The organism is Methanobacterium sp., assembly GCA_016222945.1.
Lineage (GTDB): Archaea > Methanobacteriota > Methanobacteria > Methanobacteriales > Methanobacteriaceae > Methanobacterium_D.
This window is the reverse complement of sequence record JACRPY010000005.1, coordinates 1-57,671: the sequence shown is the minus strand read 5'-3', so window position 1 is coordinate 57,671 and position 57,671 is coordinate 1. Positions and strand designations below refer to the sequence as shown.

The window sequence follows — 57,671 nt, the reverse complement described above, 5'->3', positions numbered from 1 at the left end:
GCAAGTTGGTTTAATTGAAGAATCATTAGAAGAATATGAAAATGCTTATAATTTAGCAGTGAAAATTAATGATTTTGAAGGTAAGTGGCGTTCACTTGCTAAAAAAGTACAAATGTATGCTACTATGGGAGATTCACAAGTTATAGGCGCCATAAATGAACTGGAAAATTTAATTGAAGGTAATGATGAAGAAGAAGTACGTTCTGTCTATTTAATAAGTAGTGCAGATGGATATTTAATTTCCGGTGTAAAAGAGGATAATGAAGATTATCTTAGAGAATCAGGAAGTAGATACAAAGAAGGTATAGAAATTATGGAAAATCAGGAAAATCCTGATGCTTTAATGCTTGCTCAGGCTTATAATAGTTTTGGACAGGTAAATATGTATTTAAATGATAATAAAAATGCTTTTAAATATTTGAATAAGAGTTTAGAATTAAAGAAACATATAGGAGATCTTTATGGGGCTTCTGTAACTTTAAGTATTTTAAGTGATCTTAATGAAAAATTAGGTAAATTACAAGAAGCAAGAGATTGTTTAAATGAAATTATATTAATAAGTGAGAAAATTTGTTTTTCTAATGCACTTGAATATGATTTTTTAAAATTAGGAAAATTTAACATAATTTTAGAAGAATATGAAAAAGTTCCGGAATTATTTGCTCATGCAATTGTAAAATCATTAGATTCTAAAGATGATTCTATTGAAACAATTATGGAAGAAATAGAAAATGAATTAATTGCTCTATCCGAAAAAAGCGGAGTAATACCTCCAGCTTTTATCATTGGACTTTTAACATCGATTTTAACAGATAATGAATTTATTAAAACATTACCTGCATATATTTCTAAGGAATTACCAAGAATAGTAGAACAATTATGTGAAATTCCTCATAAAATTGATTCTAAAACTTGTTAATTTCCTCATTTTTCATTTAAATGCTTTCGAGTTTTTATTTTAATTCTTTTTATTCTACAATATTTTTAAGAATTCCAATACCTTCAACTTCAGCAGCGACAGCATCACCTATACTCATGGGCCCCACACCAGGAGGAGTTCCTGTTGCAATTATATCTCCGGATTTTAATGTCATTACATCTGAAATAAATTCTACAAGTTCATAAACATTAAATATCATGTTTTTTGTGTTTGATTTTTGTTTAACTTCACCATTAAGTGTAAGAGATATTTCTTGATTCATGGGATTTAAATCAGTTTCAATACATGGTCCTATGGGACAGAAAGTATCAAAACTCTTTGCACGTGTCCATTGAACATCTTTTTGCTGTAAATCTCTTGCAGTTACATCATTTAAAACTGTATAACCTCCTATGAAATTTTCAGCTTCATCAACTTTCACATTTTTAGCTTCTTTAGATATTACTATTCCAAGTTCTACTTCATAATCCACTTGACTTGATGAATCTGGATAAATAATAGAATCTAAATGTCCAATTAAGGATGTAACTGGTTTAATAAAAATTATGGGTTCATCTGGAATCTCCATTTTGAGTTCTGCTGCATGATCTGTGTAATTTAAACCTACGCACACTATTTTAGATGGAGAAATAGGAGCTTTAATTTTAACATCTTCAACCTTGTAAATAACATCATTTTTAAATTTATCAATCTCTGGAGAATTAATGGCCCTTGTTACTGAGCATAAAAGCGTTGTTATGTAATCATCTTCTAATAATCCTGTTTTTATTTTCCCATCATCTCTAAATTGTATAATTTTCATGAGATTCACCTAATAATATTTAGGAATATAATGCAATTATACTATATTAAAAATAGAACTAATAAATTAGCATCATTTAATTTTCCACTAAAAAAGAAATAAGCAATGCCCAATACCTTAAATATTTATTTTAATTATCTGCAAAAAAAATAGTGTAATATATTGAGATTAGGGATTTAGTAGTCCCAAGTTATTTTTAAAAGCCGTCGAAAATCGGAGATTTTCGGGCAGTTAAGTATTGGAAATTTTTAACAGTATGGTAAGGGCTATAACTTCGATAATACCTCCAATATATATAGGTTTACCTATTAATGCGTCATTGTCTATGATTAAAAAGGCAATGGTGGCAATACTTCTAATTAGTAAAGTTAAAGCAAATAGCATAAGTCCTATGGTAAAACCTATCTTTATTTGTCTGTAACTTTTAGTATAAAGATAAAGTAACCCTGATAAAAGACCAATGTTTGCAATTTCTATGATAATGGCCGTAGTTTTAATTCCAATGCATCCCAATAGTTCTAATGTCATTTTAACCCTTCATGATCTATAATTCACTTAAAAAAAATGAAAGAAAACATTTTAATTTTTTTTAAAGCACATAATTTGAAGATTTCCCGCCTAAAAAAAGATAAATGGAGGTTGAGAAAAATCCCTCAAAAATCCTCAAAAATCCATGATTTTTGGGATATAGAAAAATGCACGGCATTTTTCTCAATCTTTGATTTTGGGGCATGCAAAAATTTTCAATTTTTGCGGTTGCAAAACTTTGTTTTGCAAACATCAAAAACCTATGGGTTTTTGAAAGCTCCGATTTTTCGAACCCCAAAAATCCGTAGGATTTTTGGAGGGTTCCCGCCCTATCTTCAAATTATCAATTCACTTGTTTGTTATTCATGGTTTCTTCTCTGATTTTTCCATCAAGCACGGTTATAATTCTATCTGCCATATTAGCTACATATGGTTCGTGCGTTACCATGACCAGAGTTACATTCTCTTTTTTGTGGAGGTCTTTAAGAAGATTTAATATTAAATCACCTGTTTTTGAATCCAGGGCGCCTGTTGGTTCATCAGCTAAAATGATGGATGGATGATTCACTAAAGCCCGGGCTATAGCTACTCTTTGTCTTTCACCACCTGAAAGCTTGGTGGGCCTCTGATTAATTTTATCTTCAAGTTCCACTGACTTTAAAAGTTCTAAGGCTCGTTCTTCCATCTTTTTACCTGAAATTGGAGTTTCAAGCATAGGGATTTGAACATTTTCCACAACGCTCAGATTAGGAATGAGGTTATGCAGCTGGAAAACGAACCCAATTTCTCCTGATCTAAACTCGCTTAAATCCTTTTTATGCATTAAATCAATGCCTGCAACGTTTATGGAACCTTCATCTCCTTTATCCAGTGCTCCAATCATGTTAAGAAGGGTTGATTTTCCAGAACCGGACGGCCCGATGATGGAAACAAACTCTCCCTTTTTAATTTCAAGATTTATGCCGTTTAATGCCTTTATTTTTCCCTTATCATAACTTTTTTTTAGATCTTTTATTTCGATGATGTTTGATTGGTTATTCATAGCGTAAAGCCTCCGTTGGTGCTAATCTGCTTGCTCTATAGGCTGGATAAATTCCGCCAATTATTCCAACAAGGAAAGCTATTCCCAAAGCCCTGACGAACAATTCAAGCGAGTATGCTGGTTCAATTATGCCTTGAGTTGATGGTGTAATGGATAAAAGAACTTCAACACCAACAATACCTAGTATGATACCTACTAATGCGGCGATAAGTGTAAGCACGATGGATTCACCTAATATCATTCCCAGTATTCTTCTACTTCTCCATCCTACTGCTTTTAAAACCCCTATCTCACGGGTTCTTTCATAAACTGACATTATCATGGTATTTATAACTCCAACTCCTCCAATAACTATGGCCAGGAGAGATATTGCCCATGTTGCGGTATCTATGAAGCTTAATCCTTGATTTATTCTACCAGCTTGATCTGCAGCGGTTGTTGTGGATAATTCATCAGGATATGTATTTTGAATTGTTTGACTTACTTGGGTAACATTGGCGTTTTCTTTCACCTTTACTGCTATATAACTAATTTTTTGGTTATCAGTTAGGTTTTGAAGTCTACCTAATGGCATGAAAGCTCCTCCGTCCTGCATGAAATTTCCAGTTTCAAATATTCCTGTAATCTTGAAATCTTTACCAAAGAGGGTGATGGTATCGCCAACAGTTTTATTAATGTCTTGAGCCGCATTTTTACCCAATATTATTTCATTTGCGCTGCTGTTTGAGTAAATCGTTCCATTTACACTATCTATGCCCATAAGATTTAGCTTGCTACTGTCAACTCCATTAATTTGAAAGCCGCCAAATCCTGAACTTGTACTACCTTCTACTTTTGCACTGGTCCTTAAAACTCCTGTAGCGTCTTTAACTCCACTTATGTTCTTAATATCTGTAACACGCGTTGCATTAATGCTTCCTGACTGAAAACCAGAGGTACCTGCCTGAATTACGGTTATTTCAGCACCACCTGATTTTAAAGTGTTTTCTGTGGAGGCTTTAAGACCGCCAGTTACAAGACCTAAGGCCACAATGGTGGCGATTCCAATTGCAATTCCAATAATTGCAAGGGAACTTCTTGTTTTATTCCTAAATGGATTTTTTAAAATTAATCCGATGTATTTCATAATTCAATACTCCTTAAATTTTAATGAATTTTTTTTACAATTACTCTAATTCCTGGCCTATTGTTTAAAAAAGAGTATTTAAGTAATTATTTCAAAATTCGTTACAATTTTGTTGTAAATTATATACAAATCATTCCCCAATTATATGGGAAATAAAATTAAAAATAAGGAGAGGGTGAATTAATAGTCCCATGTTATTTTTAAAAGGATAGCAAGAGCTATAAATTCGATAATACCCCCCATATAAATGGGCCGGCCTATAATTGCATCGCTTTCTACGATTAAGATGCCTACGGTGAAAATACTTTTAAGTAAAAGAAATGAAGCAAATAATATAAGTCCTACTGTAAATCCAATCTTTATTTGCCTGTAACTTTTGATATATAGATAAAGTAGCCCTAATAGAAGACCAATATTTGCAGTTTCTATAATTATTGCTATAATCTTAATCTCTGCATATCCAAATAGTCCTAATGCCATTTTAACCCCAAAACTGTTATTTTTTTACATATTGTATTTGTTTCCAGATAGTTTCAAAATCATCATAGCTTTGCTCCATGCTATCTGAAAGAAAATACATTTTACCATACCTTTCTCCAGCAGATTTAACTACTTCACTGTCTTCTAAGATTTTAATATGATGTCTAATAGTCCTGTAATTCACATTTAACTCTTCAGAAAGCTGATGTGCATTGTAAGGCCGTTCATTTAATTTTCTAATGATTTTAGCACGATTAATTCCTCCTCTCGTACCAAGGATTAACCACCAAAGCACCTTTTTCATGATTTGTCCCTATTTAATTATAAAAATTCAAACTTTCAATATATTCTTTTTGGTGTCTTAGTTCTTAAAATAATGGGACTTCTTGTTCATAGATATGGTGTAAATTAAAAAAATAGAAAAATAAGATATTGAACATAAATTAACTTTTTATGGCTTCTGATTTTATTATAGAGCCAATAACTCCCCCAATAACTCCTAAAACTATTTCAATACCAATATAGAGGAGTATTGTACCAATCATGGCTCCTAACATTTGTGCATATCCCTGGCTGTAAAGTAGGATTAGTAATATTACAGTAACTAAAGTCCCTGCGATTAAACCCATTAAGGCTCCATTAATCGCTCCTTTTTTAATGTCTTCGCCAATTATGAATCCTACTGTAATTCCGCCCAGTAAAAATTCTGAAAGTAGCATATTTTGGCCGGAGGCAATGTCAGAAATTATATATAGTATTGTTACAATGATAATTCCTATTAGCAATGGTTTCCATTTAATCATGTCATTAATCATATCTTATTTTCACTCCTTTAGTTATCATGCATTTTTTTATAGGTCTCTTAAAAATAGAGATGTTATGAGATACCTTTAAAAAACTATAAACTCATTTTTAAGGTTGATTTGTTCATTAATCTTTTCAGTGGATAATATGAATTCCCGCCCTATCTAAAGAGGTCTCCTGTGAATATAAAAGGGGATCAAAAGAGGTTTTTAAACTCATCACAGGAGAAAAATTAAGCGACTCCTTAATGGATACTTGCAAAATGTTAATTTTGCAGCACTTAAACACGAAGTGTTTGATGCATCGAAAATTAAAATTTTCGAATGCCCGAAAAATCAGAGATTTTTCAACGGCTTGCAGGGTTCCCGCCTTCCCCACAATAGATTAAAATGTAATATTTAGATTTTCACCTCCAGAAAACTTCGAGCTTTATTCCAGTATATGTTTTTTATAATCAAATTTCTTAATTTCATAGCTCCTTTTATCTAAAGGATGTATATTAGTACTTTTTCCAGAGTTTCACCCCAAAAAATACCAATTACACCCAAATCTTTTCCAAGTCTTTTGCAGTACTTTAAAAATAAGAATCTGAATTATGAAAATAATTTTAGAACAATTATAATATTTTAAAATCTATTTAATAGTTTAATAAATGTTAAATATGCATTTAGGTCTTTTAATATATTTTTCATCTAAAAATAACTGAATTTAGGCATCTTTTGGGTTAAATTTGGGAAAAGCTTTATATCTCGTCTTGCTTTTAATTTAGTCAAAAGAAAACTTTCAAAAAAAACTCTGGATGAAAATTATGTTTAAAATTAGTAAAACTATAAAAGAAAAAACATGGATTATAATCCTATTTGCAATATTTTTATTCTCATTTATATTAGATATGTACGTATTAACTCGTTATAATATTTCTTATGGGCGAGATGGGCCTTTTTATGACCTTCAGGTATTAAGTATAATTCAAACAGGTTTCCCAGTAAGTAACGACCCTCCACTCGCTTATTACGTACTTACTCCTCTTGTAATATTAACTGGAAATTCATTTTTAGGAATAAAAATAGGAATGGCATTAATCGGGTCTCTTATGGCGGTTCCTGCATTTTTCCTTACAGAAACATTTAGCGAAAAAATAAATATGGAATCTAAGGTTCCAGCACTCCTAAGCGCATTTTTGATAACAGTAAATGCATTTTACTTTCAAATGATTGGAGATTTCATGCAAAATTTAGTGGGGGTCTTCTTTTTATTACTCCTAATATATTTTGCAGTTAAATGGTTTGAAAATACAAAAGAATGGAAAAAATATGGAGTTTTAACCATTATATTACTAGTATGCAGTATGTTTACTCATATTTATACGGGAATAATGGCAGTTGTGTTATTTTTATCTATTCTGGTGATTAGTTTAGTTTTAAAAACTTATAAAACCCGAAAAATGCAATTTTTTGATATTAAAATATTGGCAGCATTGGGATTTTTAATTATAACCGGATTGGCAGTTTTGTTTGCAATATATCCATTGATGTTTTCTAAATTCACAACAGTGCTGTCGTTTATGAATAATTCATCAACAAACAGTTCAAATATGGCCATGGGAGGTTCAATTAGCCCACTAATATTTTTAACCTTACCATTTCTTTTAGGAGTTTTTGCTACAATATCTGTACTTTACAATAGACTAAAAAAGAAGACTGACATTAAAAACAGTCTATCAAACAAAACGCTTTTAGCAGGTGTTTATTTAGTGATGGCTGCGGTTATAATCATGTTATCAACATTACCTTCAATAGATTCACAGTACCAGAGCAGATTCATGGGGCTGGCATTTGTTCCCATAGCCTTAATTGTGCCATTGGGCCTAAAATATATTGAAAACTGGCTATCAAATAGATATCCTTCTAAAAAAGGATTTAAAATAGCTTTAATTAGTATTATAGCAGTCGTATTTGCAATGTCCAGTTTTTATACTGCCGCTGGAACATTTTCAAATTTGGGGCCAAGCATATCAACTGATCAATACAACAGTCTGGTGCAAATCAAAGCAAACTCAATACATGATAAAATAGATCCAAATGGCATTATACTGGTGAATGAGTATCATACTGGCTACTGGGTGCAATGTGTTTTGGGAATGCAAGTAGAAACGGGAAATATCACTGAATTGCAGAAAAAATATCCAAATAGAACTATATATGCCATTACATTAACTGAAAATGGACAATCTCAGCCAAAAGGAGATTTTAATTATTCATGGAATCCTTTGCTCCCCTACTCATTTCCATTTGGAGGAATAACCTTAAATTCGCAGGATAAACAGAATAGCGGATTACCTGATCATCAGGACTTAAACATGAAAAATAATATGACTGGCCCTCCATCTATGAGTTTAGGAAATAAAAATGGTTTTAATAGATCTAGCTCCTCTCCTCCTGGAAATTTTACAGGGCAAAATGCAGGATCTATGAATAAGCCTGGTAATAATTTAAATCAGGATTATTCAAAGTATGGGACTTTGATTTCTAGTGAAAACAATATAAAAGTTTATAAAATATCCTGAAACCCATTAATAATCTATTTTTAAACTTATCTTTCTTTTTAAACTGAAAAGGAATTGAGGGGCTTAAAAAGAGAAGGGAATAGATTATTCCCAGGTAATCTTCAGGAGAATTGAAAGTGCAATTAACTGGATTATGTTAATGGATGACAGGGGAAATTCTTGCCGTCCTATTTCAAAACTGTGAGAACCCGGACCAACGAACATGTTTAAAACTAAAAATAGAGTTGAAACAACATTTTGAAGCAGTAAAAGTGAAGCAAAGACTAAAAGGCCCATTGTAAATTTAGATTTTAATTGTTTATAACTTTTTAGGTAAACGTAAAGCAGCGCGATTAATAAGCATATATTTGCAATTCCGATTATAATTGCTAAGATTGTCCCTATGCCTATGATATCCAACCCATGTGGGTCAGGAGTCATGTTTTGCGGCGGAATATTGCTACTATTATGGCTTTCTATGCCTCCTGGCACTCCATCTACATTCTTTGCTTCTATATTCAAAAAATTTTCCATCGTTTTTTCCTCTTATTATATTTCTAGTAATGGTTTAAAGGGTATTTACTTTTTCCCAATTTGTTCCCAAATCTCGGTGAATATATCATAATTTTCTTCTATGGCTGGCGATAGGAAATACATTTTACCATATTTCTCGTCACCGGATTTAACTATGTTATTTTCTTCTAAAACTTTAATATGGTGTCTTATGGTTTTATAATCTAAATTTAGCTCATCTGAAAGTTGATGTGCATTATATGGCCTTTCATTTAACATTTTGATTATTTTGGCGCGGTTTAATCCACCTTTCATACCGGCAATTAACCACCACAACAGCTTTTTCATTTAATCACTTTACATACTTTCTAAACAAGCTATAATTAATTTTTTATATTTTAAAAACATTTTTATGGTTAATCAATGAGTTTTTTTAAATATATTTTATATTATTCTTTCAATGGGCACAACCAGTATATCGCGTGCACCTATCTTTTTAAGCTGATTTACCACATTAAAAACATCATTTTCATCAACAACTGCATGAACAGCTACAACATCATCATTAGACATAACTTGTGATACTGTAGGACCTGTAAGTCCCGGCATGGCCATTTTAACCTGGTCAAGGACTTCTTTATCCACATTCATCATTACCAGTTTTTTACCTTCAGCATCAAGAACTCCTTTAATACCAGTTCTTACAGCTTCAATTTTCTCATTCTTTTCTTTAAAGCTTTTTTTATTTGCAATTAGCTTAATAGAGCTTTCAAGGACAGTATCTATTATTTTAAGATGATTCATTTTTAATGTCGTGCCTGTGCTTGTAAGGTCAACTACGATGTCTGCAACCCCTATAAATGGTGCAATCTCTGTTGAACCGCTTAATTCCACTATTTTTGTATTTATTCCTTTATTTTTAAGATATTTCTCCGTTAAATGTGGAAATTCAGTTGCAACAATATGATCATCAGTTATATCAGAAATATCATTGATGTGGGAATCTTCAGGAACGGCTAAAACAAGTTTGGCCCTTCCAAAGTTTAAATCTTCAAGAATTTCAACGTCACCATCCTTTTCTTCAATTAAGTCAAGACCAGTCATCCCCATGTCTGCAGCACCATCGGCTACAAATTCAGGGATATCTGCAGCCCTTGTAAACATTACACTTATTTCTTCATCATATGTCTTTGAAAAGAGCTTCCTATTGGCCGTATCTCTAATGCCAATCCCTGCCTTTCCTAAAAGTTTAACTGCAGGGTCACTTATCCTTCCTTTTGATGGAATGGCAATTTTAAGGTGCATTTAACTCCTCCTATGGATTGTAATCGTTATTTAGAATATTTATAATTCTATAAAAATATAATTTGTTTGGATTTATATTGTTCTTTGTATTATTAATGTATATTTCAAAAAAAGGCATAAAAAATGGAATGATAAATGATTTGTCTGAAAATAATAAATACTTCTACATATAAAATAATAACGAGTGAATATTTGAGGCATTAAATGTCTAAAACTAAAATCATTCTTGTAGAAGACGATGCCATTGAAGCAATGGATATTAAACATACATTGGAATCATTTGGTTTTGAAGTTCCATTCGTTGCTTCCCGTGGAGAGGAAGCTGTTGAGAAATCGTTAGACATCATGCCCGATCTTGTTATAATGGATATTGTTTTAAAAGGTGAAATGAACGGGATAGAAGCCGCTGAAGAAATAGTAAAATTACACATTCCCATAATATATTTATCAGCCCATTCAGATGAACCTACAGTTGAGAAAGCCAAACTTACAGGACCTTATGGATATATTATTAAGCCATATGGTCCTAATGAGCTTAGATATGCAATAGAACTTGCTCTTTATAAAAATAAGATGGAAAGGGACCTTAGAAATAGCCAAAGGCAATTAAGTGCTATAATAGATGGTTCTCCAGTTCTGCAGTTTGTAATTGATAAAAATCACTATGTTATTCACTGGAACCAGGCAATGGCAGAGTACAGCGGGATATCATCTGAAGAAATCATAGGCACTGATGAACACTGGCGGGCATTTTACAGCGAAAAAAGGCCGTGTTTGGCGGATTTAATAGTTGATGAGGATATAAAAGTATTAGATAAATGGTATTCTGGAAAATATAAGGAATCTGAACATTTAAAAGGAGCATATGTAGCTGAAGATTTCTTCCCATCAATTGGAGAAACTGGTAAATGGCTTCATTTTACAGCAGCCTCAATAAAAGACGCTGAAGGAAATATTATAGGTGCTTTAGAAACACTGGAAGATATAACAGAACGTAAAGAGGCGGAAAATTCTTTAAAGATCAACGAGGAACGATTAAAAATAGCTTTACAGGGAGCTAATGCTGCAATATTTGATTGGAGTATCCCCACTGGAGAGGCTTATTTTTCGCCAGAATACTATCAACTGTTTGGATATGAAGCAGATGAATTTCCTGCCAACTATGACAGCTGGTCTAAACTCATACATGTAGATGATCGCGAAAAAACCCTTGCAAATCTTAAAAAACAGATTGAAGATAAATTGGATAATTTTAAAATAGAATACAGAGTAATTTGTAAAAATAAGAGTATTAAATGGATTTTAGGCGTAGCAAAAGGATTAGAATTTGATGAAAATGGAATTGCCACCAGAATTATTGGAATGAACCAGGATATAACTGAAAGAAAAACCATTGAAGAACGATTGAAACTGACCCAATTTTCTGTTGAACATGGTCCTGATTCTATAATATGGATAACTTCAGATGCCCGCATATGTTTTGTTAATGAAGCCGCCTGTGAATCATTGGGTTATTCTAATGAAGAGCTTATTTCAATGACGGTTTTTGATATTGATCCTGATTTTCCGCAAGAAGAATGGGAAGAACACTGGAAAGACATTAAAAGCGGAAAAATAAAAACAGTTGAAACTAAACACCGCAAAAAAAATGGGGAAAAATTTTACGTTAACATATCCATTAACTATCTTAAATACAATGGAACTGAATACAACTGTGCCTTTGTCAGGGATGTGACTCCACAAAAAGAAGTTGAAATGGATCTGCAAGAAAGTCAAAGAAGACTTGAAACATTAATAAGCAATTTACCAGGCATTGTTTATAGGTGCAAAAATGATGCTGAATGGACCATGGAATTTGTGAGTGAAGGGTGCTTGGAGCTTACAGGATACTCTACCACAGATTTAATTGGCAATCGAAAACTTTCTTATGGTTCTTTGATCCATCCAGAGGATCTTCAAAAGGTTTGGGATGATATCCAAATAGCTTTGGATAAAAAAGAACATTATGAAATCATTTACAGGATAATTGCTGCAGATTCTCAAATAAAATTTGTTTGGGAGAGAGGAAGAGGGGTATTTTCAAGTTCAGGTGAATTATTATTCTTAGAAGGATTTATCGAAGATATAACGGAACGTAGGGAAGCTGAAGAATCTTTGAAAGACAGTGAAGGTAGATTTAGAGCACTAACAGAGAATTCTTTAGATACTATAATGCTTTTTGATTCTGATTTAAGGCATTTATATGTGAATCCCAATGTTGAAAAAGATACTGGTATCCCTGCAGATGAATTTATTGGTAAAACTCATGCTGAGCTTGGTTTCCCGGAAGATCTGGTGGAAATCTGGGAAAATACGCTCCTCAATGTTTTCCAGATAGGAAAAACAGATCGAATCGAATTTCAGCTACCAAATGGTGTATGGATGGATTGGTTGATGATCCCGTTATTTTCAGATGGGGGAAAAGTAAAATCTGTCATTACTTCCGCCAGGGATATCACCGAACGTAAAAAAGCTGAAGAATCAATTAAAGAGCAATATCATTTTCTACAGAATTTAATTGACACTATACCTTACCCTCTATTCTATAAAGACAAAGAATATGTGTATATTGGTTGTAATAATGCATTTGAAGAGTTTATAGGATTATCAAAGGATGAAATAGTTGGAAAAAACGTTTATGACATATCTCCTAAAGATTTGGCGGATAAGTATCATCAAAAGGATAAAGAACTATTTGAAAACCAGATTTTGCAGGTTTATGAGGCTCCAGTGCAGTATGCTGACGGGTCACGGCATACAATGCTATTTAACAAGGCTATATTTGAAGATAAAGATGGTGAACTTGCAGGTTTGATTGGAGTAATGGTGGATATCACTGAACGAAAGGAGACAGAAGAGGCTCTTAAACATTCTGAGGTAGAGTATAGGGCTATTTTTGAAAATAGTAAAAGCGCGGTAGCAGTTTATACGGCTGTCGATAATGGCGAAAACTTCGTATTAAATGATTTTAATAAAGCAGCAGAAGAAATAGAACAAATAAAAAGAGAAGATGTTATAGATAAGCGAGTTACTGAAGTTTTCCCGGGTGTAAAAGAATTTGGAATTTTTGAAGTTTTTAAAAGGGTTTGGAAGACTGGAAAACCAGAAAAGTATCCGGTTTCCCTATACAAAGATGCAAGAATTGAAGGATGGCGGGAAAACTATATCTATAAACTACCTTCAAGTGATATAGTAGCAGTTTATGATGATTTAACTGAAATAAAGCAGTATGAAGAAGAACTTGAGCAAAATCAAGTTCGGTTGAAAAGTTTGGTAAGAATACTCCAGTATAAAGCAGAATCTGTTCAAGATTTCCTTGATTATGCTCTTAATGAAGCGATCCAACTAACTGAAAGTAAACTGGGATTTATATATCATTATTATGAGGATAAAAAAGAATTTGTTCTAGATTCGGCGTCTCGCGATGATAGAAAAGATGTTAGTGGCATTGATTATAATATGATTTATAAATTGGAAAATGTAGGTATCTGGGGAGAAGCAGTCCGCCAAAGGAAACCGCTCATTTTAAATGACTTTGAATCAGATAATCCTCTTAAAAAGAGTTACCCTGAAGGTCATGCATTTATCCACAAATTCATGAACATTCCTGTTTTCAGCGAGGATAAAATCGTTGCTGTTGTTGGATTAGCTAATAAAGATAAAGATTACACTGAAATAGATGTACTACAGATTGAACTTTTAATGGAGTCAGTTTGGAAGGTTTTAGATGTTCAGCAGGCTGAAGACGCCTTAAAAAAGTCCGAAGCGAGATACAAGGCTATTTTTGAAAATACAGGATCTGCAATGGCCATCAGTGAAAAAGACATGACATTATCCCTTGTAAATGAGGAATTTGCACAATTTACAGGTTATTCTAAAGAAAAAATAGAAAATAAAATGAGCTGGACTAATTTTTTTGTAGAAGAAGAACTGCCAAAAATGAAGGAGTACCATCAACTCCGTAGAATTGAACCTGATAAAGTTCCAGCAAATTATGAAAGCAGAGTGATGGACATTGAAGGAAATATAAAAGATGTATACATGTCTGTGGCAATGATACCTGGCACTAAAAAGAGTGTTGTTTCTCTTTTAGATATAACTGAAAAGAAACAGTCTCGCATTAAACTTAGAAAAGAATTAGAGATAAACAGATCTTTAGCCAGAATATATGTTCCTATAATTTCTCCAGAATCCAGTATGGAAGATGTAACTGTTGCTATTTTAGGGGAAGCAAGGAAGTTAACTAAAAGTAAGTATGGGTTCGTTTCTTCAATAGACACTAAAACTGGTGAAAATATTTTGCACAGTCTCTCCAGCATGATGATGGAATGTGAAGTAATGTGGGAAAAAAATGAGGTAGTTTCATTCCATGTAGGCTCTGATGGAATATATCCTGGTCTTTGGGGACATTGTCTAAATACTAAAGAATCTTTTTACACTAATAACGCTCAAAAACATCCCTCTGCAAAAGGAGTGCCTGAAGGGCATGTGAAACTCGAGAAATTTTTAGGAATTCCAGTATTAATAGATAATGAAGTTGCAGGAGAAATTGCTCTTGCAAATCCTGTTAATGATTACTCAGATGACGATATAAATGTAGTTGAAAGAATTGCAGAGTTCTTTGCCATGGCTATTCAGCGTAAAAAATATGAAGATCAGATCAAGAATTCACTGGATGAAAAAGTCTTACTGCTTAGGGAAATTCACCATAGGGTCAAAAATAACCTGCAAATCATCTCCAGCATACTAAATCTTCAATCATCAGCCGTTAAAGACAAATATTTAGTTGATGTGTTTAAACAAAATCGAAACCGTATAAAAGCAATGGCAATGATTCATGAAAAACTCTACAATGCACCTGATCTGGCAAAAATAGATTTCAGTGATTATATAAGAAGCCTAACTACAGATATTACATACACATATCTGGTAAAAACAGAATTTTTAGATATAAAATTGGATTTAGAAGACAATATTATGCTTAATATTGAAACAGCTATTCCTTGTGGGCTTATTCTCAGTGAATTAATTTCTAACAGTATCAAACATGCATTTACAGAGGGGGTGAAAGGTGAGATAAAAATTGCATTTAAAAAAATTGATGAAAAGTTTATCCTCACATTGAGTGACAACGGAACGGGTTTGCCAGATGAACTTGATTTCCGTAAAACAGAATCTTTGGGATTACAGTTAGTTAATAGTTTGGTAGAACAGCTTGACGGGTCAATAGAGCTCGATAAAACTAAAGGTACAAAATTTATAATTAAATTTAAAGAATTAAAATATAAAAAAAGAATTTAATAAACATCAAATGCTAAAATTTGCCTTAAATTAACTAATACTCCTTAATATGGGGTTTTATGATATTTTCCTTTTTTTATGAATTAAATTTTAATTAATAAAAACAATATTATTTAAATTTTTTAAATACTAAATACCTAATTAAGAAAAAAATTAATATTCAATTCAAACCCATTTAAAAGGTGATTCTATGGAAACAAAAAGCATTTTAATTGACAATGTCACTATAATCAGCAGTGAGATTAAAAAAGGTTCAGTAGTAATAGAAAATGACAAAATAATGGAAATAACCGAAAAAACAGGCCAAAAAGATGCTGATTACATAATAGATGGCGAAAAAAATATGCTTATGCCAGGACTTGTAAATACGCACACACATTTATCCATGACTCTTCTACGGGGACTTGCAGATGACCTTCCACTTGACACATGGCTAAATGATCACATATGGCCAGTAGAAGCCCATTTAAAAGGAGAATACTGTTATGCAGGTGCTTTGCTTGCATGTATTGAAATGATAAAGTCAGGAACCACCACATTTAACGATATGTATTTTTTCATGGACGATGTGGCAAAAGCAGTTGATAAATCAGGGATAAGAGGAATGCTCTCCCATGGGATGATTGACCTTTCAGATGAAGAAAAACGAAAAGCTGAATTCAAAGAAACACTAAGAATAATAGAAAAATGTCATGACACAGCAGAAGGCAGAATAAAAGTTGCATTTGGACCTCATGCACCCTACACTTGTTCAGAAGAACTTTTAAAAGGAGTAAGGAAAAAAGCAGATAAAATGGGCCTTAAAATTCATATTCATGTGGGTGAAACTGAATTTGAAGTTGAGCAAGTAACTGAAGCCCATGGGTCACGGCCTTTTGAATATCTTGATGAAATAGGATTTTTAGCAGATGATGTAATAGCAGCACATGCAGTATGGCTTTCAGATAAAGAAATAGAAATCATTAAAGAAAGAGGAGTTAATTTATCACATAACCCTGCAAGTAACATGAAATTAGCATCAGGAATATCACCGGTTTCAGAATTAATTGATAATAATGTGAATGTATCCATTGGAACAGATGGCGCGGCATCAAATAATAATTTAGACATGATTGAAGAAATGAAATTAACAGCACTGCTTCAAAAAGTAAATACGATGGATTCAACAGTACTTCCGGCCCAAAAAGTCTTTGAAATGGCCACAATTAACGGTGCAAAAGCATTAGGACTTCAAGGAGAAATTGGAACAATTGAAGTTGGAAAAAAAGCCGATCTGGTGCTTTTAGATATGAAAACCCCGCATTTAGCTCCATTCCGCCATCCAATCTCACATCTTGTTTATGCAGCTAAGGGCAGCGATGCGGACACAGTGATTTGTAACGGTGAAATATTAATGCAAAATAAGGAACTAGAAGTGGTTAATGAGGCTGAAGTGATGAAATTAGCCCAAGATGCAGCAGAAGAACTTACCTCTAAGAGCTAAAGGAGAATTCAATTTGCAGAAGCTTATTTTATTTGATATTGACAAAACATTGATAGATAGGTCACAATGCCATCATGACGCGTTTACCAATGCTTTTAAGGAAGTTTATGGTGTGGATATCACCATAGATCATATTAATTATCATGGAATGACTGATCCTCAGATAATAATGGAAGTTTTAGGGAAAAAAGGATTAGAAGAATCTTTAATCAAGTCAAAAAGTGACGAATGTTTAAAAGCACTTGCAAACTATTTTGAAAAAAATGTAAAAAATGACAATATGCAAATTTTAAAAGGTGTAAAAGAACTTTTAAAAGAATTAGATGAATATATGGTGTTAATGGGATTAGTTACAGGGAATATAGAACCAATTGCTTGGGGGAAAATGAAAAAATTGGGTATAAACCGTTATTTTAAAGTGGGTGGATTTGGAAGTGATGATATAAATCGTACAGTTCTGGTTAAGACTGCAATTAAAAGGGCTCAAAATAATTATGGTTTTAGTGGAGAAACATTTGTAATTGGAGATACACCCAAAGATATAAAAGCAGGATTTGAAGCAAATGCTAAAACAATTGCTGTTGCAACAGGGATTTATTCTATAACTGAGCTTGAAAATTCAGGTGCAGATTATGTTTTCCGAAGTTTAGAAGATAAAGAAGAAATATTAGATATAATACTAAAGTGATAATATTTTATTTTTTAAGCTGAGATTTTTCATGCTTAAATAGGATTATATGGTCAATAATTTTTATCTTCTAACAATATTATTAATTGTAATTGTTATAAGAAGCAGAACTGGCCATATTTCAAGTCTTCCCATCCAGAAGTCTATAATGAACACTATTTTTACAACTACTGGGGAATCAGGTGTGATTATGCCGGAACCAAGGCCAACATTGCTTAAAGCGGATGCAACTTCAAATATGACTCGGGATATGTCAGGATAATATATCAGGACTATAATCACGCTTATTATGTATATTACAAAGTAAGTAAATACGAATGCCCCAGTTATCCTTAAAACATCATCTGTAATTTTTAATTCTGTGACGTGATGAATTTTTTTAGCCATAACAGCTTTACCAGGCAATATAAATGATTTAACCTGCCAGGATATTCCTTTTAATAGAATACCGAATCTGAGCCACTTGATACCTCCACCAGTAGAAAGAGAACCTGCACCAATTATCATAATTATGGTCATTAGAAAAGTACCAAGGCCAATATATTTGGCCAGTAAATCAGGATAGAACGCTGTTTGCAGGCCAGTAGTGGTTATAGCTGAAACCATCTGGAATAAGGCAAATCTAAAGTTAAGTAATAAGTCATTTCCATAGACTTGATTGTTGTAAAGCATGAATGTTAATAGAATTGTTGTAATCACGATTAGGGAATAAGCTACTTTGGTTTCTATATCTTTGAAGTACTCTTTCCAGTTTCCTTTAAGGACAGTATAGTGCAGTGCGAAGTTTGTAGCACCAATCATCATTATAATCATAGCCGCTATTTCTATCCAGACACTGTTATAGAATAGAAGGCTTGTATTATGCATTCCAAATCCTCCAGTGGATAAAGCGGCAAATGCATGAAATACTGAATCAAAAACAGGCATACCTGCAAGTAAGAAAAGAGATATAGCAATTGCAGTAAAGAAGAGATATATATACACTATAATTCTTGTAGAATGTTTAATACTAGGACGTAAACGTTCTTCTCTACCTTCAGCTAGGTAAAGACGCATTACATCAACACCAGTAGACCTTAAAACAGCTAGAAGGAGGAATATGATACCAAGACCACCAATCCACTGTGTAAAAGCCCGCCAGAAGTTTATTGTGAAAGAAACTACATCCAAATTGGAGTACATGCTGAAACCGGTTGTTGTAAAACCGGACATGGCTTCAAAATAAGCGTTAAGATAAGATAATTCTCCTGAAATATAATAGGGTAAAGCACCTAATGCACATGCAATCAGCCAGATGACTGTTGAAAAAATCATAGCGCTTTTAAGCGTCATTTTAATTTCTACTTTAAATAATTTAACAAGAAAAAAACCAATTACAGCACTTACGGCGGCTGAAGATACGAACGGAACAAAATAACGTGGTTCATTATATATAATGGCGATTATGAGTGGAACTAACAGTGCAACTGCAAGAAATAAGCAAGCATTACCTGTATAATGTAATATAGTTTTAAGTTCCCTTTTACTTAATCTGTGGACTTGTTGCACTTAATCACGACCTATTATTGTAATATTATAATGCTCTTAAATAACATGATTGAAATAATTATGGGTTAAATTCCCTTATATTAACTAAATAGGTTTTAAAGAGAGTCATGTGTCTTATAAACTATTTTTAACCCTATATCAGTAGATCAAAGGAGTATATAAAACTTTCGCCGGAAATATTTTGATATAACCTTTCCGGTTAATTATGAAATTTTCCTAATTCTTTCCATATTATAACATCTGTTATTTAAATTTAACTCTAAAAAAGAATTCAAATTTAACCAAATATATTATAAAATTAAATTATTTTGAAATTAAAGCCAATTATAATGTTTTCCTCTTTTATCAGCCCAATTTTCAACGCCATATTCTTTAATCATCTTCAAATTATGTTCTATTGAATGAATTCCCTTAAGATAATCCAGCAATTCACAATCCTTAAACTCATCGCATTCCCAGCAGCCATCATACTGTTTTTCTTTGACACATTCTCTGATTTTACAATCCTCTTTACAGCCACCTTCAGTACATACAGCCGTGCATTCTAATTTTTTCATTTCTTCAAGCACATCTAAAAATTGGGAGTAGTCATTGAATGTTTCGTTGGTTTTAGATTTCAATTCAGCATATTTATCAAATTCAATATCTTCAAGTAAAATTTTAAGTTCATTCAATGATTCAAACAGTTCTTTATTGCTTGGGATACAGTCTAAACAATATAATCCGCAATATGCAGTGTATTTTTTGTTTTTATTCATATTAACACCTAAATGTTAAATTAAAAGGTTATTAATCATTTTTTGTATCCTCGAGAAACTTCAAAATAGCTTTCCAAACCTTTACTTGGGCATTTCCATTTATTTGAGGGGTCCCTCCTTTAACATAGAATGGTGTTGGCCATGGCATGTATCCTGGCCGGCCGGCAAGATGCCCGGCTCCATCAAAACTCAGATGTTCATACTTAAAGGGGAATTCACTGCTTTTTAATCTCTCTGTAATCCTTTCAGACATTTCTTTAGAGGGCCAGACTCTGTCATCATCACTGGATATTAATAATACTGGTCCTTGTATTTTTTCAACATTAATAGCTGCTTCTTGTACAGCTGTTTCATTTTCGAAACTGGCCTTGTAAAGAGGCAGGAATTCTAGATGTTCAGGATAACATGATGCAAATTGCCCCAGAAAATCGTTATTGTAAACGAATGGAACAAAGGTAAGATTTTTGCCTTTATATGTCCATGAAGAGTGAGGTTCGGCTTCAGGGTCTTGGTTAATACCCTGGAAAACAGTACAGCTCGGAGATGTTGCCACAACTCCTTTTATCTGAGGGAATAATGAAGCAGAAAGAAGAGTGAGTTCTGCACCCTTGGAAGTGCCTATCATAACCATCTTTTCAGGATTCACCATGGGTTGATTGGAAAGCCATTGTACTGCTTTTTCAACATAATCTAAGGGAATCTCCTCTAATATCTCTGGAAGCCCAGGCATTTCGAAAAATGCCAGTGCAAGAGCAGCATAACCCTTTGATGCTAAGATTCCAGCTACAATATCAGGAGTAGCTATTCCTCCCTCAGAACCGCTTACCACTAAAACAGCAGGTAGATTTTCACCTTCGGGATGATAGAAATTTGCCACAAGACCTTCCTTTTCTAAGGACTCATATTGGACATTTGGAAGCATTCTAACAGTTTCTAAGTATTTAAATGCCACTATTTCACCATCCAGTTCCACATCAAAATAGAAAAATATCTTTTCAGGGTCCTGTGAGGGTAGAATGGTTAAATTTTCTGGTAGAGCATCTGAAGAGATTGTTTCCATAGAATAAAACAACCCAATAGGATCTACACCAGTATAACTGCCAGAAATAGATTCAGATTTATCTGAATCAACTAATCCATGATTATCTGATATATAACTGGCTGATGAGTACCATAACTGCTTTTTATCATCTTTTCGGCGAGTATGAATTTTAACTTCATGTTTTGGAGGTAAATCTGTTATTTTAATCCTAATCTCTTCCCCAATTAATACTTTTAAACGAGAATCCCCTGTAAATTCTCCTTTTTTCATGGATAACATTTCGATTCATCTCCTTTCATTTATCCCTTAAATTCAAATTTTAAAAATTCTTGAGCTTTAACTTATGATAATTTTAGTGTGAGGGAATAAATAATTTTTTCATATTTTCTGCCTAAATTCACAATAATTATTAGTCTTGGGGTTTATAATTAATTCAGGACACATCATGATGATTTTTAGATAATGGGGGATTTGAATATGAATTATTTCAACCAAGAAATAGAAACAATGCCTCGAGGGGAGCTTGATGAGCTTGTAGAAGAACGTATAAAATATACAGTTAAATACGCCTATCAAAACTCGCCTTTTTATAAAAAATGGTTCAATGAGAACAGAATAGATATATCTGATATTAAATCCCATGAAGATTTAAGAGAATTACCCATAATAAGTGGTAAAACTGTCAGAGAAATGCAGCCACCTGAAACAAAAGAATTTGAATTTAAATGCAAGGGTAGTGAAGTATTTACCATCCATGAGACCAGCGGAACAAGTGGTACTCCTAAAGCTTTTTTCCTTACATGGGATGATTGGAACAGATATGCAGAAAAATATGCAAGATCATTTGTATCTCAAGGATTTGGACCGGGAGATCGTGTGGTTGTTTGTGCATCATATGGAATGAATGTAGGAGCTAATACTATGACTCTTGCAGCCCAAAAAATAGGTATGAGCATAATCCCTGAGGGTAAATGCACATTTCCAGTGCGTATAATTAAAAATTACAAGCCAACAGGAATTGTGGGAAGTATATTTAAGTTCCTACGCCTTGCAAAACGAATGGAATCAGAAGGACTTCCTATGGAAGAATCGAGCATAAAAAGGCTTATTGCTGGTGGAGAAAGCTTTTCAGAAGAATCAAGGAAATATTTAGAAGAAATTTGCGGGATACCCGTTTATAATACCTATGGAAGTACTGAAGGAACTATGTGCGGGGAATGTTCCAAAAAAGTAGGTTTACATGTTCCTGAAGATTTAGTACACCTCGACGTTTATGATCCAAAACTTGAAAACTTTGTAGATGAAGGTGAATGTGGTGGAATAGTGTTAACAAATTTGTTACCGGTAGGTGAGAAGACTGGAACTCTTCTTTTAAATTATGACACTGAAGACACCACAGTAGTTTTAAGCACAGAAAAATGTTCATGTGGTAGAACCCATATGCGAATAATGAACCCTCAACGTGAAGCAGAAACATTATGGATTGCTGAAAGTCCATTTAACAAAGTAGATATAGAGCAAGGAGTATTTCAAAGGGATAACATGGATTATTTAACAGGAGAATATGAAGCATTTCTCTATGGGGATGAAACAGAAACCACAATGAGAGTTAGCATGGAATGCACTGACCTTAAAAATTGTGATGAAGAAATGATTAAGGAAAACTTCCATAAAAGCTTCTTTAAATTTAAACCCCGTCTACATCATGCATATGAAGATGGAACATTTAATGTACTATTTAATTTTACTGGACCTGGCGGCTTAGAATTCTATAAGATCAAGGGTAGGCCTAAGCGTTTGGTAGACCGTCGGTGAAATATGATTAAAGATGTTTTTTAATTTAATTTTATAAACTAATAAGATGAAAAATAACTACGTAATTATTTTTTTAAGTTTTTAATTTTACAAATTTTATAAACAATCATCTGGAGAAAAAACTAATGCTAAATGCAGAAACTTATATCACCCATCAAAAAGGAATTGGTGGCAAAATAAGAACAAAATACGAAGATTTTTATGTTGAAGAAATACCTGAATCCACACCAAGTGGAGAAGGCCCTAATACATGGTTTTTCATTGAAAAAATAGGAAGAGACACACTGGACGTTGTACTGGACGTAGCACAGGAATTGCACATAGACAGAAAAAGAATGGGCTTTGCTGGAATGAAGGATAAAAGAGCTGTAACAAGACAATGGCTATGTGTGGCCAACTTGGAGGTAGAACAGATTCAGGAACTGGAAGATAAACTTTACAAAGTGAAAATCCTTAAAATAATGCAAAATCAAAAGAAATTAAGGATAGGGCAACTTATAGGAAATAAATTCAGGCTCCTTATAAGAGATACAGAAAATCCTGAAGCTGATGTGGAAATCGCAAATGAAATATTAGCCGAACTATCTCAAAAGGGAGTTCCAAATTATTTTGGCTGGCAAAGATTTGGTAAAGCAAGGTCAAATACACATATAGTCGGAAAAAAGTTGCTTGAAAACGATTTAGGGAAAGTAGTAGATGCATACATTGGAAATCCATATGATGAAGAACCGGAACACATAAAAGAAGTAAGGCAAATGTATGATGATGGAAAATTGGAAGAATCATTGGAATCCATGCCCAAAGGCATGCGCTATGAAAAAATGATGCTTAAAACACTTCTAAAAGAAATGAAAAAGAAGAAAATAGAAAGTAAAGAGGAATTAGATGAAAAATCCTACATACGAGCAATTGAAAGTCTTCCAAAACCATTAAAAAGGATGTTTGTTCACGCATACCAATCATACTTATTTAATAAAGCCGTAAGTGAAAGGTCAAAGCTTGGAATTGATAAATATGTTGAAGGCGATATAATTGCGGATAATGATGAGCATTTAGTCCATGAATTTGGAGATGAAATTGATGAGAGGATTAAAAACTTTGAAGTTCACCCTACAGCGCCTCTTTTTGGAAGTAAAGTGCCACTTGCCGGTGGAAAATTAGGTGAAATGGAGCAGAAGATTTTAGACGATGAAGGAGTTACCTTAGAAGAGTTTAAAGTTCCTAAAATGCCAAGACTTGGAAGTCATGGCTTGAGGCGTGCAATGAGATTTAAAATATGGGACGTGTCTGCTAAGGCCACTGATGAAGGTGTTTTAGTGGAGTTTTCAATTCCAAAGGGATGTTATGCCACAGCGGTTTTAAGGGAAATAATGAAAAATGAAGTTGTTTAAAAAGACAAATCAAGTTAATTGGGAAAAACAATTAAATAAAAAGAAATTAAGCTTAGAAATTTAAAAAATTAAATTTTAAATCTCTTTTTAATCTCACTTTTTGCTCTTTTTTCTATTTCGCTGCCACCTTTATTTTTAGCCTGTTTTTCAAGCTCTTTGGTAGCTTTCTTTTTTATGCTATCTAATAATGCCATTTTTTCAATGTCTCCTGTAGTTTCAGTTACTACATTTATATAATTGCATTTATTCCAATTTATATTTTAATAAATTCTATCAATCTATTAAACGGTTAAAAACATATTTTAAAAAAATCAAATATAATCCTGTGAGAACATGCCATACAAAAAACTTTCCCATACTCTTGAAGAAACTTCTCCAGTGCATATCGGATTAAAAAATCTTGAAATAACTCCTAATAGTCAAGTTTCAAAGGGTGGAGGTTATAATAGTTATATAATCAGTGTTGAAAATCACTGTGGGACACATATGGATGCTCCTGGCCATTTTTTAGATGAAGGAAAAACAATATCTGATTACAGTCAAAATGAACTTGTTTTCAACAATCCATTAATTTTAGACATTCCTAAAGAACATAATAGGATTATAAAACTTGAAGAAATAGCTGAAATTAATTTAGAAGGTAAAGACTGTCTAATTTTTAAAACAGGTTTTGAAAAATACCGTAAAGATGATTCAGATACTTATTTAACCTCTAATCCTGGAATTGATCCTGATTTGATTTACTGGCTTAGAAAAAACCATCCGGACATTAGGTGCATTGGAGTAGATTGCGTATCCATTTCAAGCTATAAAAAGCCAGAACAAGGGAAAGAATCACATTTAAATGCATTTAAGGAAAATGAGGAGCTGGGAGAACCGTTACTTTTAGTTGAAGATATGAAGTTGGATGGAGTTTCAAATATTTCAGTTGAACATATAATTGTTGTTCCATGGCAGATAAATGGAATTGACAGTGCACCATGTACTGTGCTTGCTAAAACCCGCGATTTTTGAGTATAAAATAAAAAAAGTTAATCAAACTTTTTTTAGTCTATATATTTTTCTGGATCTTCGTCAAAGGCTTTTTTACAGCCTGGAGCGCAGAAATAATATTTTTTTCCTTTATATTCACTTACAAACTTTGCAGTTTTTTCATCTACGTCCATTTTACATATAGGGTCTACAGCCATGTTTTCACCTCTTAATTATGATCTTTTATTTCATGATTATTGATCAAAAACTTTAAATTAGTTTTTATTTCTTTTTTGCGGGAGGTACGTATCCTTTTAGTAGTAATGATAGACTTACAACCGTTACTGAACTTAAAGCCATGGCAAAAGCTGCATATTCTGGCTTGAAAACTATATTAACGGAATAAAGCACTCCTGCAGCAACAGGAATCAATGCAGTGTTATAGGCAAATGCCCAGAATAGATTTTGTTTTATTCGTTGCATTACCTTTTTGCTGAGCTGGATTCCTGCAACAGAATCCATTAAATCATCTTTGATAAGCACTATTTTTCCGCTTTCTATTGCAATATCTGTACCGCTTCCAATTGCAATTCCAACGTCAGATTGAGCAAGCGCAGGAGCGTCATTAATCCCATCACCTACAAATGCCACAATTTCACCATTATCTTGAAGATTTTTCACTTCAAAGGCCTTATCTTGAGGTAAAACTTCTGCAAGCACATTCTCAATTCCAACCTGATTTGAAATTGCATTTGCAGTCCTTTCATTATCCCCTGTAATCATAAATACCTTAATTTTCATCTTTTTAAGCTCATCAATCGCCGATTTAGTTGTATCCTTTAATGTATCTGCCACAGCGATTATTCCTGCAAATTCATTGTTAACTGCAACTAAAATGGCAGTTTTTCCTTCATTTTCAAGTTGAAGTATATTTCCTTCTGTATCATCGCTGATTTTAATTTCTCTATCTTTAAGAAGAGCTCTATTTCCAACAAGCACTTCATCTCCACCAACCATTGCTGATACTCCCTTTCCTCCAAATGTATCAAAATTAGTACTTTCTGAAAGCTGAATATTTTCATTTATAGTTTTTCTAACTATTGCATCTGCAAGGGGGTGTTGTGAATTCTTTTCAACACTTGCAGTGTATTTTATAAGATTATCAGATTCAAATCCAACTGCTATAACGTCGGTTACTTCGGGTTTTCCTTTAGTAAGAGTTCCAGTTTTATCAAACAATATGGAAGTGATTTTTTCCGATGTTTCAAGTGCTGAACCATCTTTAATAAGAATACCAAGTTCTGCACCTCTACCAATACCAACGGTTATTGCTGTAGGTGTTGCAAGGCCAAGGGCACAAGGACAGGCAACAACAAGGATGGAAATAAGAACGGTTAATGCCAAGAGTAAAGTACTACTATAAACAAAATACCAGATTGCAAATGCAGCAATGGCAATTGTAAGTACTGTGGGGATGAAATAAGTCACAGCTTTATCTGCAATACGTTCAACAGGAGGTCTTGAGCCTTGAGCATCCTCAACAAGTTTAATTATCTGGAATAAAACAGTATCTTTTCCAATTTTGGTGGCTTTAAATTTAAGGACACCATTCTGGTTAAAAGTTCCACCAATAACTTTTTTACCATTATTTTTCATAACAGGAATTGATTCACCAGTAATTACGGATTCATCAACATAACTTTCACCTTCAATGACTTCACCGTCAGTTGGGATTTTTTCACCGGGTTTAACAACTATAATTTCTCCTATTTGCAGTTCTTCAATATGAACTTCAATTTCTCTCCCTTCACGAATAACCGTAGCTGTTTTTGGCTGTAATCCCACTAATTTTTTAATTGCAGTTGAAGTCCGGCCAATAGCTCTCGATTCAAGATATCTGCCCAGTGTAAGAAAAGCTGCAAGCATTAAGGCGGTTTCATAGAACATAAATTCCGGATTAAGGATAATATTGAATGTTCCAAGGATACTCGCACCAAAAGCTACTCCTATACCCATGGAGTACATCACATCCATATTCAGCAGCCTATTTTTAAGCGCACGATAAGCCGCACTAAAAATGGGATAACTAACGTAAATAAATGGTATAATTGAGACTATAAGCATGAAATAAGGCATATAAATTGGTACCATGACATTAAAATACATCATAAGCATTAGGGGAATGGAAACACCAAATCCCACAATTATTCTGTTTCTTTTATTCTTTAAATCTTGAATTCGCACCTTTTCTTCTAGATCTTCAAGATCTTCTCCTTCAATTCCAAGATACTGGTATCCAATATCCTCAATTACACTTTTCATGTCATCAACAGTCACCATTCTCGGATTGTAGGTAACATATGCTTTATTGGAGCTTAAATTAACATTAACGGCACTTATTCCATCAAGCTTTCCTAGACCATCTTCAATTGCTTTTACACACATTGCACAGGTCATTCCCCCTATTTTAAGGGTGATTTTTTCATTTATAACTCCATAACCTGCATCTACCACTGCACTTTCAAGCTGGTTTAGATTTACCTTTTCTGGGTCATATTCAACTGTAGCTCGTTTAGTTCCAAAATTTACCTGTGCTTTACCAACGCCTTCCACATCTTCAAGGGATTTTTCAATGTTCAATGCACAAGTGGCGCAGTTCATTCCTGAAACTTTAATATCGGTTTTTTTGGCTTTATCTGCCATATTCATTCCTTCCTATCATTATAAAAATTTATATTTAATTTAAGAGGTTTTTAACAATTTTACCATCTTTCATAACTAATAAAACATTATCTGGATTTCCAAGAGACTTTATATCCAAAATAGGATCTTTTTTGCTTATTATAATGTCTGCAAGCTTCCCTGGTTCAACTGTACCAATTTTATCCTGCCATCCCATACATTCTGCAGCATATTTTGTCCCGGCCATTATTGCTTCTTGAGGGCTCATTCCAATATCACATAAAAAGCCTAGTTCACGTAAATTCAGACCATGAGGGATAACACCACAATCTGTACCCATAACAATCTTAACTCCAGCTTTATATGCATTTTTAATGTTTTTATCGTGTATATCAACTATTTCAAGGGCTTGTGCTCTGCTATACTCTGGTAAATCACCAGATTCAGCGAATTTTTTGTTCTGTTTTATTACTAAGCATGTGGGCACGAGATAGGTGTCCTGATCAATCATCATATTAATTGCTTCATTATCCAGATAAGTACCATGCTCTATGGAGTGAACACCTGCTTTTAAAGCATTTTTAATCCCTTCAAGGCCATGTCCGTGGGCCATTACCTTTACATTATCGTGATATTTTCCTTCTTGAACCATCACCTTTAATTCTTCAACTGTAAATTGTGTATGTTCTGGGCCGTCATTTGCACTCATAACGCCTCCAGTAACCATAACTTTGATAAATTCAGCTCCAGATCTAAGTATTTCCCTAACTCTCTTTCTTACTTCCTCTTCTCCATCGCAAAGGCTTTCAGGGAGGCCAGGATATGAAACTTTAATATCAAAACCAGAATTCAGCCAAAAATCAAAGTGACCTCCACTTATAGAAAGTGGCATAACACTGATTTGTATTCGGGGCCCAGTTATAATCTCTTTCTCCACTGCTATTTTAACTCCAACATCAGCAAGACCGGCATCTCTTACAGTAGTCACACCCGCATCAATTGTTTTGTGCATATTCTCCACTGCTTTGTAAAAATACAATGAAAGAGGATTATGGATGGTATCTTCCATTTTAAAACCATTTGCCATGATATGGACGTGAGTATCTATAAATCCAGGTAATATGAACATTCCATTAGCATCAATTTTTTTAATCTGCTCATCTGGAAGTGAAATGGAGTCTTCAGTTCCAACAGCAACAATCATATTATTTTTGATTAAAATAACAGCTTCTGGAAGTGTTTTACCTCCATTGCCATCTATCAGTGTTCCGTTATAGATAAGAGAATATTTCATTTTTAAAACCTGCCTTTAATGACATAATTTTCGTTAAATTCAAGCATTATATTAATATATGCTATGTTTAACTTGTATTTTTCCGTTTTCAATTTAGTGTAAATTTGTTTATTTTTTTTAGATTACACAGTTTAAATTGGAATTAAATGAAACAGTTCTAGATAGATTATTGGAGCTTTTAAAAATATTTTAACTAAAAACACTTATTACATGATAAGTTTAAAAAAAGCATTATAAATAAGTCATATTAAATTGAAATAATCTTTATGGGAATTGGAAAAATGATTAAGTGGAAAGCAGTAATTTTAGGATTTATTCTAACAGTAATATTTGCTTTAATACTAAACCATTTTATGGGTGAGTATGGTTCATATATCAGTATATTAGCTGCAAGTGCAATTGTTGGATATATGGTCAATCAAAACTATGTAAATGGAGCTATTCATGGAGTTATGATTGGGGTTCTTGGAGGTATTGTTGGGATCATAATTTTACTTTTAGTAGGAGGATATTTGATTATAAAAGCTGAAATTTTGATTATATTAATGAAAATAGCTATTGATATAGTTTTAGGTGCAATTGGCGGTGTATTTGGCAGTATATATTCTAACTGGAAAAAATCATAAGGTTGGTAAATAAAAAATATATCTAACAGATAATCGTAACTGTTTTGATTAAAAATTCAGTACATTTAATTAATGCTAATCTTTTTTTAATTCAAAAATATCATGTATTTTTTTAATGAATATTTATTTTAACATTAGATATGTTCAATTTAACGTTAAATTTATATTTACTTTAAATAACTAGTTAATCTGGCCTATTTTTTGAAATTATAAATTTAAAAAAATTAAAAAGAAAAATATATTAACAACAAAAACCGATTAAACCTTAACAGCTTAAAAAGGAGGTGAAATGGATGGCAAAAAATCCAATATTGGCGTTAGTACTGTCTTTTTTTATACCAGGATTAGGACAAGTATATGCTGGTAAACTTATGATGTGAATAGTCTTGATTATTGTTTCATTGATATTATCTGTGGCTATATTCATGGTTAGTGAATTTGCAATGATTGTAAGTATTTTATATATCATAGTGTGGTTATATGCTATGTATGATGCGTATACAACTGCTAAAGCTACATAAACACTAGTTACATAGACTAAAACTATGAAAACACTTATTTCATCTTTAAATCACAAAAATCCTTATTTTTAATTATTACATATTTTTATGTTTAGAACCATATCCAACCATTTAAATGCAGGATGCATATTTTTCACCAGATCATAAAATTTAAAGTGCATTATTAATTTTTTTGAATAATTATTTTAATGATTAAAAATATAATAACACCGACTCAAGAATGAGGTTGAAGGAAATTTTCATTTCCTGAACCACAAAAATTCTAGAATTTTTGAGGTGATAAAAAATGAAAGATTGGATAGCAATTGCCATAGGTGCAATTGTAAATGGAGCATTAACCCTTGTTTTGGCTCTTGTTTTCTTCCCGTTGTTTTTTTTAGGGCCAATAATAGGTGGTTTTCTAGCAGCATATTTAATTAGGGACGAATTTGAATTTGAAAGTGGTATAATCCACGGAGCTTTGGCAGGAGTTTTAGGCGGACTATTAATTGGAATCCTATCTCTATTGGGTGTAGGAGCTGTAGCAGTTATATTAGGCGTATTACTAACTCAATTAGGACTTGCAGTGGGTGCTATTGGTATTGTGGTTGTAATATTCTTAACAATCCTCGCAATGTTGGTATGCGGTGTTCTTTCAGCTATTGGCGGTGCTATAGGGGAATATGTTCAGTCTGCAGGCCAGAGAGAATATGAAGCTTACTGAAAACTAGTTTTATTTAAAAAAATTTACTATTTATTTTTTTATATTTTAAATGCATATGCAGAAAATTTTTATTAGTTAGTTATAGTATTCTAATAACTTCTGCGTCAGCATCTACTTCTATAATATCTCCATTTTTAACTATATTCAAAATATCGGCTTCAGGCTGATGAACCATGGGTATTTCTGCCATTATAGCGCCAGTTGCAATAATAGGCTCGGCTTTTAGGGATATTATGGCTTTAGGGGCAGTTTTATTTTTAACCATCTGAAATATAACATAAGACCCTACTGTAGATCCTTTTCCGGAAGGGATAACTAGAATTTTTCCAATTATGTTTTGACCGTGTAATTCGTGCCCTGGCTCAATTATAATTCCATTTTTAGGGTTTACTCCTCCTAAAAAACTTAAAGAGTCTTTTGTAACTATGACTTCTCCTTTAGCATGTCCTTTGGAGATTTTTCTACATTTTATTGTTTTTTGCATGAAATCACACTATTATTTTGATAAAAAAAATTTATTAAAAATCGGCTTTTTTTAAGTAGATAACATCGTAATTTAACGAATTGAATTGGATTATGCAATTATTTCTTGATGTGACTATATAAGCCTTATTATTTAATTATAATAGTTAATACCTTATTATAACAATTTCAATTAAATATCATATATTAAAATGGTGGTGATTAAATGGTAGGGGATACAGTGCCCTATGAATGGCATAGGCTAAATAACACATTTGTAAATTTACTGGCAATATTTGGATTAATAGCAATAGCTTTAGCGGCAATGGCAATGAAAGAATCTAATATATCGTCAATGGCCGTAGGAGGAATTGCAGGATTTATTGGCCAAAAATTATTGACCAATACTCAAAATGAGAGTTCAAACACTACAGAACCGGAACAAGAAATTCAAAAAGAGAGTTCAAGCACTATAGAATCAAAAAGTACAGATGTAGATCCTGAAAAGGAACTCGTGATTACTGGGGATTTAACAGATGATTTGGAAGATGATGATACAGCTTAGGTGATGAAAATGAAGATGTCATACAATTCTTATAAAGATATGGTGCTTCGAATACTTCAATTTGAAAAAGAAAAGGGTAGAAAACCAAATTATGTCACATTAAACAGCATGAAAATATTGAAAGCACAATATGAAGACATGATAAGTCGCGTGGATAATTTCATTAAAACTAAAGGAAGAAATCCAAAATACGTGCAGATAGGGTTAGGAGAAGTTCAAAAACCTTCAAATTCAAACTGCCACCAAACAGGCAGATACCAATGGATGAAACAGAACATGTACTGGATAACATGTGCTCCTTCTGCCCTTTGGGAAACACTATGGGAATTTGGACAACCCCCATCTGCAGCAAGACTATCTAAACTTTGCCATACTCAATATGGGCTAAAAGGAACAAATCCGTCAGATATACTCGCCGCAATGCCTCAAATCGGTAGAGACATGGGTTTAAACCTTACAGCTCAAGAAAAATATTTCTCTGAATACGGATATCAGGGAATGGCACAAATATTAGACGATCCAAACCGCACATTATTTGTCCATGGATACTGCTCAGGCTGGCCCAGTTACTATAAAAAATATAAAGGAGGCCATTATGTAACTCCAGTAAAAATATGTTTTGATAGCAGCACAGTTTGGGTAGCAGACCCTGATAGAAGTTTAATAACATATTCCTTTAGGGAATTTGAGCAGGGAATGAAAAATTGCCCTTGTAAAAGCTTAATTATCATTACAAAACATTGAGCTGCTTTAAAACAGTTATAATCATTAATACGGATATAATGAGATTAAAAAGAGTTTTAGAAATTAAAGCATGCTTAAAAATAAAATAAAAAACCCAATAGGGTTTTAACAAGTTATTCAAGTTCCAGTTGGACTGCACCGATTTTTGGAGCTAAGAAATTATATAGCCCTGCGCCTATTGCAACTATTATGAATGTGTATATGAAATTTCCTATGAAATCTATTAGGAATGCCATGATACCATAACCACTTGCAAAGTCTAATATTCCCATTATTAATCCAAATATTGCTGAAACCACTGCTAAAGCAAGGGCTGCAGGTATAATTGGTATTTCGGTCAGTTTATGCCAGTTTTCTGGTAGTGCTTCAAAGTTTAGCTGTATTTTAGAGGCTTTCGCTGCTATGAAGTTGTAGAATGCTGCAAATAGTGCGTGTCCAATGAATCCAAATATGAGCACGAGTATTGGTAGTACAATTATGAAGAAAATAGCACCTAATGTTACTAATGAGCCAACTCCTGCTCCAGTTGCTGTTCCATTTGTTGCTAGAGGTATTACAGATATTATTAATCCTGTAACTGGGGCAAGTATTGTAGTTAATAGTAATCCCATGATAAATGTCCATATTGCCATAATAATGGATAGAATAAGTGCAAATGGCACAATTGGTATGGATTCTACGTTATTTCCATCCATAGTAAGCTGTACGCCTCCAACTTTGGGCGCTAGTAGATTGTAAAGTAGTATACTGAGGAATACTGTAGAAAGACCTATTAAGAATGTTAATATTGGATAAGCGATTATTGCTGCTAAACCAAAACCTGCTAATAAGCTAGCTAAAGGTGCAAACTGTGGTGGAAGAACTGCTGCTATTACTCCAAGTGCTAATGTAAGTATTATAGCACCAATTAGAGCGAGTATTGCGGAAATTGAAGAAGACATCAATGTGAAAGGAACGATTTTTATTGATTTTATTTCAGCCATCTTTTTTCACCTCCTTTTTGGTTAGTTAATACATGCAATAAATTGTATTTGGAAATATATACATTTTTCTCTTTAGTGGCGGAGAAAGTCTTTTTTTTATTTAACTAACTCCCTAAAAAAAACAAAAATAAAAAGAATATATGAATTAGTCAAGTTCTAGTTTGATTCCACCGATTCTTGGGGCTAATATGTTGTAAATCAGCGCTATGATTGCGTATGCTATAAATCCTGCAATAAATGCACCTATAGGTATTACTATTAGCATTATAATTCCAAAACCGACACCAAGACCTATAAATTGCATTCCTTGAACTCCCTGAACAGGCATTGATCCTATAAGCAGGCTCATTGGTAAAATGAATATTAATGCATAAAGGAATCCTACAACAGCTGAAATTGCACCAATCATAAGTGCAAAGGGTACAACTGGGACTGATAGTATTTCTTTAATATCTCCCATTTTTTCACCTCCATCCAAATTTTGAGTACAAATTCTATAGTTTATAATATATGGCCAAATTAATATATATTTTTTTCCATTTCAGCTCTAAAAATGTCTTTTTTTAAATAGAAAACGATTTAATAAGCTTTAATATATATTAAAAACAGTTTAACAGGTTAAAAATTAAACAGGATTAAATCTTTCAAAATTAATAAAAATAAGAATAAATTCAACTTTAAAAATAATTAAAAAAGAGAAATAAGTTCAAAACCATCCTTTGGACTCTTCCAGGACGTTATTTACTATTTCAACAGATGATCCAATATAAGTATGTGGATCCATGATTTCTTTAATATCATCTTCAGATAAATATTTCCTTATTTCATCCTTTAACAAAACTACATCCCTTAATCCTTTATTTTCTGCATTAGCTTTCAGTGAACATTCCCTTACAATTGCATAGGCTGTTTGTCTTCCTATTCCTTTTCTTGTAAGCTCTGCCATGAACCTTTCAGCCATTATCAATCCATTTGTAATATTTAAATCTTTTTCAATGTTTTCTGGATAGAAAACAAGATTTTTAAGAACTTTTAATGTGAGAACAATAATGTAATCTAAAAGTATACATGCTTCTGGAAGAATTATTCTCTCACATGAAGAGTTAGTAAGGTCCCTTTCATGCCACAATGGATTATTTTCAAGTGCAGGAACTACATAAGCACGTATTACTCTTGAAATACCGCTAATTCTTTCAGCTGTAATTGGGTTCATTTTATGAGGCATGGTGCTGCTTCCAACTTGTTTTTCAGGGTCGAAACTTTCGCCAATCTCTTTAATTTCAGTTCTTTGGAGATTCCTAATCTCTACTGCAATTTTATCTAATGTACTGGCAGTATTTGCAAGGTCCATGATAAATTCTGCATGATTATCTCTTTGAACAACCTGATTAGATATTAAAACTGGATTAAGGCCTAAAATCGTAGATACTTTTTTATGAACAGCTAATCCTTCATCTCCTAGAGCAGCAATTGTGCCCACTGCTCCAGTAACCATTCCCACACATAAACGTTCTTTACATTCATTAAGCCTTTCTATTTGCCTGTGAACCTCATCAGCCCATAATGCAAACTTCATTCCATATGTTGTGGGGAGTGCATGCTGTCCATGAGTTCTACCAATGCAAACGGTGTTTTTGTTATCATCTGCCAGTTTTAGAAGCGTTTCTGTAAGCTCTGTGAGCCTTCCTTTTAATATCTCTATAGAATCTTTAAAAAGCAGTGATTGAGAAGTATCAATAATATCGTTTGAAGTCGCCCCAAAATGCACATATTCACCAGCATCTCCTTTGCAGACTTCTGCAAGGGCTTTTACAATTGAAGCAATGTCGTGATTGGTCTGCCTTTCAATTTCGGCCACTCTTTCAACTGTAACATATTCTGTGCTTGCTTTGCTGCTTATTTCATCTGCAGCTTCTTTAGGAATTAAATTAAGATTTGCTTCTGCTTGTGCAAGGGCTGCTTCAACTTCTAACATTTTTTGAAGTTTGTTTTCAGATTCCCACACATTACGCATTTCTTCAGTACCATATCTGAATTCAATAGGATGAATCGCCATATAATAATCTCCTTAAAAAAATAGGTTAATAAAATAGTTTATTGAGTAAAACGTAGCGCTATACAAAGTACTGCTAATATAACAGTCATGATAACGACTTGTTCAGGTGTTAATTTAGGTCCCTTTGTTTCTTCTTCAAAATATCGTACAAGACCAGCACCACTTGGGGGAAGTGTTTTTTTATCTTTTTTTGCCATGAAAATCACCGGTTAAATTGATTAATGAAAAAATTAAATTCACTTTTTTTATATTGAATATATTGTTTTAAGATTACTTAAATGTTATATGTCTTCTGTAAAATTGTATGATTGAGGGTATAATTCTTTTAAAAAAACAGAAATCTATCAGTTAAGAGATTTATAAAATAAATAAAAAAAAAGAAAAAGTTTTTTAAGTCATTTAAAAACTTTTTATAGTCCTGCAAACATAGCTCTGCAAGCAGATCTTATCATGTTCAATTCAACATCGGCATAATGGCTTGTAGAACCTGCATCTCTTTCTACTTCTATTGTAATTGTGTTTATACCATAGTTGTGTCCAACAAGTCTAACTGATCCTTGATTAATGGCTGATTGCTCAACTACAGCACCAGTTTGCATTCTAATCGTGTTTGCCCAGTTACATTCTTCATAATTACCAGGAGTTGCATATATTAAACCATTTGCATAAGTTGGACCGCTTAAACCGCCACCAGAATGCACATCTAAAATATGGGTGATTCCATGAGCTCTGGCGTATTCAAGGACTTTATTACCTGGAGTTCCCGCAACATTTGCAATTCGGTTTGGATCTTGATAGTTATAGCCTAATCTGGTTACAGGTTTGTACAACCATCCGTATACGCGTTTATACACAGTTCTGTATGTCCATTTGTAGTATCGTTTTCCATTAACTCTGTAAACTTTTTTGTATCGTTTAGTAACTGCTTTTTTAGACCATCCTTTTTTCCATTTAACCCAATCAGTATAATAATAGTATACAGGACCATAATCTCTTGAATTCACTGCTGTGTCTCTTGGAATGGCGAATGGAATGATTTGTAATGTACCATCGAAGCTTTTATCTTTTATTTCTTCCATGTACCTCATTGTAGCTATATTTGCTTCTTCTTCGTTTCCATGAATCCCTGACCAGATTAAAAGTTTATTTCCAGTTCCACTACCAAAAGTGAGTATAGATGATCCTGACTTTTGATATTCAAAAACCTGATTTGATAAATCAGTTCGGGCAATATTGCCACTAATCTCAGGGTTTTGTGTAACATCGGCTCCTACACTAGAATCAAAGGTATTAATCGTATAGCTAGGGGCAGTTGTACTGACATCACTACTTGAAACAGAAGTTCCTGAAGTATCATCAGCAGCATAAATTGGAGATGCGACAATGGCTAAAACTGCACAAAGAATTCCTAAGAACGCTAAAACAGCTTTGAAATTTTTAGTATCACTACTCGTGATCAAATTTTATCCCCCCTTTTAAATTCAATTAAAATATTCTATTATCAGTTTAAAAGGAATTATCTATTTCCTAATTAAACTTATGATATATACTGAAGTTTTTTTTACTTGATATACTTGTTGATCAAATGTCAAATTTTTATTTCTATTTTTGATTTAAACCCTTTGGAATATAAATTAAAGTGTTTTAGATATTATTTAACCTTAAAAATCTATTTTAGTGTTTATGAAAAATAATTAAATTTAAAATTAAATTTATTGAGCTTAATGATACCTATTTATAAGTAGTTATACACAATTTAGGAATTTATAAAGGCGTCGTAGTAAACTTTATTATCTATACATTCCTATCTATATCTATAAAAATAAAGGGGATCGAATTTTTCATTTTTAATGTTTAACGAACTTGATCCCCATCATTTATATGGTGTTACAGGGTATGTTGGATATTTTTTACATTAAACATATTTTTTAACATGGTAAGGGAGTAATATGGGCTATTTTGAGGCTTTAGAAAAAGAAACACAGAAAGTGTACGATGTAGCAAGAAAAGCAAGGCTTAAAGGGCATGATACTGAATTAGAGCCGGAAGTTCCTCTTGCAAAGAACTTAGCAGAAAGGGTTGAGGGATTGGTAGGCCCTGAAAACATTGCAGGTAGAATTACAGAGCTAGAAGCTGATTATTCCCGGGAAGAAGCTGCATTTTGGATAGCAAGAGAAATTGTGACTAAACCTGATGAAGAAGGTAAAGAAGACTCGTTAGAAATTAAGGAGAAGAAAGCAGACCAGGCTATAAGAACTGCCCTCGCTATTTTGACTGAGGGAGTTGTTGCAGCGCCTCTTGAAGGAATTGCAAAACTTAAAATAAAACAAAACTTCGATAAAACATGGTACTTAGCTGTCTACTTTGCAGGCCCAATTAGAAGCGCTGGTGGAACTGCAGCAGCTTTAGCAGTTCTAATTGGAGATTATATCCGGCTTTCAATTGATCTTGACGTTTATAAACCTACAGAAAGGGAAATTGAAAGATATGTGGAAGAAGTGGAACTCTATGAATCGGAGGTTACAAATCTTCAGTATTCGCCATCACCAGAAGAGGTAAGGCTTGCAGTGAAAAATATTCCTGTAGAAGTGACAGGAGAGCCTACAGACCATGTTGAAGTTTCGCATCGTGATTTAGAGCGTGTTGAAACCAATAATATTCGTGGAGGAGCTCTTCTTGCAATAGCGGAGGGAGTTATTCAAAAAGCTCCAAAGGCTTTAAAATATGCAAATAAATTGAAAATAGATGGCTGGGAGTGGCTTGATACCTTTTCAAAAGGAACTAGTAATTCTGATGATGATGAAGGCGAGAAAGACAAAGTCGATGATAAATATATGAGAGATATTATTGGTGGAAGGCCAGTATTATCTTATCCTCAAGCAAAAGGAGGATTTAGGTTAAGGTATGGAAGATCAAGAAATTCAGGGCTTGCTGCAATGGGAATAAGCCCCATAACCATGGAAATTGTTGAATTTCTGGCAGTGGGAACCCAGATGAAGATTGAAAGGCCGGGAAAGGGAATGTGTGTTGTTCCTTGTGATGTAATAGATGGCCCCATCGTTAAATTACGGAATGGTAGTGTAATTAAAGTTGAATCAACGGCACAAGCAAAGGAAATTAGAAGAGATGTAGTAGAAATTCTATTTTTAGGGGATATATTGGTTGCATTCGGTGAATTTTTAAGAAATAACCATAATTTATTGCCCGCCGGCTGGTGTGATGAATGGTGGATAAAAAGAATTGAAATTTCTGAAGAATATCTAAATAATGGAAATGATTTAGATTTAGATACAATGGATAATATAACTTCGAGAGAAGCTTTTAATATATCTAAGCAGTATGATGTTCCATTACATCCAGAATACACTTATTTTTATCATGATGTATCTTGTGAGGAGTTAAATGAACTTAGATCGTGGATATATGGAAATTATGATGAATCTAATGCTGAAAATGATTTAGAATTAGATATAGGGCCTCAAAAAAGGATTTTAGAGGTTTTAGGTGTTCCACATATAGTTCAAAACAATAAAGTTATAATTGAAAATAACCATGTATTTGCCTTAATTGAAACATTAAATCAACCTTTGGATACTTCAAAAGGTAATAACACGTTAGAGTCCTTAAATAATGTATCAAACGCAGAAATAATGGCTAAAGCACCTACTTATATTGGTACAAGGGTTGGAAGACCTGAAAAAACCAAGGAAAGGAAGATGAAGCCTGCACCTCATGCATTGTTTCCAATTGGTACATATGGGGGCAGCAGACGAAACATAGTTGATGCAGCTAAAAAGGGAAATATTTTAGTTGAAATCTCCAGATGTAAATGTACAGAATGTGGAATAGGTTCATTTCATGCTAAATGCCCTGTGTGTGGGGCAAGAGCGATTCCAACAGGTGCTGCAAAGAAAAAAATTAATTTAGCAACTTTACTTAAAAAAGCATATGAAAATTCAGGTGTAAGGAAATTAGATGAAATTAAGGGCGTTATAGGGATGATATCCGAGGAAAAATTCCCTGAACCCCTTGAAAAAGGAATATTAAGGGCAAAAAATGAAGTTTTTACCTTTAAAGATGCTACAATTAGGCATGATTCCACTAATTTGCCTATAACTCATTTTACACCAAAAGAAATAGGAGTAAGTCCTATAAAGCTCGTTGAGATGGGCTATACTCATGATATTAATGGAAATGAACTTGAAAATCATGATCAAATCCTTGAAATCAAAATTCAAGATGTCATAATCTCAGAAAACTGTGCAGATTACCTTATACGGGTTTCAAACTTTTTAGATGATTTGCTTGAAGATTTCTACCATGAAGAACGATTTTACAATGTTAAAGAAAGAGAAGGACTTGTAGGTCAGTTAATAGTGGGATTGGCTCCACACACCTCGGCAGGCGTTTTAGGAAGGGTTGTTGGATTTACAAAGGCAGCAGCATGTTATGCGCACCCATATTTCCATTCAGCAAAAAGAAGAAACTGTGACAGTGATGAAGACTCAGTAATGCTGCTTTTAGATGCTTTAATCAACTTTTCAAAGATATACCTTCCAAGTTCAAGAGGAGGAAGAATGGACGCACCTTTAGTTCTTTCATCCAGAATCGACCCTGAAGAAATTGATGATGAGTCCCATAACATTGATGCTATGCCCACACTTCCATTAGAGCTATATGAAAAGACTCTTGAATTTGCAAAACCATCAGATGTGATTTCACTTATAGATAATGTAAAGAAAAGGCTAGGTACAGAAGACCAGTATAAAGGGATTATGTTCTCTCATGACACTTCAAGCATCCATGATGGTCCTAAATTATGTTTATACAAGATGCTTCCTACAATGAGGGAAAAAGTAGAAGGTCAAGTTAAATTAGCGGAGAAAATAAGGGCTGTTGACCAGAGAGGTGTTGTTGAGGGTGTTTTAACATCTCATTTCCTGCCGGACATGGCTGGAAACTCAAGAGCATTTTCCAGACAGAAAGTTAGATGTACTAAGTGCAATAAAAAGTATAGAAGAATCCCATTATCTGGAGAATGTACTTGTGGTGGAAATCTGATACTCAGTATTTCTAAAGGGTCTGTGGTTAAGTATCTGGAGATTTCAAAGGAATTAGCCAACAGATATCCAATTGACAATTATATTGTTCAAAGAATAGAACTTATTGAGTCGGGGATAAATTCATTATTTGAAAGTGACAAATCAAAACAAAGTTCATTGGATATATTTCTATAAAAATTATGATGATTATAAATTAGTTTAGTATGTGATGGGGGATTGTGAATGAAAGACATGCATGCGATAGCTGCTTTGCCAAAAAAGGCCAAGACATGTGTTTTAAAGAATAACGGAATATACGAGAAATTCAGCTACGAAAAAATAGTTAAATCCTGCCTTATGGTAGGAGTGCCTCTTTGGGCTGCTCAAAAAATTGCAGCATCTGCTGCAACAGCGGCATATGACGGTATTTCCACAGCAGAAATTAAAATAATGGTGCATGATTCACTTAAAGAAGTGGATGGAAAAATCGCAGACAAATATCTGGCAACTAACCAACTTAAAGTTCGAACTACAAGGGATACAATCGAGCCATTTGACAAAAGTAAAATAGAAAAAACCTTGATTGTAGAAACTGATGCATCAGAAAAACTTGCAGCTGAAATAGCGAATAATGCATGGAAAGAACTTAAAAAGCTTGATGTTGAATATCTCACTGCCCCAATGATAAGGGAAATTGTAAACACCAAACTTGTAGAACATGGTCTTGAAACATTAAGACGGAAATATACAAGGGTAGGTATCCCTGTCTACAACATCACCAACCTCATACAAAACGGGTCACGTGATAATGCAAATATGATTCATAATCCTGAGACTGTTCACAAATATGTTGCAGATGAAGCACTCAAACAGTACGCATTATTACACATCCTTCCTAATGATTTGGCAGATGCCCATATGGGCGGAAACATACACATACACGATTTAGAATTCTTTGCTGGAAGACCATTAAACTGTCTACAGCACGATTTAAGAACATTCATACGACACGGGCTTAAAGTGGATGGTACAGGAGACCATACCTCAGTAGCAGGCCCTCCAAATCATATTGAAACTCTTATGAATCATTCTGGAGAAATAATGCTTGCAGCTCAGCAGAACATGAGCGGCGGGCAATCAATGAGTCTTTGGAATGTATTCACTGCTCCATTTGCAGCAGGTTTACCTTATAAAAAGGTGAAACAGGCAGTTCAAATGTTTATATATAACTTGAACATGGCTTATGCTGCAAGAGGTTCCCAAGTTCCATTTACAAGCATCAACCTGGAATTTACAGTCCCTAAATTTTTAGAAGATGAACCCGCATACGGGCCAAAAGGACAACTTGTAGGGTCATACGGAGACTTTGAAGAAGAAACAAGGGTTTTACAGAGAGCATTCACAGAAACATTGCTTGAGGGAGATTCTGACAACAAACCACACTTATTCCCTAATACAGTTTATGTTTTAAGAGATGACGTTTTAAAAAATGAGTTTGATGAAGATTTAAGAAGAGTACATGAACTATCTGCAAAATACGGTTCACCATACTTTGTAAATATGTTCCCTGACTACAGAGGAGATATGGCTAATTACATGGGATGCAGAACATCTTTAAGTGATAATTGGACTGGAGACTGGGATAAAGACACTTTGAGAACAGGAAACCTTGCATATGTCACATTAAACCTTCCAAGAATCGCCTATGAATCAAAAGATGATGAAGATATATTTGAATATCTTGACTCTCACTTAAACCTTGCTGAAGAAGTTTTAATGCTTAGAAGGGAACAAGCACTTAAATGCCTTAACAATTACAATTTACTTCCATTCTTATCACAAAAATCAAATGATGATATGTATTACAGAATAGACAACTCCACATTATCCTTTGGATTTGTAGGTCTTAATGAAATGTTGCTATCGCATTTAGGCGTTGGAATGGAAGATAAAGATGCTAATAAATTTGGATTAAAAGTTTTAGACTACATGAACGCTAGAGCAGACGAATTAAGGGAAGAAACAGAGTTAAGATGGAGTGTGCTCCAAACACCAGCAGAATCTACAGCATACAGGTTCGCAATGCTGGATATGGAAAAATACAAAGACAAAATCATTGCAAACGGCGATGAAAAAACAGCCTACTACACTAATTCATCACATGTACCGGTTAATTCTGATGTTTTACTCCCAGAAAAAATCAAAATCGAAGAAAAATACCATCCTAAGACTCTTGGAGGCCATATTTTCCATGCATTCATGGGAGAATCCTATTCAGATGCTGATGCCCTCATGAGCCTAACTCATAAAATGGCTAAAAACTCAGACATAGGATTCTGGGCATACAGCTCAGCACTAAGCTTCTGTGTTAAATGCAAAACACTTATGAAAGGATTACAGGATAACTGTGCATCATGCGGTGAAACAACCGAAGTTGAATGGTATGACCGTATCACAGGCTACGTTCAACAGGTTGGACGGTCCAAATCTGCAAGCGGTGGATGGAATCCTGGTAAAATGAAGGAATTAATGGATAGAAAACGATTTAATCCTTAAAATTCTTTTTATTTTTTAAATTAATTTTTTTTGGTGTTTTGAATGTTTAATTATGAGGAACCAGATTCAGATTATTTTTTGGAATTTTTAAAACGCTATTTGGATCTTAATGGAAAAAATGAGCTTTTTGGAATAGTTAAAGATTCTAAATGTGATTTAAAATGTTTAACAGTGTATTCTCAAAATTTTGAAGCTTTTGATAAAAGTTTAGAAAGAAGATGGGATGCATTTGGCGCAGAAATAACATTTCATGTGCCTATGGCTTCTGATAAAAAATACGAAATTACTGATAATGTTAAAATAGATTTATTGAGATGTTGTAATGACTGTTTAGATGATGAACGAGGTTTTGATATTCTTAATATCAATTTTATGCCATTAATGGGTAAATTATCTCCAATAGAAGAGTTAAAACGGACAGTTTCAGAATTTTCTGTAGATTTAAACGGTATTTTGCCTCCAGAAATGAAAAAGAAAGGTAGAGAAATGGCAGAGTTATACCTTTATTTATATTATGTAGAAAATTCTTTAAGGTTATTCATTGAAAATATAGCAAAAAATGAATTCGGAGACAATTATTTTGATCAATTAAGTGGAAATACTTCTATTAATAAGAATGTAGATGGTAGAAAACAAAAAGAAAATAAAAATAAGTGGTTGGGTGTAAGAGGAGATTCTGATTTATTTTATTTGGATTTTGGAGATTTAAATAAAATAATAGTGAATAATTGGGACGTTTTTAAACAATATTTCCCTGATCAAAGTTGGATAACTACTAAAATAAAAGAAATGGAAGATTGCAGACATTTAGTTGCACATAACAGTTTTGTTGATGATCATGGAAGAACTGTAATTAAAACAAACTATATTAGTATTTTAAAGCAATTGAATGAGGTTCTTAGTGAGTAATTTATTGTAAATTTATTTATTTCTTAAAATCAAAAACTGATGAAGCAACAGCTCCATCTTCAAGTTTTACTAATTCTCTTGATTCTGAAGAGGTTCTAAAGCATCTTCAAAAGCTTCTTTATGGAAAGTGGCCGCCATCTCTTTTTTACAATCCTCATCACTGAATAACCTTAATTTAGGTGCTCTGCAAGGATAATGCTGTAATTTAAGCCCAGCTTTCATAGGAAGGTCTTCTATTCGTTGACCGGTCATTTCTTCACCTACAAAAGAGGTAGAACCACATGGAGCTGACCTTATAACTTCAACGCATGCTACCTTGCCATTTTCAATGCGTAATTCTACTATTGGTTTTCCAAATTTGGCTGTAAACTTGTCGTATGTTGGATTTCCATTTTCCTCCAGATTACACATGTTATCTGGACAGTTTACATTTCCGTAACCTTCAAGCTGGTTTTTAAACCCTATTCCTTTCCATGCACCTACAATAATCCAATCTACTTTGTTATGAAGTATATCAACCAGGTCTAGGGCTAGATCAGGGTGTAGAACATAGCTTAATATGATATCTGCAGATTCAAGCTTCTTTAAGTATTCTTCTGGAATATCAATTTCATCTGCAAACATGGATGTTGGCGGTTCTAAAACTATAAAATCACACGTAAATTCTTCTTTTATGGCTGCGTAGGCACGTTCACCATAGGGACCATCACTTACAATTATAACTTTTAACATTTAATCACCTTGATAATCTTTTTTCATCTAATGGGCTTATCCACTCAATAATATTTCTAAAAACAGCTCAGCAGCAGGGCTTATCATCGTCAGCATCGTTCTGTGTGTTTGTCTTTAAATCACAGCAATTTGGTTCATTGTAGGTTGCATCACAAATCTTGTAATTATAAAAATCTTGTATCCAATCGCCTATTTCATCTCGTATCTCTCTTTGAAGCCTAATTTCTTCTTTTTCTGTTCCTTTGAATGGATATATATCTTTAAGACATTCTAAGAAGAGTTTTTTGCCTCCGAAAAAAAATGGACATGAATTATATTCGTTTCCACATATTATCACAACGTAATCAAATTCCTGGCCTTCATAGTCTTTTAAACTGTTTGATGCTTGTTTGGAAATGTCAATTCCTATCTCATCCATTACCTGTACTGCTATAGGATCAATTTCTTGAGGATCGCTGCCTGCGCTGAAAACATCGAATTTATCTCCATAAAAATCCCTGAAAAAGCCTTCCACCATTTGTGATCTTGAAGCATTGCGTACACACATGAATAAAATTCTTTCTTTTACCATAAAATCACTCCAAGTTGATATAACTAAAATTATGTTTTTTCAATCACATATACTCCATAACCAAAATAATCGGAGTTCTCTTCAACAAATTTGCCCATTATTTTAAGTCTGTTTCTTACCTCGCTTTTAAAGATGGAGTTAAATGTTATTTTTATCGTGTTTACAATTCCTTCTTCGTTTAGCGTCTCAAAGAAATTGCCGGTGATGGTTTTGCCTTTTATGATAACTAAATTATGGGCATTGGCCCTTTCAAAAACCTTTTTCCATCCTTCATAAGTACGGGCATTCATTAGACAATAAGCACGAAGCACGTTAAAAACCTTATCTAAAAAATTTTCATCAGGCTCCTTTTTCCAACTAAGCTCAACCCATCCGGCTTTTCCTCCATTTTTAATTACTCTGGAGGCTTCATTTATGGTTTTTGTTTTATCGTCCACAAACACCAGAATTCCTTGTGAAATTGCCACGTCAAATTGATTATCATCAAAAGGTAAGTCCATTGCATTTCCTAGTTGAAATTTAACCTTGTTAGTCAAACCCTTTTTTTGGCATGTTTCATTTGCTTCTTGAATTAATTCTTCGGATATGTCAATACCTACAACTGAGCAACCATATTTTTCTGCCAAATAAAAGGCAGTTGAACCTTTTCCACAAGCAATATCTAAAACTTTGGTATTGCTGTCAATTTGCATAGTTTCTTCTAATTTTCTGGTTGCTTTAAGCCCTCCAGGATGTATAACAGTCAAACCAAGGTGATTAGCAAAAAATTCAAAAATATCGCACTTGGCAGTCGAAACAGTATCCTCTGGATTTATATTATTTTCCATTTTTTAACCTCATTTTATTAAGATATTCCGTTGTATATTGAGTCTGATTTTGAATTACTTATAAAGGAAAGTCAGAATTCAAAAAAATTTGAATTCACTTATAATCACTCATATGCATCTAAAAAATCACCAGTTCCACTATTTCCCTTATTAAGAACTCATTATAGGACGATTTGAAGGAATAGTTAAATGTTTCAATCTTAGATAAAGCATTCTTATGCCGCTGGTTAACAACCATAGGCCTACTAGAACTACTAAAAGCCATGTATAAGTAGCTAAGAATAGTCCTACAAATAGGATTAGTATACCTATGATAATGTTTTTAACTCCACATATGTCCTTAGTTCTTGAAATTCTCCTGGCAATACCTTCGATTATTAGGAATAAGCCCATTATCCAGACTAGGAAACCATCTATCCAAGTGAATAGTGCAGGGTTAACTAGGAATACAATTCCTAAAATCAGGGCAATAATTCCCATTATAAGCATGATGATCCCCACAGGTGCATCATTTTCTCCCATTTTAAATATCCCAGTTATTACAAGGCCAATACCTAACATAAGGACTAAGAATCCGGGAAGGACAGCAATAGGGATTAATCCTAAAAGGGGTAAAGTTATCACTATTACGCCGAGAATAATCAAAATTATTGCTATAGCTATTTTTTGCATATCAACAAACTCCGTTTTTTTTATTTTTTAGAACCTTTCTGAGTTTCCATTTACTAAAAATAAATAAATTAGTGTTGGTGGTTTTCTATAATATCTTCTCCAAGGTATCTTTTTAAGGATCCTGCTATTATCCAGATTGTAGCAGCACCTAATAGTCCATATGCGAATGTATACAGGTTAAATATACCTGCCAGTAGGACTATAATTCCTACACTACATAAAATCGCTATCCAAGATTTTCCTATGGCACTAGATGTAATCCATAAGATAAGTGCACCTAACAAACCGTATATAATTGGATACAGGTTAAATACTCCACCTAATACCGTTACGACACCTAAGCCTCCTAAAAGATATGTTAATGCATTTTTTTGATTATTTTCCATTTTTTTTCCTCCAAATATTTCATATTTGGGGTTCCAAAATTCAGAATGAATTTTGATAACCTCCTTTTAATTAAGATATTCCGTTGTATAGGGGTGTGATTTTGAATTACTTATAAAGAAAAGGTCTATTTCAAAAAAATTTGAATTCATTTATATGACAATATTCGGGTTGTCCTGAAATTTAAAAAAAAAGTGATTCTTAGGGATTGAAGAATTTAAATCCAAAATATTTATAATAAAACGAACAAAGTTTTTTTTATGAAAAAAAATCGCTGCTGTCCTGTGGATCCTGAAACTAAAATGATCTGGAAAAATGATCTTCAAAAGGATTCAGATTCTCTTAAAAATGCGAATATCAATGATATAGTCAGCGTACTAAAAATAATAAGCAATCCTTCTCGATTAAAGATGGTTATTTTATTATCCCAACGGGATTACTGTGTTTGTGAATTTGTTATTTTATTGGGAGAAAAACAGAATTTAATCTCTTACAACCTGGGAATACTAAAAAAACATCAAATGGTTGATTCTTACTACAGCTCTAAAGATAAATACTATAAATTAAATGATAATGCAATGAATATAGTCCGGTGCATACAACAGAACTTAATTATGGGGCATTAATTATTAAAAAGGAGTTAGTGGATTTATTAAAAAGACACAGTAACAGACTGTGAACCACTCCCAAAGCCATGGGCAATCATGGTATGCCTTCCAGGACCTCCAGCAACAACAATAACCACATCATCAGGTTTTCTTGTTATAGGTACATTTCCCTCATGAATCCACTTTGAATCAAGTTTTCTTCCGCCTCTATCTGCAAGTCGAGCAGGTACAAGCGCATTTTCGTGGAAATATTTTTTTACATCTTCTTTGCTCCAGCCATCATCAGCTATTGTTTTAGCATGTTCTGGACTCATTATAATTAGCATTTCACCAGGCACATGACTGTTATTGCACCCTGCAACTGATGCAGTATTAATTATTGTGTCCATAATGTCTTCTGCAGTTTTACTTCGATGATCATTAACGTTATGGGGCGAATCTAAGGCCATCATGGTTACTGTGCTTTCATTTTCGCTGAATCCACGTTCTACATGCAATGATCCCCATGGATTTTCATCTTCAGCTTCACCAAAGCAAAAACTGTACTTTGAAGGCGAGCCCAATGTGGCATGGTCACCAATTCCTGGAATTGCACCAGCAATATTTATAAGGCAAAGCCGTATCGCCCTTCCAATTGTGGCATTTGCAATATTTCCAGGCCCTAAACAACCAGCCCCACTGTTTATACCAATTTCATTTGCTATGGGGCCGTTTAAAATTGTGCATATGGCCACAGGATGTGTTGTGGCATTTACTCCAGGTAAATTAAACTTTTCATGAGATATTGCTTTTATTGCTTGTAGAATTACAGGCATAAACTGGGGAATGCAGCCGGCCATCACAGAATTTATGGCAATTTTTTCAACAGTAGCTTTACCCGACCTTGGGGAAAGTACAGCTATTAAATCATTCTTATTTAAACCGCTAAATTCAATGAATTTACGTACACGTTCTCCTGTAGGAGGAATTATAGGTAAACCATCGGTCTGTTTTTTCATATAAAATTGATAGCTTACTTTTTCCACGTCAGGGTCAACAAATACTTCAATATCATTTGTAGATGCACTGCAAAGACGTGTTTCATCTTTTTCTATATTTTCATTTAATAAATCTTCAATAGAACATCCACAGTTATCTTTATTGATTTTTGGACTTTTCATAGAATCCCTCAATGAATTTAATTAGTATCAATCAATTTTTTAATGGAAGGAATGATTTCTTCACTTTTTAATTTTACTTCATCTTCTTTAAGCCCGGCAATAGGATGATTAATTTCAACAATCCTTAAATTCTCTGCTCCTTGAGCTTTTGCAAGTGAATGTGCGTATTCTACGAATTTATGGGAGCAAATAGAAATTGTAGGAATTCCTTTCTTTTCAAGGCGTATAGCATCTAAAATAACCCAGGTGGTGCATGAACCGCAGTCTCCAAGTGCTAAAATCACTAAATCTCCCTTTTTAGCTTTTTCTATTTGTTCTTTTGTCGCTGGAGCACCTGCAGGTTTTTGAGCATCAATTGAATCTATTTTTAAATTTTCTTTAATTGTATTCAAGATAATGTCTGCATTAGGCTTTGTATTGTCAAAATAAGTTATTTTATTGATTTTTGGAGGAATAGCTGTTATTTCTATTTTTGCAGCAGCTGACTCTCCTAATGGATCCATCACATCTTTTGCAACGACGTTAACTCTCATATATACCCTCTTAAGAATGTTCTTTTTGTTATTGATCTTTGAATTTTATTAATTTTTAACTATAATCTTCCTCATCAGGAGAACTCTGTTTAAGCTCTGTAAAAATTGCTTCAAGAGTAATTTAAAGATATAAGTTAATTAAAATAGTAAAAGTTCCGACTATAATAAGTACAATACCTGACATTACAGGATTTAATAGAGCAGATTTCATGAATTTAGAAGGGTTGTTCTTATTATATAAGTGGTAAATCCCCAAGCTTATCCACAATAATCCGAGGATTATCCAGAAAAAATATCTTAAATCCATAATAACTATTTTCAAATATATAGTATAAATAATTTTATCATTTAATCATGTATTGAATTTGAAGTAAAATTTAAATTTTATAAGTTTTTAATCAGTACTAAATGGACTTTAGCTCTCAAAAAGTCAGATAAAGCTAAATTACCTTGAAATAATCTTAGATAATTTAGAATCTTAAATTTTAAAAAAATAAAAAGAAAAACCCTCTATTGAGTTTATATTTAAATCAGGCTTCTCCTCTAAATCTCTTAATAACAAAATCTTTATCAAGGGATAAAACAAATGAAGCAGCTCTTGGGCCCTGTTTTTTACCAATTATGGTTTTGTAAATGGCTTGGAATGCTTTTTGAGGTTTCATATCAAATTCTCTAAGCAGGATGTACATCTCATCATGAAGCTCTTGTGCAGTGTAATCCTTCTTTTCTAAGAGATCTGCAAGTTTTAGCAAAAATTGAGTCTGATCTTCACCTAATGGCAGTCGAGGAATCTTTTTCATGACTTGGAACTTTACAAATTCTGGTGCGTATGTTTCAAGCCAATTTTTAACATGATTAAGCCTCATAGTCAGACGGTTTAAGTCTTCTTCGCTTAAATCTTTAAATTCTAATTTTTCCATGTAATCTGGAAGTTGGGAGTTCTTCTTTAATATTTCAAAGACTCTTTCTATTTCTCCATCAGCTATTTGATATGCTACAGTCATGAACCTGTAGGATGGCTGAAAGGGCATATTTTCAGATTTTTGAATCTGACAAATCTCATAAATCTTTTTAGATTTTTCTTCTTCCTTTGAAGATGCAGCTTCTTCATTATCATAGTAAATACGTTCAACACGATCATACTGGTCAATGAAATCTAAAAATGGCATTTTTGGGTTGAAATCTTTATGTTTTAATGGTTTGCTACGGAATATGAAATAATTAAGGGTCTCAGGAGCTCCAATTTCAAGCCACTGACCCGGGGTGAAGAACACTCCCTGTGATTTAGACATTGCATCTCCATCTAGAGTTATCCATTCATATGGTACAGGATAAGGTGCAGGGTAATCAAATATTTCCTTAGATATAATGCTGCTTACATCATAGGAGCCACCGCTTGCAGCATGGTCTTTTCCAAAGGGTTCGCAGGTGATGCCGAATATTTTCCATCTTGCAGCCCATTCAACACGCCAGGTTAATTTACCTTCGCCAGATTTTATGTCCATTGAGCCTTCATGGCCGCATTCGCACTTGTAATGGACCATATCGCCGTCATACCCATAGGCAATGGTTGTATTTATCCGTTTACATCCTTCGCAGATTGGGTTGTAAGGAAGCCAATCCTCAGCAAGTGGATTTTCACGGTATTTATTGAATATTTCACGTATTTCATCTGCTTTTTCGAGAGATATTCGTATATAATCGTTATAAATACCTTCTTTGTACATTTTCTCCCCGGAATAAATCTTAAGGGAGATTCCAAAGTCTTTTAATGTACCAAGGAACGGTTTTTTGAAGTGTTCCACGAAATTTGCGCAACAATCCTCTGGACATGGAATATGAGCATAGGGAATGCCTAAATATTTTTCATAACTTGCTGGAAGTGGAAAAGGAACTTTACGCAGTGGATCATAGTCATCTGCAATCCATATAACTTCTGCAGCAGCCCCTTGATTTTTTAAAGCTTTTGTAACTGCATTTGCGATAAATACATCGCATGAATTTCCTATATGTATTGAACCGGATATGGATGTTCCGCTTGCAATTACATGCTCATCAACATCTCTTTCTTTTAAACTGTCTGCAACATTTTCAACCCAATGTCTCAATCAAATCACCTATACTTAAATCCTTGTAAATTGTGTATAAAAATAATATTAAAACCCTCAAATACGTTGTGTTTGAGTGTAAATTTTAATGAAAAATATGAATTATTTGTAAAAATTGTAATTATTATAAGTTTATTCTGTTAAAATAATAAAATAATGGTAGGTGATTTAGTCAAACACATCAGTGCTTGCTTCATCTAACCATTCATTTACAATCTTAACTGCACAGTAGCTTCCACACATTGTACATGTGTCTTCTTCTGCTGGCGGTCTTTCATCCCTTATTTTTCTTGCTTCTGCTGGGCACATTGCGGAGTCGAACTGCGCTTCCCAGTTGAGCTTTTTACGTGCGTTAGCCATTACAAGGTCTTTTTCACCGTTGTGAATACCCTTTTGCATGTCTCCAACGTATGCTCCAATTCTTGTTGCTATTACACCGTCTTTAACATCCTTTGCATCAGGTAGTGCAAGGTGTTCTGCTGGTGTTACATAACAGATGAAGTCTGCTCCAGCGCCTGCTGATGATGCTGCACCTATTGAAGATACAATATGGTCGTATCCTGCCCCAATATCAGTTACAATTGGTCCTAACATGTAGAAAGGTGCTCCTCTGCATAATTTTTTCTGGAGTACTACATTTGCAGGAATTTCGTTTAATGGGATGTGTCCTGGTCCTTCTACGATGGTTTGTACGCCTGCTTCTCGTGCTCTGTCAATTAATTCTCCAAGAACAATAAGTTCTTGTACTGCGGCACGGTCTGTGGAGTCTGCTATTGCCCCTGCTCTCATAGCGTTAGCCATGGACATAACGAAATCGTATTCTTTGGCGATGTCTAATATGTAATCAAAATCTTTGTATAATGGGTTTTCCACTTCGTTTTCTACCATCCATGCAGATACAAATGCCCCTCCTCTGCTTACAAGTCCTCCTTCACGGCCCTGTCTTTTTAATCTTTTGAGGGTTTCTCTGTTTACACTGCAGTGGATTGCCATAAAGTCAATTCCATCTTTTGCCTGTTTTTCAATGGCTTTAAACATGGAGTCTTCTTCCATGTAAATTGCAGCGCCTTTTTCTCTTATGGTTTCGATTGCAGCCTGATAGACTGGTACGCTTCCTACAGGAATGTCTGAAATTTTAAGAATTCTTTTTCTTATTTCATCCAAGTCTCCGCCTACAGAAAGTTCCATTAAAGTGTCAGCTTTATAGGTCATTGCTACTTTAGCCTTTTCTTCTTCCATATCAAAATCACAGATATCTGTTGAGGTTCCAATAGTAGCGTTTACTTTGGTCCTTAACCCTGCCCCAATACCTACAGGTTTAACTTCCCGGTTTACATTACTGGGGATGGCTATGGTTCCCTGGGCAACGGATTTTCTGATAAATTCCTCTGAAACGTTTTCAGCAGCCGCTACTGCCTTCATTTCCTCTGTTATTATGCCTTTTTTTGCTTCATCCATTTGTGTCATAGAATCACCATGCTTATTTTATGATACTCTAAACTTAGTTAAAAATTACTACAATTAAAATTATAGCTACCTTATGTTCTTGTAAAAATTAGTTATCTACACTGAACAGTATAAAGGTTTTTGAGTTGGATATTAATTAAAGTTTATGCTTTAGTTTTGTTATAAAATTAAAATTATAGTTATTATTAAAAATATAATTTACATGATTATATGTCCCATTTCTCCCTCATTCGTTCCAAGGCCATACTATGGTTTGGAATGTTAGTTTGACATCCTTCAGCTTCAACTATAAAAGATGAAACTGCAGAAGCGAATTTCGCGCAGTATTCAATATCTTCACCATTTAAATACTTACTTAAGAATGCTGCTCTGTAGGAATCTCCAGCACCGGTTGGATCTACAGGAGTTCTAATAACTGCATCTATTTTTATCTTTTTATCAGCATATATTATGCTTCCATCTTTACCATAGGTTTTAACCACAATTTCAGGGCCAATTTCCCTTAATTGGTTAATATCAACATTTAATGTTTTCATTATTCTGTCAATTTCAAAATGGTTACCAAATAATATATCGCTGACCCCTATTACCTGTTTGAGCTCTTCTGGAGAGTACATATGGAGATCCTGGCCTGGATCAAATGATATTAACTTACCATATTCATAGGCAACTTCTCCTGATCGTCTATTAAAACTGGGATCTCCAGTTGCTAAATGAACTGCATTTACTTTTCCAATGGCTTTTTTTGGAGCTTCTGATTTTTTAAAATATGCTGCAGCGCCCCAGTAGAAATAGCTTATCTGATCGTTATTTGAATCTGTAAATACCCATGCAAGAGGTGTTTGTTCATCTTCAATTACTATCATATGCTTTGTATCTATCCCTGCGTTTTTAAGCTGGGATTGATATGTTGAATCTTTAAAATCATTTCCTACAGCAGATACAAGGGATGTTTTAAGCCCTAAATTAGATGCTACCATTGTAACATTTGCTGCTGCCCCTCCAAAGAAATTTTTTATCTGTTTTATTTGTGTGGATGAGTTAGGTGAGGGAAATTCTTTCACAAGAACTATAGAATCGAAGGCCGTGTGTCCAATAGCAAGTAGATCAGTTTTTTTAATCAGAATCACCTTTTTATCATTTAGTAGCAATATTTGAAGTATAAGTACGAATTTATTTATTTTTCAGACTTTTGAAATTTTATTTTAAAACTATTTAAAATATTTGGAATTTATATTTCTTTATAAGTTGAGAATTAGTTTTAAATAAATAAAACAAATTTAAAGGGTAAATGAATCAAATATAATAAAAATAGGAAATCAAATAAATATTAGCGTATTAATAGGGGTTTATTTTTTTTCCCCTAAAATTTCTCTGGTTTTTTTAGGTTTTACATGTTTTTCATCAACTTCTACAGGTCCTGCATCAACTATTGGATCTATTTCAACGTCTTCTGGAGATTCTATAGGTTTTTTAGGTCTTACGGGTTCTGCATCAACTATTGGATCTATTTCAACGTCTTCTGGAGGCTGTAATTTTTTAATATCTTCCTGTAACTCATCAATTCCTTCAGGAATCTTATTAAACAGTCTGTTAAATAATCCAAGATTTTTTAGCGTGGTTATAGCTTCAAGTGACATGGAAAGATATTGTTCTAATTTTCGGTTTGAATATTCTAATTCGATAATATCTTTGTCTTTTTTGTTAACTACTTCCTGAAGATGTCTGTAATTATTGTTTAATTTGTTATACTCTGTTTGAACATCTTTAAGCATATTATTCTCTGTTTGAAGATTTTTTATCTTAATTTCATGCTTTGATTTAACAGTTGATAATTCATTGTAATCCTTTTTTAAATTAATAATCTCAGTTTCTTTACTTTGAATATCATTTTTTAAGCCTAAATTCCCAATTCTGTAAATTTCAGTCTGTTTTTGAAGAGTTTCTTCATCTTTAAGCTTATCTTTTAAGGATTGGGTTTTATATTGGAACTCTTTTTTAAGTTCTTCCATATTAAGTTCTGATTTTTCTAATAATCCTTTTAATTCATCTGTGTTATCCAGATATTTCTTTTCAAGTGCACTCATTTCTGATTTATGGGCTTCTTCAAGCTCATGCATTTTTGAAACTGTTTTTTTGGTTTCTAGATCTTTTTCTTGGATTTTAAGCTCTTTTAACTTAAGATCTAATTCTATGGAATGTAATTTAGCCTTTAATTCATTGTACTTTTGTATATTATCTTCAAAATCTGTTTTACTGGAAATTATAATGTCTTCTACGTTTTCAAAGTCATTGGACTTAATTTCATCATTTTCAAGTTCAATAACGTATTTGTTATATTTTTTTAGCTTAGTTTTTAAGACACCCATAGAAATCCCTATCCTTTATTAACTATGATTTTACTCTACTATTAATTTATTTATAGCAAATTTATTTTATTAAAACGGATTATAACAACTGACCTATATTAAACTTTCAAATCCGCATTTTTCAATTATTTTTTGACCATTGAATGTCAAAATATAATTTAGGAAGTCATTTATCCTTTCATCTTCCTTATTACATATAACAACGCTTATAATGTGCCTGGTTTCGTTTTTTATAATATTTGAGCCGTCACTTAAGCTGCTACTTATGAATGTATAAGAGTTAGGATTATCTTTTACAAATTTTAAAGCATCATAAGGAGATGTAACCTTTTCAATTAGTTTATAATTAATTTTTTTATCATCCAAAGTGTTCCAAGCGAATCTTTGCTCGGAATCAGTTATTTCAACAAAATTTTTTCCATTTAAATTATTTATATTTTTTATATGGATATTTGAACTTGAAACAAGAGTTAAATGGTCATAAGCAATAGGTGTAAAATCTAAATCATTAATAAATGCATGTACTGGGTCGTCAAGGGTTAATATATCTACCATATCCAGACTTGCAAGATAAATAGCATCTTTATCTCCAGTTTTATACACTGCTGCATCCAAGCCGTATTCGGATATTAATGTTTCTAAAAGTCTTGAAGAAGCATACCCTCCACAAATAATGAGCTTTCCACGTTTTTTAAGTCTATTTTCATATTTTTCATATTTTTGAAGGAGTTTATTTCCATTATCAGTTAATTCAGACCCTGCACCTGTACTGAAAACAAGTTTGAATCCTAATTTTTCCTCAGCCTCTTTTATACGCCGATTTAAAACTGCATGAGAAATACCAAGATTTTTAGAAGCCTTTCGCTGAGAATAAGTCTTTGAAACATGCTTAAGCGCCTCAAAAAGTTTATAACTAAATGTATCTCCATTTACTACAAGACTTATCTTGGGTTTATATTCCATTTAGACCACAGCTTCCTATATTGAGAAAAATAATTGGTTTTAACTCTTATTTTCTCTAAATTTTTTCTTTTATATTATATATTAGGGTATAACTAAATCACTATTTATAGGTAAATATACTATACGAATATAGGACTATTGAAACATAAATTCTATAACTGGTGAGACAATGATTATAAATGATGCTATAGACGAAATAGTGGACAATATAAAGGATGTATCCTCAGAAATTGACGATGAACGTATCATGGAAATGCTGGACATGCTAATTTCTGCAAATAATGTTTTTATAATTGGTCTTGGAAGATCAGGGCTTGTGGCGCGAGCTTTTGCCATGAGACTTATGCACCTTGGTATAAATGTATATGTGGTTGGAGAGACCATTACACCCGCTATTAATCCTGACGACTGTTTACTTGCAATTTCAGGGTCTGGAGAGACCAGTTTCATTATAAGCACAGCTAAAATAAGTAGACAAAGAAATGCAAAGATAATTGCAGTTACATCTTATGATGATTCCACACTTGGAGATTTATCTGATTTGATCATACATGTTAAAGGCAGAACCAAAATTGATTCAGAAAAAGATTACATAAAACGGCAAATAAACGGAAAACACCAGCCATTAGCTCCACTTGGAACATTATTTGAAGTTTCAACCCTTATATTCCTAGAAGGGGTTATCGCCGAGCTTATGAATAAGATGGGAAAAACTGAAGATGATTTGAAGGCCAGGCACACTGTTTTAGAGTAAATTTTTTTTATTTTATTTTTGATTTTTTTTATTTTTCATTAGGGTTTTTGTGGGTATGGTGAAGTTGTTACCGTTAAGTATTTATTGAATAATTTATTATTATTGTATTATGAATTTTAGGTTTTGTATTGCATCAGTGTTGTTTTTTGTGTTGGTGTTTTCTTTTTGTAGTGGTGTTGTTTTTGCTGATGTTCATTATGCTAATCCTGGTAATTATAAGAGTGTTTTGGGTGCTGCAGGCTACAGTGACACCATTAT

Annotated in this window: 53 protein-coding genes (1 of these 53 running past the window's edge); 18 read left to right on the top strand and 35 right to left on the bottom strand. The window is 33.4% G+C overall.

The annotated features are described in order from the left end of the window. Nucleotides 1–919 carry the 3' portion of a CHAT domain-containing protein gene (locus tag HZC47_08810; GenBank protein ID MBI5680980.1) on the top strand. Its footprint begins 2,252 nt before the window's first position, so only the last 919 of its 3,171 coding nucleotides appear in the window; its start codon lies off the left edge, out of view; it ends in the stop codon at nt 917–919. Between the two features lie 49 nt (nt 920–968). On the opposite strand, the gene HZC47_08805 is transcribed toward HZC47_08810, so the two are convergent. From HZC47_08805 to HZC47_08775, 7 genes are all read right to left on the bottom strand, one after another. Continuing rightward, nucleotides 969–1,742 carry a fumarylacetoacetate hydrolase family protein gene (locus HZC47_08805; GenBank protein ID MBI5680979.1) on the bottom strand — a complete coding sequence of 258 codons (774 nt, stop codon included), beginning with the start codon at nt 1,740–1,742 and terminating at the stop codon, nt 969–971. Between the two features lie 231 nt (nt 1,743–1,973). Then, a complete protein-coding gene (locus HZC47_08800; protein MBI5680978.1) occupies nt 1,974–2,270 on the bottom strand; it encodes a hypothetical protein in 297 nt (98 codons plus the stop codon). 343 nt (nt 2,271–2,613) lie between these two features. Further along, nucleotides 2,614–3,312, bottom strand: a complete 699-nt coding sequence (locus HZC47_08795) for an ABC transporter ATP-binding protein (GenBank protein MBI5680977.1) — start codon at nt 3,310–3,312, stop codon at nt 2,614–2,616. After that, a complete protein-coding gene (locus tag HZC47_08790; protein ID MBI5680976.1) occupies nt 3,305–4,438 on the bottom strand; it encodes an ABC transporter permease in 1,134 nt (377 codons plus the stop codon). Before HZC47_08790 ends, HZC47_08795 begins: the two co-directional genes overlap by 8 nt. A 180-nt stretch (nt 4,439–4,618) precedes the next feature. Further along, entirely contained in the window at nt 4,619–4,918 is a 300-nt protein-coding gene (locus HZC47_08785; GenBank protein ID MBI5680975.1) for a hypothetical protein, read from the bottom strand. A gap of 16 nt (nt 4,919–4,934) precedes the next feature. After that, nucleotides 4,935–5,222, bottom strand: a complete 288-nt coding sequence (locus HZC47_08780; protein MBI5680974.1) for a winged helix-turn-helix transcriptional regulator — start codon at nt 5,220–5,222, stop codon at nt 4,935–4,937. Between the two features lie 139 nt (nt 5,223–5,361). Then, nucleotides 5,362–5,733: a DUF5518 domain-containing protein gene (locus HZC47_08775; protein ID MBI5680973.1), complete on the bottom strand. Its 372-nt coding sequence runs from the start codon at nt 5,731–5,733 to the stop codon at nt 5,362–5,364. A 797-nt stretch (nt 5,734–6,530) separates the two neighbouring features. Between HZC47_08775 and HZC47_08770 the strand changes: the two genes are divergently transcribed. Continuing rightward, complete coding sequence (locus HZC47_08770; GenBank protein ID MBI5680972.1) at nt 6,531–8,288, top strand: glycosyltransferase family 39 protein; 1,758 nt, start codon at nt 6,531–6,533, stop codon at nt 8,286–8,288. Nucleotides 8,289–8,372: 84 nt separating this feature from the next. Here the strand turns inward: HZC47_08770 and HZC47_08765 are convergent, their stop codons facing one another. The 3 genes from HZC47_08765 to HZC47_08755 form a co-directional block, all read right to left on the bottom strand. Next, nucleotides 8,373–8,708 carry a hypothetical protein gene (locus HZC47_08765; GenBank protein ID MBI5680971.1) on the bottom strand — a complete coding sequence of 112 codons (336 nt, stop codon included), beginning with the start codon at nt 8,706–8,708 and terminating at the stop codon, nt 8,373–8,375. Nucleotides 8,709–8,846: 138 nt separating this feature from the next. Beyond that, nucleotides 8,847–9,128 (bottom strand): winged helix-turn-helix transcriptional regulator, encoded by a 282-nt coding sequence (locus tag HZC47_08760; GenBank protein MBI5680970.1) that lies wholly within the window; start codon nt 9,126–9,128, stop codon nt 8,847–8,849. Nucleotides 9,129–9,224: 96 nt separating this feature from the next. Beyond that, entirely contained in the window at nt 9,225–10,085 is an 861-nt protein-coding gene (locus HZC47_08755; GenBank protein MBI5680969.1) for an ATP phosphoribosyltransferase, read from the bottom strand. A 204-nt stretch (nt 10,086–10,289) separates the two neighbouring features. On the opposite strand from HZC47_08755, the gene HZC47_08750 reads away from it, so the two are divergent. From HZC47_08750 to HZC47_08740, 3 genes are all read left to right on the top strand, one after another. Further along, nucleotides 10,290–15,425, top strand: a complete 5,136-nt coding sequence (locus HZC47_08750; GenBank protein ID MBI5680968.1) for a PAS domain S-box protein — start codon at nt 10,290–10,292, stop codon at nt 15,423–15,425. A gap of 190 nt (nt 15,426–15,615) precedes the next feature. Further along, nucleotides 15,616–16,908 (top strand): amidohydrolase family protein, encoded by a 1,293-nt coding sequence (locus tag HZC47_08745; GenBank protein ID MBI5680967.1) that lies wholly within the window; start codon nt 15,616–15,618, stop codon nt 16,906–16,908. Further along, nucleotides 16,877–17,596: an HAD hydrolase-like protein gene (locus HZC47_08740; GenBank protein MBI5680966.1), complete on the top strand. Its 720-nt coding sequence runs from the start codon at nt 16,877–16,879 to the stop codon at nt 17,594–17,596. The genes HZC47_08745 and HZC47_08740 overlap by 32 nt, the downstream gene beginning before the upstream one ends. Before the next feature lie 63 nt (nt 17,597–17,659). Here the strand turns inward: HZC47_08740 and HZC47_08735 are convergent, their stop codons facing one another. From HZC47_08735 to HZC47_08725, 3 genes are all read right to left on the bottom strand, one after another. Continuing rightward, complete coding sequence (locus HZC47_08735) at nt 17,660–19,144, bottom strand: TrkH family potassium uptake protein (GenBank protein MBI5680965.1); 1,485 nt, start codon at nt 19,142–19,144, stop codon at nt 17,660–17,662. Nucleotides 19,145–19,458: 314 nt separating this feature from the next. Further along, nucleotides 19,459–19,902: a DUF3795 domain-containing protein gene (locus HZC47_08730; GenBank protein MBI5680964.1), complete on the bottom strand. Its 444-nt coding sequence runs from the start codon at nt 19,900–19,902 to the stop codon at nt 19,459–19,461. Nucleotides 19,903–19,933: 31 nt separating this feature from the next. Beyond that, nucleotides 19,934–21,223, bottom strand: coding sequence for an acyl-CoA thioesterase/BAAT N-terminal domain-containing protein (locus tag HZC47_08725; protein MBI5680963.1), 1,290 nt, complete (start codon nt 21,221–21,223; stop codon nt 19,934–19,936). Nucleotides 21,224–21,421: 198 nt separating this feature from the next. Here HZC47_08725 and ftsA point away from each other — a divergent pair, with 198 nt between their 5' ends. The 3 genes from ftsA (at nt 21,422) to HZC47_08710 (ending at nt 25,164) form a co-directional block, all read left to right on the top strand. Then, nucleotides 21,422–22,759, top strand: coding sequence for a coenzyme F390 synthetase (gene ftsA, locus HZC47_08720; GenBank protein MBI5680962.1), 1,338 nt, complete (start codon nt 21,422–21,424; stop codon nt 22,757–22,759). Between the two features lie 125 nt (nt 22,760–22,884). Further along, nucleotides 22,885–24,150, top strand: coding sequence for a tRNA pseudouridine(13) synthase TruD (gene truD / locus HZC47_08715; GenBank protein MBI5680961.1), 1,266 nt, complete (start codon nt 22,885–22,887; stop codon nt 24,148–24,150). Nucleotides 24,151–24,483: 333 nt separating this feature from the next. Continuing rightward, nucleotides 24,484–25,164: a cyclase family protein gene (locus HZC47_08710; protein ID MBI5680960.1), complete on the top strand. Its 681-nt coding sequence runs from the start codon at nt 24,484–24,486 to the stop codon at nt 25,162–25,164. A gap of 32 nt (nt 25,165–25,196) precedes the next feature. On the opposite strand, the gene HZC47_08705 is transcribed toward HZC47_08710, so the two are convergent. From HZC47_08705 to HZC47_08695, 3 genes are all read right to left on the bottom strand, one after another. Continuing rightward, nucleotides 25,197–25,340, bottom strand: a complete 144-nt coding sequence (locus HZC47_08705; protein ID MBI5680959.1) for a YHS domain-containing protein — start codon at nt 25,338–25,340, stop codon at nt 25,197–25,199. A gap of 64 nt (nt 25,341–25,404) precedes the next feature. Further along, nucleotides 25,405–27,825, bottom strand: coding sequence for a copper-translocating P-type ATPase (locus HZC47_08700; GenBank protein MBI5680958.1), 2,421 nt, complete (start codon nt 27,823–27,825; stop codon nt 25,405–25,407). Between the two features lie 34 nt (nt 27,826–27,859). Continuing rightward, nucleotides 27,860–29,098, bottom strand: coding sequence for an amidohydrolase family protein (locus tag HZC47_08695; protein ID MBI5680957.1), 1,239 nt, complete (start codon nt 29,096–29,098; stop codon nt 27,860–27,862). 281 nt (nt 29,099–29,379) lie between these two features. Between HZC47_08695 and HZC47_08690 the strand changes: the two genes are divergently transcribed. After that, on the top strand, nt 29,380–29,724 hold the full coding sequence (locus HZC47_08690) for a DUF5518 domain-containing protein (GenBank protein MBI5680956.1): 345 nt from the start codon (nt 29,380–29,382) through the stop codon (nt 29,722–29,724). Nucleotides 29,725–29,989: 265 nt separating this feature from the next. Here HZC47_08690 and HZC47_08685 read toward each other — a convergent pair whose 3' ends face one another. Then, the gene (locus HZC47_08685) at nt 29,990–30,193 is read right to left on the bottom strand and encodes a hypothetical protein (GenBank protein ID MBI5680955.1); all 204 of its coding nucleotides are present in this window, start codon (nt 30,191–30,193) and stop codon (nt 29,990–29,992) included. A 338-nt stretch (nt 30,194–30,531) separates the two neighbouring features. Between HZC47_08685 and HZC47_08680 the strand changes: the two genes are divergently transcribed. Then, nucleotides 30,532–30,948 carry a DUF5518 domain-containing protein gene (locus tag HZC47_08680; GenBank protein ID MBI5680954.1) on the top strand — a complete coding sequence of 139 codons (417 nt, stop codon included), beginning with the start codon at nt 30,532–30,534 and terminating at the stop codon, nt 30,946–30,948. Between the two features lie 79 nt (nt 30,949–31,027). Here the strand turns inward: HZC47_08680 and HZC47_08675 are convergent, their stop codons facing one another. Beyond that, nucleotides 31,028–31,432, bottom strand: a complete 405-nt coding sequence (locus HZC47_08675) for a DUF126 domain-containing protein (protein ID MBI5680953.1) — start codon at nt 31,430–31,432, stop codon at nt 31,028–31,030. A 204-nt stretch (nt 31,433–31,636) separates the two neighbouring features. Between HZC47_08675 and HZC47_08670 the strand changes: the two genes are divergently transcribed. After that, nucleotides 31,637–31,975, top strand: a complete 339-nt coding sequence (locus tag HZC47_08670) for a hypothetical protein (GenBank protein MBI5680952.1) — start codon at nt 31,637–31,639, stop codon at nt 31,973–31,975. 9 nt (nt 31,976–31,984) lie between these two features. Then, complete coding sequence (locus HZC47_08665; protein MBI5680951.1) at nt 31,985–32,719, top strand: hypothetical protein; 735 nt, start codon at nt 31,985–31,987, stop codon at nt 32,717–32,719. 113 nt (nt 32,720–32,832) lie between these two features. Here the strand turns inward: HZC47_08665 and HZC47_08660 are convergent, their stop codons facing one another. The 5 genes from HZC47_08660 to HZC47_08640 form a co-directional block, all read right to left on the bottom strand. Continuing rightward, on the bottom strand, nt 32,833–33,702 hold the full coding sequence (locus tag HZC47_08660; protein ID MBI5680950.1) for a hypothetical protein: 870 nt from the start codon (nt 33,700–33,702) through the stop codon (nt 32,833–32,835). 145 nt (nt 33,703–33,847) lie between these two features. Continuing rightward, entirely contained in the window at nt 33,848–34,162 is a 315-nt protein-coding gene (locus HZC47_08655) for a hypothetical protein (GenBank protein ID MBI5680949.1), read from the bottom strand. A 246-nt stretch (nt 34,163–34,408) separates the two neighbouring features. Further along, nucleotides 34,409–35,758, bottom strand: coding sequence for an adenylosuccinate lyase (locus HZC47_08650; protein MBI5680948.1), 1,350 nt, complete (start codon nt 35,756–35,758; stop codon nt 34,409–34,411). A gap of 38 nt (nt 35,759–35,796) precedes the next feature. Further along, entirely contained in the window at nt 35,797–35,955 is a 159-nt protein-coding gene (locus HZC47_08645; GenBank protein MBI5680947.1) for a preprotein translocase subunit Sec61beta, read from the bottom strand. A 213-nt stretch (nt 35,956–36,168) separates the two neighbouring features. After that, entirely contained in the window at nt 36,169–37,218 is a 1,050-nt protein-coding gene (locus HZC47_08640) for a hypothetical protein (GenBank protein ID MBI5680946.1), read from the bottom strand. A 489-nt stretch (nt 37,219–37,707) separates the two neighbouring features. Between HZC47_08640 and polC the strand changes: the two genes are divergently transcribed. From polC to HZC47_08625, 3 genes are read left to right on the top strand one after another with little or no spacing between them, the layout of a single operon-like run. Further along, on the top strand, nt 37,708–40,995 hold the full coding sequence (gene polC / locus HZC47_08635) for a DNA polymerase II large subunit (protein ID MBI5680945.1): 3,288 nt from the start codon (nt 37,708–37,710) through the stop codon (nt 40,993–40,995). A gap of 48 nt (nt 40,996–41,043) precedes the next feature. Continuing rightward, complete coding sequence (nrdD, locus tag HZC47_08630; GenBank protein ID MBI5680944.1) at nt 41,044–43,356, top strand: anaerobic ribonucleoside-triphosphate reductase; 2,313 nt, start codon at nt 41,044–41,046, stop codon at nt 43,354–43,356. 42 nt (nt 43,357–43,398) lie between these two features. Next, entirely contained in the window at nt 43,399–44,265 is an 867-nt protein-coding gene (locus HZC47_08625) for a hypothetical protein (protein ID MBI5680943.1), read from the top strand. Nucleotides 44,266–44,334: 69 nt separating this feature from the next. Here HZC47_08625 and HZC47_08620 read toward each other — a convergent pair whose 3' ends face one another. The 5 genes from HZC47_08620 to HZC47_08600 all read right to left on the bottom strand — a co-directional run bounded on the left by HZC47_08620 (nt 44,335) and on the right by HZC47_08600 (nt 47,453). Next, nucleotides 44,335–44,997 (bottom strand): DUF166 domain-containing protein, encoded by a 663-nt coding sequence (locus HZC47_08620; GenBank protein ID MBI5680942.1) that lies wholly within the window; start codon nt 44,995–44,997, stop codon nt 44,335–44,337. A gap of 67 nt (nt 44,998–45,064) precedes the next feature. Continuing rightward, a complete protein-coding gene (locus HZC47_08615) occupies nt 45,065–45,568 on the bottom strand; it encodes an arsenate reductase ArsC (GenBank protein ID MBI5680941.1) in 504 nt (167 codons plus the stop codon). Between the two features lie 29 nt (nt 45,569–45,597). Next, nucleotides 45,598–46,395: a class I SAM-dependent methyltransferase gene (locus HZC47_08610; GenBank protein ID MBI5680940.1), complete on the bottom strand. Its 798-nt coding sequence runs from the start codon at nt 46,393–46,395 to the stop codon at nt 45,598–45,600. A 150-nt stretch (nt 46,396–46,545) separates the two neighbouring features. After that, nucleotides 46,546–47,067 (bottom strand): DUF308 domain-containing protein, encoded by a 522-nt coding sequence (locus HZC47_08605; GenBank protein ID MBI5680939.1) that lies wholly within the window; start codon nt 47,065–47,067, stop codon nt 46,546–46,548. A 68-nt stretch (nt 47,068–47,135) separates the two neighbouring features. Beyond that, nucleotides 47,136–47,453 (bottom strand): hypothetical protein, encoded by a 318-nt coding sequence (locus HZC47_08600; protein MBI5680938.1) that lies wholly within the window; start codon nt 47,451–47,453, stop codon nt 47,136–47,138. Nucleotides 47,454–47,711: 258 nt separating this feature from the next. Between HZC47_08600 and HZC47_08595 the strand changes: the two genes are divergently transcribed. Then, the gene (locus HZC47_08595; GenBank protein MBI5680937.1) at nt 47,712–48,077 is read left to right on the top strand and encodes a winged helix-turn-helix transcriptional regulator; all 366 of its coding nucleotides are present in this window, start codon (nt 47,712–47,714) and stop codon (nt 48,075–48,077) included. Nucleotides 48,078–48,103: 26 nt separating this feature from the next. Here HZC47_08595 and HZC47_08590 read toward each other — a convergent pair whose 3' ends face one another. The 7 genes from HZC47_08590 to HZC47_08560 all read right to left on the bottom strand — a co-directional run bounded on the left by HZC47_08590 (nt 48,104) and on the right by HZC47_08560 (nt 56,659). After that, nucleotides 48,104–49,219, bottom strand: coding sequence for a hypothetical protein (locus HZC47_08590; GenBank protein ID MBI5680936.1), 1,116 nt, complete (start codon nt 49,217–49,219; stop codon nt 48,104–48,106). 17 nt (nt 49,220–49,236) lie between these two features. Further along, nucleotides 49,237–49,752: a hypothetical protein gene (locus HZC47_08585; GenBank protein ID MBI5680935.1), complete on the bottom strand. Its 516-nt coding sequence runs from the start codon at nt 49,750–49,752 to the stop codon at nt 49,237–49,239. Nucleotides 49,753–50,282: 530 nt separating this feature from the next. Continuing rightward, nucleotides 50,283–51,860, bottom strand: coding sequence for a lysine--tRNA ligase (locus HZC47_08580; GenBank protein ID MBI5680934.1), 1,578 nt, complete (start codon nt 51,858–51,860; stop codon nt 50,283–50,285). A 168-nt stretch (nt 51,861–52,028) separates the two neighbouring features. Then, the gene (thiC, locus tag HZC47_08575; protein ID MBI5680933.1) at nt 52,029–53,327 is read right to left on the bottom strand and encodes a phosphomethylpyrimidine synthase; all 1,299 of its coding nucleotides are present in this window, start codon (nt 53,325–53,327) and stop codon (nt 52,029–52,031) included. Between the two features lie 206 nt (nt 53,328–53,533). Further along, nucleotides 53,534–54,451: a carbohydrate kinase family protein gene (locus HZC47_08570; GenBank protein MBI5680932.1), complete on the bottom strand. Its 918-nt coding sequence runs from the start codon at nt 54,449–54,451 to the stop codon at nt 53,534–53,536. Between the two features lie 225 nt (nt 54,452–54,676). Continuing rightward, nucleotides 54,677–55,696, bottom strand: coding sequence for a hypothetical protein (locus HZC47_08565; protein ID MBI5680931.1), 1,020 nt, complete (start codon nt 55,694–55,696; stop codon nt 54,677–54,679). A 93-nt stretch (nt 55,697–55,789) separates the two neighbouring features. Then, nucleotides 55,790–56,659, bottom strand: coding sequence for a LysR family transcriptional regulator (locus tag HZC47_08560; GenBank protein MBI5680930.1), 870 nt, complete (start codon nt 56,657–56,659; stop codon nt 55,790–55,792). Nucleotides 56,660–56,828: 169 nt separating this feature from the next. Between HZC47_08560 and hxlB the strand changes: the two genes are divergently transcribed. Together hxlB and HZC47_08550 are read left to right on the top strand one after the other, a co-directional pair. Further along, nucleotides 56,829–57,413 carry a 6-phospho-3-hexuloisomerase gene (hxlB, locus tag HZC47_08555; protein MBI5680929.1) on the top strand — a complete coding sequence of 195 codons (585 nt, stop codon included), beginning with the start codon at nt 56,829–56,831 and terminating at the stop codon, nt 57,411–57,413. Nucleotides 57,414–57,522: 109 nt separating this feature from the next. After that, nucleotides 57,523–57,671, top strand: a 149-nt coding sequence (locus HZC47_08550; protein ID MBI5680928.1) for a hypothetical protein, incomplete at its 3' end; no start/stop codon positions are given.

Bases quoted from the DNA above. Each gene is read 5' to 3' on its own strand.
- HZC47_08710 (MBI5680960.1), top strand. From the start codon at position 24,484: ATGCCATACAAAAAACTTTCCCATACTCTTGAAGAAACTTCTCCAGTG.
- HZC47_08600 (MBI5680938.1), bottom strand. From the start codon at position 47,453: ATGGAAAATAATCAAAAAAATGCATTAACATATCTTTTAGGAGGCTTA.
- HZC47_08780 (MBI5680974.1), bottom strand. From the start codon at position 5,222: ATGAAAAAGGTGCTTTGGTGGTTAATCCTTGGTACGAGAGGAGGAATT.
- HZC47_08625 (MBI5680943.1), top strand. From the start codon at position 43,399: ATGTTTAATTATGAGGAACCAGATTCAGATTATTTTTTGGAATTTTTA.
- HZC47_08785 (MBI5680975.1), bottom strand. From the start codon at position 4,918: ATGGCATTAGGACTATTTGGATATGCAGAGATTAAGATTATAGCAATA.
- HZC47_08620 (MBI5680942.1), bottom strand. From the start codon at position 44,997: ATGTTAAAAGTTATAATTGTAAGTGATGGTCCCTATGGTGAACGTGCC.
- HZC47_08765 (MBI5680971.1), bottom strand. From the start codon at position 8,708: ATGACTCCTGACCCACATGGGTTGGATATCATAGGCATAGGGACAATC.
- HZC47_08790 (MBI5680976.1), bottom strand. From the start codon at position 4,438: ATGAAATACATCGGATTAATTTTAAAAAATCCATTTAGGAATAAAACA.
- polC (MBI5680945.1), top strand. From the start codon at position 37,708: ATGGGCTATTTTGAGGCTTTAGAAAAAGAAACACAGAAAGTGTACGAT.
- thiC (MBI5680933.1), bottom strand. From the start codon at position 53,327: ATGACACAAATGGATGAAGCAAAAAAAGGCATAATAACAGAGGAAATG.
- HZC47_08585 (MBI5680935.1), bottom strand. From the start codon at position 49,752: ATGAGAGTTAACGTCGTTGCAAAAGATGTGATGGATCCATTAGGAGAG.
- HZC47_08680 (MBI5680954.1), top strand. From the start codon at position 30,532: ATGAAAGATTGGATAGCAATTGCCATAGGTGCAATTGTAAATGGAGCA.
- HZC47_08770 (MBI5680972.1), top strand. From the start codon at position 6,531: ATGTTTAAAATTAGTAAAACTATAAAAGAAAAAACATGGATTATAATC.
- hxlB (MBI5680929.1), top strand. From the start codon at position 56,829: ATGATTATAAATGATGCTATAGACGAAATAGTGGACAATATAAAGGAT.
- HZC47_08670 (MBI5680952.1), top strand. From the start codon at position 31,637: ATGGTAGGGGATACAGTGCCCTATGAATGGCATAGGCTAAATAACACA.
- HZC47_08560 (MBI5680930.1), bottom strand. From the start codon at position 56,659: ATGGAATATAAACCCAAGATAAGTCTTGTAGTAAATGGAGATACATTT.
- HZC47_08665 (MBI5680951.1), top strand. From the start codon at position 31,985: ATGAAGATGTCATACAATTCTTATAAAGATATGGTGCTTCGAATACTT.
- HZC47_08755 (MBI5680969.1), bottom strand. From the start codon at position 10,085: ATGCACCTTAAAATTGCCATTCCATCAAAAGGAAGGATAAGTGACCCT.
- HZC47_08700 (MBI5680958.1), bottom strand. From the start codon at position 27,825: ATGGCAGATAAAGCCAAAAAAACCGATATTAAAGTTTCAGGAATGAAC.
- HZC47_08650 (MBI5680948.1), bottom strand. From the start codon at position 35,758: ATGGCGATTCATCCTATTGAATTCAGATATGGTACTGAAGAAATGCGT.
- HZC47_08800 (MBI5680978.1), bottom strand. From the start codon at position 2,270: ATGACATTAGAACTATTGGGATGCATTGGAATTAAAACTACGGCCATT.
- HZC47_08705 (MBI5680959.1), bottom strand. From the start codon at position 25,340: ATGGCTGTAGACCCTATATGTAAAATGGACGTAGATGAAAAAACTGCA.
- HZC47_08745 (MBI5680967.1), top strand. From the start codon at position 15,616: ATGGAAACAAAAAGCATTTTAATTGACAATGTCACTATAATCAGCAGT.
- HZC47_08645 (MBI5680947.1), bottom strand. From the start codon at position 35,955: ATGGCAAAAAAAGATAAAAAAACACTTCCCCCAAGTGGTGCTGGTCTT.
- HZC47_08660 (MBI5680950.1), bottom strand. From the start codon at position 33,702: ATGGCTGAAATAAAATCAATAAAAATCGTTCCTTTCACATTGATGTCT.
- HZC47_08690 (MBI5680956.1), top strand. From the start codon at position 29,380: ATGATTAAGTGGAAAGCAGTAATTTTAGGATTTATTCTAACAGTAATA.
- HZC47_08685 (MBI5680955.1), bottom strand. From the start codon at position 30,193: ATGATATATAAAATACTTACAATCATTGCAAATTCACTAACCATGAAT.
- HZC47_08615 (MBI5680941.1), bottom strand. From the start codon at position 45,568: ATGGTAAAAGAAAGAATTTTATTCATGTGTGTACGCAATGCTTCAAGA.
- HZC47_08805 (MBI5680979.1), bottom strand. From the start codon at position 1,742: ATGAAAATTATACAATTTAGAGATGATGGGAAAATAAAAACAGGATTA.
- nrdD (MBI5680944.1), top strand. From the start codon at position 41,044: ATGAAAGACATGCATGCGATAGCTGCTTTGCCAAAAAAGGCCAAGACA.
- HZC47_08725 (MBI5680963.1), bottom strand. From the start codon at position 21,223: ATGTTATCCATGAAAAAAGGAGAATTTACAGGGGATTCTCGTTTAAAA.
- HZC47_08740 (MBI5680966.1), top strand. From the start codon at position 16,877: ATGCAGCAGAAGAACTTACCTCTAAGAGCTAAAGGAGAATTCAATTTG.
- HZC47_08675 (MBI5680953.1), bottom strand. From the start codon at position 31,432: ATGCAAAAAACAATAAAATGTAGAAAAATCTCCAAAGGACATGCTAAA.
- HZC47_08695 (MBI5680957.1), bottom strand. From the start codon at position 29,098: ATGAAATATTCTCTTATCTATAACGGAACACTGATAGATGGCAATGGA.
- HZC47_08595 (MBI5680937.1), top strand. From the start codon at position 47,712: ATGAAAAAAAATCGCTGCTGTCCTGTGGATCCTGAAACTAAAATGATC.
- HZC47_08775 (MBI5680973.1), bottom strand. From the start codon at position 5,733: ATGATTAATGACATGATTAAATGGAAACCATTGCTAATAGGAATTATC.
- HZC47_08610 (MBI5680940.1), bottom strand. From the start codon at position 46,395: ATGGAAAATAATATAAATCCAGAGGATACTGTTTCGACTGCCAAGTGC.
- HZC47_08590 (MBI5680936.1), bottom strand. From the start codon at position 49,219: ATGAAAAGTCCAAAAATCAATAAAGATAACTGTGGATGTTCTATTGAA.
- HZC47_08750 (MBI5680968.1), top strand. From the start codon at position 10,290: ATGTCTAAAACTAAAATCATTCTTGTAGAAGACGATGCCATTGAAGCA.
- truD (MBI5680961.1), top strand. From the start codon at position 22,885: ATGCTAAATGCAGAAACTTATATCACCCATCAAAAAGGAATTGGTGGC.
- HZC47_08605 (MBI5680939.1), bottom strand. From the start codon at position 47,067: ATGCAAAAAATAGCTATAGCAATAATTTTGATTATTCTCGGCGTAATA.
- HZC47_08655 (MBI5680949.1), bottom strand. From the start codon at position 34,162: ATGGGAGATATTAAAGAAATACTATCAGTCCCAGTTGTACCCTTTGCA.
- HZC47_08565 (MBI5680931.1), bottom strand. From the start codon at position 55,696: ATGGGTGTCTTAAAAACTAAGCTAAAAAAATATAACAAATACGTTATT.
- ftsA (MBI5680962.1), top strand. From the start codon at position 21,422: ATGAATTATTTCAACCAAGAAATAGAAACAATGCCTCGAGGGGAGCTT.
- HZC47_08795 (MBI5680977.1), bottom strand. From the start codon at position 3,312: ATGAATAACCAATCAAACATCATCGAAATAAAAGATCTAAAAAAAAGT.
- HZC47_08730 (MBI5680964.1), bottom strand. From the start codon at position 19,902: ATGAATAAAAACAAAAAATACACTGCATATTGCGGATTATATTGTTTA.
- HZC47_08760 (MBI5680970.1), bottom strand. From the start codon at position 9,128: ATGAAAAAGCTGTTGTGGTGGTTAATTGCCGGTATGAAAGGTGGATTA.